This is a genomic window from Thalassospira sp. TSL5-1, assembly GCF_001907695.1.
Lineage (GTDB): Bacteria > Pseudomonadota > Alphaproteobacteria > Rhodospirillales > Thalassospiraceae > Thalassospira.
Genome location: NZ_KV880640.1, coordinates 230,685 through 288,355, shown reverse-complemented (window position 1 = coordinate 288,355; position 57,671 = coordinate 230,685). Strand labels below are relative to the sequence as shown.

Below are 57,671 nucleotides of genomic sequence, written 5' to 3'. Positions count from 1 at the left end.
TTTGACCATCAGGACAATTTCGGTCGAATAGGCGGGCAGGGCATGGCGGAGTGCGATGGGCGCAATGATCCGGCGCAGCAGCAAAAAGCCGGACATGCCAGCCGCCCGGGCTGCTTCCACCTCGCCAGGTGGTACGGCGCGCAGGCCACTGCGAAAAATTTCAGCCGAGTAACCCGCCGTGCACAGGGCGAGCGAAAGAACGGCACAAATAAAGGGTTCGCGCAACGCAGGCCAGACAAAGCTGTGGCGGATCACCCCGAATTGCCCGAGCCCGTAAAAAACCAGAAACATCTGGATTAAAAGCGGGGAGCCGCGAAAGACGAAGATATAGCCCTTGGCGAAATTGCGGGCGATGATGTTGTTGCTGACCCGCATGGTGACAATCAGCAGGGCCAAAAGACCGCCAAAAAACACCGATAACGAAAACAGGCCAATGGTCGTGGGTGTCGCGGCCAGCAGGTCCTTCATGGTCGAAAACAGAAATGCAAAATCCATGACCACCCCTTAAACCTGGCCCATGCCGCGTGGCATGGATTTGTTGCTGCGGCGTTCGGCACTGTTAAAAAGCCGTTCGGAAAAGCTGGTCAGAACCAGGTAAAGCACCCCGCCCACAATATAGAACATGAAATACTGGCGGGTCGAACCAGCCGCGACCTGGGTGGTGCGCATCAGTTCGGCCAGACCGGTAACTGAAATCAGCGCGGAATCCTTAAGCGACAACTGCCAGACATTGTTAAGCCCGGGAATGGCAAAACGCAGAATTTGCGGCAGGATAATCCGGCGGACACAGCGCAGGGGCGGCATGCCAATGGAGGCGGCCGCCTCGATCTCGCCGCGGGGAATGGCGCGGTAGGCCCCACGATAAACCTCTGCCTGATAGGCTGCGGAAATCAGCCCGACGGCCAGTGCGCCTGCCAAAAAGGAGGGCATGCCCAAAAAGCCCTCAATCCCCATCGCATGGCCAATGGCGGTAACGGCATTTGAGCCGCCAAAATAGATCAGGTAAATGATCAGCAGTTCAGGCACGCCGCGAAAAATGGTGGTGTAGGTGGTGCCCAGCACGCGCAGCCACCAGAAATTCGATAATTTGGCGGTTGCGATCAGGCCGCCAACAACGGCGCCAATGGCAAGAGAAGCCAGCGTGACACACAAGGTCAGCAACATGCCGGTCAGGATAAGTGCACCCCAGCCCTTGGCACCAAAGCCGAGAAGTTCAAAAATTTCCATTTGCCAGGCCTTCGTAAGTCTGAAGGGCTTGGGAATGTTGCTGCCTTTGGGGCGCAGGCCCCTAACAGTAACAGCGACGTAAAATCGGCGGGAAGCCGCGTTAAAAAAAAGCCTGCTTCCCGCTAATTGGCAATGCGGTTATTCCGGGGTGACGTCGGTGCCAAACCACTTCATCGACAGCTTTTTGATGGTCCCGTCGGCAAGGGCGGCCTTGATGGCATCATCGAACATGGCTTTCAGCTCGGTATCTTCCTTGCGCAGGCCCAGGCCTTCACCAATGCCAAAGACAGTTCCGGCAATTTCCGGGCCGGTAATGGCCATGGCTTCGTCGGATGTTTTGAAAGATGCCAACAGGTTGGTGGTATCGTCAAAGCCAACGTCGATACGGCCGGTTTGCAGGTCAAGGTCGCGTTCGGCACCGGTTTTGTATTCGCGGATGGTCGCGATGTCCTTGAAATTGTCATAGATGAATTTGGCATAGACCGTTGCCGCCTGGATGCCGATGGTTGCGCCATCAAACGTTTTGCGCAGGGCATCGATCTGGTCTTTGCCGCCAGAATAATCCGGTGCCATTTTCACAACTTCGCCGGTGCCGGGTGCCTGGGCATAATCACTTTCTGTCGGTGCGGCAAAGGCAGCGTGGGTGTTGGCATAGGGGATCGAAAAGGCGATGACCTTCTGACGTTCCGGGGTAATGGAAAGTGCATCCATCACCACGTCAAATTTACCGGCATTGAGGCTGGTGATCATGCTGTCCCAGTCCGAGGCAACCAGATTGCATTTGACCTTCATGTGGTTGCACAGATATTCGGCCAGTTCGGGTTCAAACCCGCCCAGTGACCCGTCCGGGTTGGTCATGTTCCAGGGGGCATAGGCCCCTTCGAGGGTGATGGTGACTTCTTTCCACTCTTTGGCCTGCGACGGTGTTGTGCTGGCAACAGCAAACAATGCGGCAGCAGCCACAAGAATTGACTTGAACTTCATTGAGAGGTCTCCTTGCAACGAATGAAGCGATTTGGCCCTGATAAACGCGGCCACATCCTGCGTGTTTTTATATTGCGTTATATTGATGCAGAGTGGCAGAAATTGTTACGTCTTTAGTTGTATATGTAACATATGACACTTTTTTACGCTCATCAAATAAAAAGTGTATTATATGGGCAATATGAAAACGAAGCGGAAACGGGTTAATAATGACAAAAAACAATGGATTACGACCAGCCCGGCACAAACAGGAAGGGCCAGTATTTACTGGTCAGGCCTTGCGAAAGGAACGGGATGGCGGCGGGCCGTTGTATCTGGAGGTCAAACAGTTGATCCTGGACCGCATATATCGCGGGGAATGGCAGCCCAATCACCGGATTCCATCGGAAAACGAGCTGGTTTCAGAGCTGGGTATTAGCAAAATGACGGCCAACAGGGCCCTGCGCGAGTTGGCCCATGAGGGAGAATTGGTGCGCGTTCAGGGAGTCGGTTCGTTTGTGGCCCAGAAAAAGGGCTATTCCGCTCTGTTTGAGGTGCGCAACATTGCCGAGGAAATTGCCGAACGCGGCCATGTTCATTCTGCCTCCGTGATTGTTCTGGCCGACCAGGCGGCGTCGCCTGATGTAGCGGATGCGCTGGATTTGCCTATCGGGGCACCGGTTTTTCATTCGCTTATTGTGCATCATGAAAATGATGTGCCGGTCCAGATCGAGGACCGCTTTGTCAATCCGGCTTTGGCGCCGGATTATTTGTCTCAGGACTTTTCGGCGATTACACCAAATGTTTATCTGTCGCAAATGGCCCCGCTGACCGGATCGGAACATGTCGTCGAGTCGATCCTGGCGCAGCCGTGGGAGGCTAAGTTACTGGTAATCCTGCATAATGAGCCCTGCCTGATGATCCGCCGCCGGACCTGGTCGAGTGGTGGGGTGGTTTCGCTTGCCCGTCTGATCTACCCCGGTACGCGCTATCGTCTTGAAAGCAGGCAGGGAAAAACAACCTGAATGTCCTATGTCATCGTATTGGCGCGAGGTTGCATATACAACTAAAAGCCGGAGGCCTTTCCTGTCGGGTCTGTCGGGGTGAAACGGGCGACCAGAGCGTGCCGGTCGCCGGGATAGGTCAGGCGTACATGGGTAACGGGGCCGTTATGGCTCCAGGTGCGGCGTTCGATGACAAGGCAGGCCGTTCCCTCTGCAATATCAAGGGCGCGGGCGTAATGGGCATTTGCGCCGATGGATTTGATCATGTGTTCGGCCGTGGTCCAGGGCACCCGGCTGGTCAGCCAGGGGCCGGGTGCGATGTCGATGAAATCTTCATCGCGGGCTTCGGGTACAACCGATAAATTGATCAGGCGTTCTTCCCGGCAAAAAACACGCGGACCGGCAAGGTGCTTGCCCGTTACTTCCAGAATGTCGGCACTTTCCGAAAGCTCCAGGCTTTTCATGTCACTTGCCGTTGACTTGCGGGTTGACCGGCCAAGGCGATGATATTCATAAGGCAGCCCCAGAGACTGCACTTCCAGCTTGATATCGTGAATTTCCAGTACCGCCGATTGCGCCTGGGGCTGGGTGACAAAACTGCCGGATTTTTTGCGCCGTTCAATCAAATTGGCGTTGGCAAGCTGGCTGAGTGCCTTGTTTACCGTCATGCGCGAGCAATTATACTGTTCCGCCAGGTCCAGTTCATTGGCAATGCGATGGCCCGGGGGCCATGCGCCCGACAGAATATAGCCTTCAATATCGTTGATAATCTGCTGGTGCAGGGTAGGTGACTTTTTCGCCCGCATGAATAACGCTTGTTCCTGATTTGCCAATAACGACCCTTTTAGCCGATCCGACAGGGGAAAGGGAAACAAACTCGTTATGGCAGGCGGACTATTTCGCCAGCAGGTTTTTCATGGTTTGCTGAAATTTCGGTGCAATCTGGTCGCGCGCAATATGGCGGCCTTGCTGCACAACCTTGCGCCCGCGCACCCACACATTATCAACCTTGATGGTTTCGGCAAAAATCCAGGCATCAAGGATGTGATCGCCCGCAAGATAGGATGCCTCGCTTGTATCAAGCGAGACAAAATTGGCGGTTTTGCCATTCTCAATGCCGTAATCGGTGGCAAGGGCGCGGGCACCGCCTTTAAGCGCATGGTCAAAAATTGTCCGCCCGGTCGAGGAGGAGATATTGGCAATGGCGTTGCGCGAATTGTGATGCAGGCGCTGGGAATATTCCAACTGGCGCAATTCGGATGAAATGCTGATTTGCACGTTGGAATCCGACCCAATGCCAAACTGGCCGCCCTGTGCCAAAAAGGTTTCCGCCGGGAAGGTACCATCGCCCAGATTGCCCTCGGTAATCGGGCACAGGCCGGCAATGGCACCGGCCCGCGCCATGCGGGTGGTTTCATCTTCGGTCATGTGGGTGGCGTGCACCAGGCACCATTGATTGCTGAGATCAGCATGGTCCAGCAGCCATTCAACCGGGCGCTGGCCGGACCATTTGATGCAGTCATTGACCTCCAGCAATTGCTCCGCAATATGGATGTGAATGGGGTTGCTGCCTGCCATTTTGCTCACACTTGCCAGTTCTTCGGGCGTGGCCGCGCGCAGGCTGTGCGGGGCAACACCGACAATCATGCCATCACGGTTTTGGGCCGTGGCATTGCAGGCGGCAATCAGTTTTTCAAACTGCTCAACCGAATTGATAAATCGGCGCTGGCCCTGCGTCGGGGCGGTGCCGCCAAACCCGGCATGGGCATAAAAAACCGGCAGCAGGGTTAAATCTATGCCGGTGGTGGCGCTCGCACTGGCGATATGATCTGCCATTTCGCCGATATGGGCATAAGGGCTGCCGTCATGGTCATGATGCAGATAATGAAATTCACCAACGCGCGAAAAACCCGCTTCGAGCATTTCCATATAAAGCTGGCTGGCAACCGCCTCCACATCATCGGGTGTCATGGACAGCGCGAAATGATACATGTTGGTGCGCCAGCTCCAGAAGCTGTCGCTGCCAGTACCGCGCATTTCCGCCAGGCCCGCCATTGCGCGCTGAAAGGCATGGCTGTGCAGGTTGGGCATCGCGGGCACAATCACGGCGTGGCATTCATCGCCAGGGGCAGGGGACACGCCGGTTTCCAGGTTGGTAATTTTGCCATCATCTAGCGATAGCCTTACATTTTCCTGCCAGCCATGTTCACCCAGAAGCGATTTTGCATGCAGCATTGCCATGTCCCTAACTCTCCCATCGGCGTTCTGTTTGTCAGAACGGCAAGAAATATGTTGTGTTGCTTTTTATTATGTATATACATAAAAGCAACAAAGGAAAAGATACAATTCCAATCAGGTGATCGCAATTTTTTCAATCTGCGTCCGGGATGATAAAAAATCGTCTTGAAAACAGCAGGTTGCGAACATTCAAACGAGGCGGGAGATATTCCAGCATGCGTGTTTTTGACGTTGAACAGGGCTCATCGCCGGTGATTCTGGCCTTCCCGCATACGGGAACGGATGTCCCGGCCGATATGCGCGAAAAGCTGAATGACAATGGTAAAATCCTGGCCGATACCGACTGGCATATTCACAGGCTTTATGATGGCCTGCTGCCCGGTGTGACCACGGTGCGCGCCCTTTTTCATCGCTATGTGATTGATGCCAACCGCGACCCGTCGGGGCAAAGCCTGTATCCCGGGCAAAACACCACCGGGCTGGTGCCTGTAACGGATTTTGATGGCAAACCGATCTGGCGAGAGGGGCAGGAACCTGATGAAAATGAGGTTTCGCGCCGCCAGCAACAGTTTCACGCGCCCTATCATGCCGCCTTAAAGGCGGAAATTGACCGGGTTAAGGCCCTTCATGGCGTTGCCGTGCTTTATGATTGCCATTCGATCCGGTCACATATTCCGTTCCTGTTTGATGGCAAATTGCCGGATTTCAATATCGGTACAGATAGCGGCACCACCTGTGACCCGCGTATCGAACAGGCTGTGGTAACTGTGTGCGAAAATGCCGCCGGGTTTACATCGGTTTTGAATGGCCGTTTTCGTGGCGGCTGGACCACCCGGCATTATGCCAACCCGGCACAAAATATACACACTGTGCAAATGGAACTGGCGCAATCCACTCATCTTGCCCGCGAAGAACCGCCTTTTGAATATGACGAGACTGTCGCAGCACCATTGCGCGCGCACCTTAAAGACATTTTGCAGAACATCGAAAAGATCGCCTTTGATCTAGCCAAGGGAAACTGAACCATGAGCAATCCGCGCCATAATATTCGTGAGATCATCGCACCAACCGGCACCGAAATTTCGGCCAAATCCTGGCTGACCGAAGCCCCGCTGCGCATGTTGATGAACAATTTGCACCCCGATGTTGCCGAAAACCCGCATGAATTGGTGGTTTATGGTGGCATTGGCCGCGCTGCGCGCACCTGGCAGGATTTTGACCGCATCGTTGCGTCGTTAAAATCGCTGGAAGAAGACGAAACGCTGCTGGTGCAGTCTGGCAAGCCGGTGGGGATTTTCCGGACCCACAAGGATGCGCCGCGTGTTCTGATTGCCAACTCCAATCTGGTGCCGCATTGGGCGAACTGGGACCATTTCAACGAACTCGATAAAAAGGGTTTGATGATGTATGGGCAGATGACGGCCGGTTCATGGATTTACATTGGCAGCCAGGGCATCGTACAGGGCACCTATGAAACCTTTGTCGAGGTTGGCCGCCAGCATTATGACGGCAACCTGAAAGGCAAATGGGTTTTGACCGCTGGCCTGGGTGGCATGGGTGGCGCGCAGCCGCTGGCGGCTGTCATGGCCGGGGCCTGTTGTTTGGCGATTGAATGCAACCCGGACAGCATCGATTTCCGCCTGCGCACCGGCTATGTCGATGCCAAAACCGACAGCCTTGACGAAGCCCTGGACATGATTGACCGCTGGACCAAGGCGGGCGAAGCAAAATCGGTCGGGCTATTGGGCAATGCCGCCGAAATTGTGCCCGAGCTGGTGCGCCGTGGCGTAAAACCGGACCTCGTGACCGACCAGACATCGGCCCACGACCCGGTAAATGGCTACCTTCCTAAAGGCTGGAGCATGGGCGAATGGAAGGCCAAACGCGAAAGCGACCCGAAAGCAGTTGCAAAGGCCGCCCGTGCCTCCATGCGCGAACATGTCGAGGCGATGCTGGCCTTCCACGAACAGGGCATTCCGACCATCGATTATGGCAACAATATCCGCCAGATGGCCAAGGAAGAAGGGCTGGAGAACGCCTTTGATTTCCCCGGTTTTGTTCCGGCCTGCATTCGTCCGCTGTTCTGCCGGGGTGTTGGTCCGTTCCGCTGGGCGGCGCTGTCGGGCGACCCGGAGGACATTTATAAAACCGATGCCAAGGTAAAGGAAATCCTGCCCGATAACCATCATCTGCATAACTGGCTGGATATGGCGCGTGAACGCATTTCCTTCCAGGGCTTGCCCGCCCGTATTTGCTGGGTTGGTTTGGGTGACCGTCACCGCCTGGCCCTTGCCTTTAATGAAATGGTTGCATCGGGTGAACTGAAAGCCCCGATTGTAATTGGCCGTGACCATCTTGACAGTGGTTCGGTTGCATCGCCCAACCGCGAAACCGAAGCGATGCAGGATGGATCTGACGCGGTTTCGGATTGGCCGCTTCTGAACGCCCTTCTGAATACCGCTTCGGGGGCAACCTGGGTAAGCCTGCATCACGGGGGTGGCGTTGGCATGGGCTTTTCGCAGCATGCGGGCATGGTAATTTGTGCCGATGGTAGCGAAGACGCCGCCCGTCGCCTGGAACGTGTTTTGTGGAACGACCCGGCAACGGGCGTGATGCGCCATGCCGATGCGGGCTATGACATTGCCATTGATTGCGCCCGCGAACATGGCCTGCGTTTGCCCGGTATTCTGGGTAACTGATCATGACTGCGCCTTCGGCCATCCGCATTTTGCGGGCAAGTGACTATCGCCGAATGCCTTGGAAAAACGGTGGCGGGGAAACGGTGGAAATCGCCGTTTACCCCGCCAATGCCGGGCTGGATGATTTTGCCTGGCGCATCAGCATGGCAAAGGTTGCCAGTGATGGCCCGTTTTCCAGCTTTCCCGGTATTGATCGCACCCTTTCCATTCTGGAAGGGGCGGGGATGACGCTTGTGATTGGCGATCAGGCCCCTGTCACACTAACGCACGATACGCCGCCTTATCCGTTTGCGGCCGATATACCAACATCGGCAATGCTGGTGGACGGGCCCATCACGGATTTGAATGTGATGACCCGGCGAAATCGCAGCACACATCGCGTGACCCGGCATGTCGTGAATGGTACTCAAATCCTCACAACATCGGAAAAAACGGTTACGTTCATACTGGTGCAGGATGCGGTCGAAATCGTTGTGGGCGATGGTGAAACCCATCAATTGCAACCCCTTGATGCCATGATATGTGACCCTTCAGCCGCTGATTTCACCCTGAAAACAGACAAGTCCACAACGGTTTACGAAATCGTGTTAACGGCGTAAACATTGTGTCGGGTTGATAGTCCTTGAAATACTGCACATAAAATAATTTGTGCAGTATTTTTAGTTTCTGTTACCATACTGCACATGAAATAATTTGTGCAGTATGGCGGGTTATGGCCGGAAATTACCGAAATCTCAGTGCAACAGCGGTTGCGACATATACGGATTTGCTTCGTTTGCTAAAGGACGAACAAGTTTTGGAGGTGCGTGGCACGCCTGAACTGCGCGTTTTGAACGGGCGCGAATACTGGTATGACCGTTACCGTTTGGGGACCGATACCATTGCCCGTTTCATTGGTCCGAATAATGATGATATTCGCCAACGCATTGAACGGATTAACGCCATCCGGGCGGAGCAGAAAGAACGGCAAAAACAGTGTGGCCGCCTGATGCGGATTTTGCGGGCCGAAGGTCTGTTGCCGGTGGATCGTGGCACGGGCAGTTTGCTCGCCGCAATGGCGCGGGTGGGGGTGTTTCGTCTCGGCGGTGTGCTGGTCGGCACAAATGCCTTTCGTCTGTATGAAGGCGAATTGGGCATTCGCCTGACAACCGACGACCTGGCCCAGACGATGGATGTCGATATCGCCAGTTTCGAGCGGTTGTCCGTCGCGATTGATGATCAGGTCGATGAAAATTTGGCCGATGTTTTTGCCGATCTGAAATTTGAAGCCATTCCCTCGCAGGAGGGACGGACATTCTGGCGCTGGAAACAAAAACAGGATGGCTCCTTGGTCGAGTTTTTAAGCCCGTCCTTTGATGAACAGGAAAGGGTTAAAAACCTTCCCGCCCTTGGCGTGAGTGCGCTGTCCCTGCATCATTTGAATTATCTGATCGCCGATCCCATTAAATCGGCGGTTTTGTATCGCAATGGCCTGTTGGTGAATGTGCCGCGACCGGAACGCTTTGCCATTCACAAACTGATCGTCGCTGACCGCCGCCGTGGTAGCGATGTCGCCCTTAAACAGCGCAAAGACCAGCAACAGGCCGCCCTGCTGATCGATGTTTTGGCACAGGACCGTCCCTATGACCTTAAGGAAGCATTAGAGGACGCCCGGGACCGTGGCCCCAAATGGCGCAACCGGATTGAGAACACCCTTGGGAGAATGCCGGTAACGGCAGAGATTTTGGCGGGGTTGTGAACCCGGTTCACCAGGGCACGGTGCGTCCCTGATAATCCAGATATTCCAGCCCCGGTTTGCCGTGTTTTTCCAACAGGACGTTGACGAGGCTGGGGATGCTTTCCTCGATTGAAAGGCGGCCTTCCGGGCCCCCAAGATCGGTGCGGACCCAACCCGGTGCCATTGTCACCAGCGCGCGCGATGTGTTGGTGGTGGTGGCTTCACGCGCGGCAAAGCTGCGCATAAACATGTTAAGAGCGGCCTTTGTCCCCCGATAAAGCTCGCGCAGGCCGGTTTCATTATTGCTGATGCTGCCTTGACCCGATGACATAACGCCGATGGTGCCCGTTGATGTGACCCGGGTTTTTAGCGTCTCAATTACGCGCATCGGGCCAAGCGCGTTGGTAATCATAAGGTCGGTGAAGTCTTCGGTTGAAACTTCACCAATTGTCTGGCCGGGGTCGGGGTTGGTTGTGCCTGCATTCACAAACAGAATATCGAATTCCCGGCCGGTTAACCGTTGGTGCAACGCATCAAGCTGATCGGTTTTGCAGATATCGAGAATTTCAATTTCCACCCGATCTGGATAGTCCAATTGCAAATCATGAAGCAAGGTGTGACCGCTGCCAGCGCGGACTGTGCCAACAACGTTCCAGCCTTTTTTCAGAAACTCTGCCGCCATTGCATGTCCAAGGCCGCGTGACGCACCAATGAGAAGGATTGTCGGGGTGGGGAGGCTGGATTGGGGTTGTGTTTGAGACATTCGTTATCGTCCTTTCCGGGGTTACGATAACGTCAATATAAATTAATGCCTAATAGGCGCCAGACGCTGCAAATGCACAATATAGTTGCATCAAACGCTATGTCGCAGCGCATAAACAGGATAGGCTTTGGGCATGAAGAATGTGGATGTTGATTTGAATCTTCTTGTCGCGCTGGATGTATTGCTGGTTGAAGGCAGTGTAACGGCGGCGGCACAGCGCCTTGGCCTGAGTATTTCCGCCATGAGCCGCACGCTTGCGCGGTTACGGGCGGCAACCGGTGATCCGTTGCTGGTGCGGGCGGGGCGCGGCATGGTACCAACCCCGCGCGCCGAGGAATTGCGCGATCATGTTCACAATCTGGCGCGTGATGTCCAGGCCGTGCTGCAACCACAGCCAAAAACACTCGACGTCGGCGCCCTTGAGCGTACCTTTACCATTCGGGTTAGCGAAGCCTTCATGGCGTGTCTTGCGGGGCCGGTTGTGGCTGCAGTAAGCACAGCCGCGCCTGGCATATGCCTGCGTTTTGCCCCAAAGCCTGACAAAAACGCCGGGCCGTTGCGCGACGGCATGATTGACCTTGAAATAGGGGTGATCGGCACCACCGCGCCCGAAATTCGCACCCGCCTGTTATTTTGTGATCATTTGATCGGGATTGCGCGCGCGAAGCACCCTTTATTGTCGGGGGATACTCCCGTCAGTCCCGATACCTTTGCCGCCTGTCACCATATTGCGGTGTCAAAGGATGGCAACGTCGCGCAACCCGTTGATGCGGTCCTGAATGGCTTGGGGCTTGCGCGAAACATTCGGGTTATTGTTCCCGGTTTTCCCGATGCCATACGAATTGCGCGACACTCGGAACTGGTGGCCCTTGTTCCACATTCCTGTCTTGGCAGCCTGTTGCAGGCCGATGATCGCGAAATTTCCGGCCTGATGATGTTTGACGTGCCGGTTTTACTACCGGAAATCAGAATATCGGCAATGTGGCACCCGCGACAGGAGGCCGACCCCGCCCATAAATGGTTGCGCGATACCGTGATTGGCGTGTGCCGAGCGGCTTATCCGCCACGGCAGCCATAAACCGCTGCGCATGACGTCGGGCTAAAGGCGGTTCACATCGGAAAACCTGTTTTGTTTGATCAAATGGCCCAGCCCCAACCGTTGCAAACGGCGATAAATGGTGCTGCGATTGACATTCGCCCGCCGGGCCACCGCCGAAATATTGCCATCACAGGCCATGATCAGGGTGCGTAGCCTCGCGGCTTCGTTTTGATCACTTGCCGGGGGTGAATGAGATGCAGGATGGTTGCCATTTGCCGCAAGGAGTGACAGCGGCTTTGCTGGTTGGGTTTGCCTGGTATCGGTAATTTCGGGCGGTAAATCATCCGGGGTGACGACCGCACCATCACACAGGGCGGCACATAGCGCGCATAAATTGACAATTTCGCGCACATTCCCGGGCCAGTCATGGGCAAGTAACAGGGTCATGGCCTCGGTTGAGAAGGTGGGTGCGCCCTCGGTCTTGCGGGCAATATGTTCGATCAGCCATTGCACATCCGCCCGGTTGCGAACGGCGGGAATATCCAGCGTTAGCCCGTTTAAGCGGTAATAAAGATCCTGACGGAATTCGCCCCTGGCAACAAGTTGGGGCAAGTCGCGGTGAGAGGCGGAAATGACCCGAATATCCACCGGTTCCGCCCGGCTGCCGCCCACTGGCATCACTTCACGTTCCGACAAAACGCGCAACAGCCGGGCCTGCATGGCCAGCGGCATATCGCCAATTTCGTCCAAAAACAGGGTGCCGCCATGTGCCTCGCGGATCAGGCCTTTTTTGCCTTTGCCATTGGCCCCGGTAAAGGCATTGGCGGTATAGCCAAACAATTCGCTTTCAATCAGGCTTTCGGGCAGGGCAGCGCAGTTAATGGCGATAAATGGCCCGCGGCGCTGGCTGGCCTTGTGCATGGCATGGGCAATGAATTCTTTGCCGGTGCCGGTTTCACCGCGCAAAATGATGCTGATTTGCCGGTCGACCAGTTTGGCGGCCTGTTCGGCCAGTTTTTGCAGGGCGGGATCACCGCCGTGAATATTTTGCAACGGTAGCGGCAGGGCGTTGATGACCCGTCTTTTGATCGCCGCAACCGGCGGCACGGCCCGGGCAAAGGTAAATTCGCCACTTTGCAACTCAATCATGCCATCACCATTGCCGCGTGAACGCGACAGTTTCGGCAGGTCCTCGGGGTCATAGGCAAAAAGGTCGGAAAAAGTCCGGCCAATCAATTGTCCGGTGATGGTCGCACCGTTTTGAATGTTACGGGATTGATCGGGCAGAGAGCGGGCCAATAGTTTATGCGCATTATGGGTCATGCCGCGAATGCGCCCGTCGGTGCCAATGGCAATGGCCGCCATCGGGTCCACATCGAGAAACTCCGCCGTGGGATGAAGCCGCAAAATCCAGTCCTGCCGATGGGTTTGTACCAGATTTGCCATTTCAATCCGCCGCACACAGGATTTCATGACTTCCAGTGTCAGCGCCTGGCTCATTTTATCCTGCGGGGCTTGCAGGTGTGACAGGTCCAAAACCCCGATCAGGCCGCCCTTTGTGTCGTGAATGGGCACTGCCGTGCAGGAAAGTGGGGTAAGCGCCATATCGAAATGATCGGTGCGGTGAACAATAATTTCGCGTCCGGTCATCAGGCAGGCCCCAACCCCATTGGTGCCCACATGGCTTTCGTGCCATTCAGACCCGGCAATCAGCCCGGCGTGGCGCAATTCCCGGTCTAGGTCTTGATCACCGATGGTGTCGATGGCAACACCCTGTGCATTGGTCAAAAGCAGGATATAGCCCATCGCATTGACCCGTCGATAGAGATCCTCCATCCCGTAGCGAGCCATGCACAGCAATTCTTCCGATGCCTGGCGATGATGGCGCAATTCCTGCTGGGTCAATATCCGCGCGCCTTCATAGCGGGTCGGGTCCAACTGGTGTTCATATAAACAGCGTCGCCAGGAAGCCTGCACATCCTCGTCACGTTGGGGGCTTTTTTGCCCTTCTGCCACGCGCATGATTTCGAGGGTATGGGGCTGATTATTATTTAGCCTTCCCATTGTTTCCTCCCATAATATGGGGCGGTCAAAATACCATCTTTGACCGCCCCATAGCAAAGGTCTTATCTGTGTTGACTTTATGGCGCCGACAAAACCGTCAGGCTTTCAGGTCAATCAGAATTTTAAGCTCCGACCCGGCCGGGTCGAGCAGGGCGTCAAACCCGTCTTTGACAGCCTGGTCCAGCTTGATTTTTTTGGTCACAACGCGGGATGCCGGCACGGCACCTGAAGAAATAAGGTCAATCGTGCGCGGCCAGCTATGGGTCGGGTAACACCATGACCCGCGAATTTCGGCATCCTTGAAAGTCAGTTGGAAGAAATCAAGGCTGCCCTTGCCCGGATGCAAGCCGGTCTGAACAATCACGCCCTGTTTGCGAATGGCATCAAGGCAGGCTTGCAGGGCATGTTCATTGCCAACACATTCGAGTGCGATGTCACAGCCCACACCGTCCTGGCTGTGGGCGCGCACCACATCGCCAACATTATCCTGTTTGGGGTTGATGGTAATCACACCCGGTACAATCTTGCGGGCGAGTTCAAGGCGGGTTTCATTAAGGTCCGAAACAAACAGCTTGGTCGCACCAAACGCCCGGGCGCAAAGCAATGCCAGCATGCCAATGGGGCCAGCGCCCGTAACCAGCACACTGTCACCGGCCGTGATGCCCGCGCGGTCGCAGGCATAAACACATACTGCTGTTGGTTCGACAAGGGCGGCTTCTTCGTCACTCATGCTATCGGGGATTTTCTCGACATTATAGTCGTTTAACAGCGCCATTTCCGACATGCCGCCGGAAATCCAGCTTAACCCGACCAGGGCCAGGCTGCCCGAAAGGTTAAACAAACCCCGGTCGGCAAAATGCTCGTCACTGCGCGGCATGATCAGCGGCTGCACCGAAACACGATCGCCAAGGGCAACCTTCGTCACACCTTCGCCCACCGCAATAACTTCGCCGCCAAATTCATGGCCCAGCACCTGTGGGGATGTTGCACCGGTAAAAGGGTGCGCATCGGATGGCACAAAAATGGGACCACTCACATATTCATGCAGGTCGGTGCCGCAGATCCCCACATAACGGTTGCGGATCACCACCTGGCCGGGGCCGGGTGCGGGCGGTTGGTCGATATTTTCAATCCGCAGGTCTTTTGCGGCGTGAAACCGTAGGGCTTTCATGCGGGTTCTCCGTTTTGCAGGGCATCAAAAATGGTTAGGGCCTTGGCCGCATAAACCGTGCCGGGTCCGCCGGCCATTTCAATGCTGACAGCCAGGCTTTCAACAAGCTGTTGGCGGCTGGCACCGTGTTTAAGGGCTTCGTTAATGTGAAACAGGATGCAGTCTTCGCATCCTTTCGCGACGGCAATGGCAACCGCCATCAATTCCTTGATCGCGGGTGACATTTCGCCTTTGTTGTTGGCAGCCTGCATCACCCCGCGAAAGGCGGTCATGGTGGTTTTGTCGGCGGCAAAAAGGCTCATGGCGCGGCTGTTAATGGCGTTCAGTTTGTCCTGCACGCTGGTATTGTCCGGGTTCTCGCTCATCAAACCAGCACCATCCCGCCATCAATCATCAGGCTTTGCCCGGTCATGTAATCGGAGCCAGACGAGGCAAGGAAAATACTGACCCCCACCATGTCATCGGCGCGCGAGGGCCGACCCATTAAAATATCTGCCGAAAAACCGTCAAAGGCTTCGTTGTCGCGTTCGGTCAGGCCTTCATCGACAAAGCCCTTGTCGATCAGCTTCCACATATCGGTGGCAACCACGCCAGGGCAGATGGCATTGACGTTGATTTTATGTTTGCCAAAGGCGCGGGCCGCCGCCTGGGTCAGGGCGACCACGGCAAATTTGCTGGCGGAATAATGGGCCAGCGGTTCGTAACCCTGTTTTCCGGCAATCGAGGCGGTATTGATAATTTTGCCCCCCTTACCCTGGGCGATAAAATGCTTGGCTGCTTCCTGGGTGCCAATCAAAACACCCATCGCATTCACATCCATCACTCGGTGCCAGTCTTCTTCGGTGATGTCGTTGAATTTTTTTACATGCGCAATGCCGGCATTGTTAAACATCGCATCCAGTTTGCCGTTCTTTTCAACGGTTTTGGCAATCAGTTCGGTGACACTCTGGCGGTTCGTCACATCCACCGTCATGCCAGTGGCTTTGCCCCCGGCTGCGGTAATGTCTTCGGCGGTTTTGGTGGCGGTATCGGCATTGATGTCGGCGACAATCACATGGGCACCCGCCCTGGCAAGGCCGGTGGCAATGGATTGGCCGATGCCCTGTCCTGCACCGGTGATGATGATGGAACGGTCTTTTACAGAATTACTCATTTCGTTTCCTCCCGCATGATGGGGTGAACCAGGCCGCCATAAGGGCGGGGCGGCCTGGTATGTTTTTGTTTTGGGATGTTTTTTGTGCCGGGTTAACCAAGCGACGCGGCGATTATTTTATTGACCTCGCCCGCATGCTCCATTTGCACCATATGACCGGCACTGCCCAGCACATGGGGTTTGACATCCGGCAGGTTTTCGGCATGGCTGGCGGGGATGATGGCATCATTCTCGCCCCAGATCACCGTGATTGGCATGTCAAGGGTGGCAAGCTTATCGGCAATGATGCGGGCCTGTTTGCCATCCTTGAACGCCGTGGTGGAAAGTTGCGTCAGGAAGTCCTGTACACCATCCAGGCGTTTATATTTCAAAAGGTCCTGCACCATCGCGCGCGATACCAGGCTTTGATTATGGAACAGGTGAGTCAGCACCGGTTTCAAATCCTTGCGCCCGGTCGCGGTGACAAAGCCATCAATGTAATCCTTGTTGATGTCCTCGCCCAAACCGGCACTGCATATCAGCGTTAGCGATGCTACCCGATCTGAATGATCAAGGGCGGTTGACCCGGCCACCAGACCGCCCATCGAATGGCCGACCAGATGGGCACGCCTGATGTCGCAGTGATCCATGAAATCCAGCAGTGTTTGGGTAAAGATGCCTGGATCACCTGGATCAACCGATTTGACCGATTGACCGTGACCGGGCAAATCCAGTGCGTAAACCGGGGCATGTTCGGCCAGCGCATCAATATTAAACAGCCAGTTATCCAGATCCCCGCCAAAGCCGTGAATCAGGATAATCGGTGTTTGATCGGCATTGGCACCAGTTTGTTCGGCATAGCGGATTTTGCCAATTGGCAGTTCTATAACGTGATAGGCCGGACCGGTATCCTCGTCTTCTTCGTTACTCACCGGTGTTTCATAGGCACTGACATAGGCCTCAATATCCGCGTCTGAAACAGATGACGGTGCCATCACCGCCAATAAGGCCCGGACGGGATAAACCTCGCCTGCTGTCCCTACAATCCGGCGCACGGTGCCGCCATCGGCGGCTTCGACGACATTGGTAATTTTGTCGGTTTCGACATCCATGATTTCATCGCCGACCTTCACCTCGTCACCTTCCTTGATGTGCCAGTCGGTCAGTTTGCCTTCCTGCATCGAAAGGCCCCATTTGGGCATCAGGATCGGGGTAATTTCGGTCATGCTTAACCCTCCATTGTTTTTCTGGCGGCGTCAGCAATGCTTTGTGCTGACGGGATGTAGATGTCTTCTAACGAGGGGGAGAACGGCACAGGCGAATGCGGGGCTGTTACCATCTGGATTGGGGCCTTCAGGTCATCAAACCCGTCCTGTGCGACATTGGCGGAAATGTCTGCTGCAATCGAACAGCGCGGGTTTGCTTCATCCACACACACCAGCCGCCCGGTCATTTCGACACTTTCCAGCACACTATCCATATCGATGGGCGAGAGGGTTCTAAGGTCGATGATTTCGGCCTCGATCCCGTCCTTTTTCAGCATGTCTGCCGCCTGTTCGGCCCGCTGCACCATTTGCCCATAGGTCACAATGGTGACATCGCCGCCTTCACGCACAATGTTGGCTTCGCCAAAGGGGATGGTATAGGGCTCTTCGGGCACGTCACAGGTGCTGGCATAAAGGTTTTTATGTTCCAGAAAGATCACCGGGTCATTATCGCGAATGGCCTGGATTAGCAGGCCCTTGGTGTCATAGGCGTTGGACGGGCAAACAACCTTTAACCCCGGAATATGGGTGAAAAGCGGGGTCAGCATCTGGCTATGCTGGGCAGCGGCGCGAAAACCCGCGCCGCACATGGCACGAATAACCACCGGCGTTTGCGCCTTGCCGCCAAACATATAGCGGAACTTGGCCGCCTGGTTAAAAACCTGATCCAGGCACACGCCGATAAAATCGACGAACATCAGTTCCGCAACCGGGCGCAGGCCCGCTGTTGCCGCGCCAATGGCCGCCCCGACATAGGCACTTTCCGAAAGCGGGGTATCGAGCATTTGTTTGGGGTGTTTGTGATACAGCCCCTTTGAAACCCCCAGCACACCGCCCCATGCGTCGTCCTCGCCGGGCGCGCCCGATCCGCCAATAATATCTTCGCCCATCATGATCACGGTGGGGTCGCGGCTCATTTCCTGATCCAGGGCTTCGTTAACCGCGTCTTTCATGCTGATGATCCGTGCCATTTTGCACTCCTGTTTTTTCTGTTTTCGCTGGCCGTTTCGGGCCGCTTTTGGTCGTTTCCTCGGGCAGTGTGTGCCCTGGCTCAGTTCACATAGACGTCGGTTGTCAAATTCGTGGCCCCCGGTTCTGGGGCGGCAATGGCAAGTTCGACGGCTTCGTCAATCAACTGGCCGACCTCATCATCAATGGCATCCAGCTCGGCGGCTGTGATGACACCGGCATCGACGACTTTGGCGCGAAACAGTTTCAGGCAGTCATTATTTTCACGGTTATGTTCGTTTTCGCCGGGTGCCTTATAGGTTTGGGCATCCCCCTCGAAATGGCCGAAAAAGCGCACGGTTTTGCATTCGAGCAGGGTGGGGCCAGCCCCTTCGCGCGCACGTTTGATGATTTCGCCTGCCGCCTCAAACACGGCAAAAAAATCAATGCCATCCACGGTAATACCTGGCATGCCAAACCCGGCAGCGCGGTCCACATAGCTGTCGGATGCGGTTGCGTAATCGACCGATGTGGCCTCGGCATAGCCATTGTTTTCGACAACAAAAATGGCTGGAAGGTTCCAGATGGCGGCCAAATTCATGCTTTCCAGTACCGTGCCCTGGTTGGCGGCTCCATCGCCAAAAAAGGTGATGCCAATGCCGTCATGGCCCAGTTTTTGTGCGGCAAGCGCGGCCCCGCAGGCCAGCGGGGCACCGGCCCCCAAAATGCCATTGGCGCCCATCATGCCCAGGCTAAGATCGGCGATGTGCATGGAGCCGCCTTTGCCACCGCAACAGCCGGTGGCCTTGCCGTAAATTTCGGCCATCATCGCCTTGACATCAACGCCCTTGGCAATGCAATGGCCGTGCCCGCGATGGGTAGAGGCAATGCGGTCGCGGTCATGCAGGTGCATCATGATGCCAACGGCCGTGGCTTCTTCACCGGCATAAAGGTGGACAAAGCCGGGGATTTCGCCACGGGCAAAATCCACATGCAAACGTTCCTCGAAATCGCGGATCGTTTTCATTTTGCGATAGGCATCCAACAGCCGTTCTTTGGGCAACGGGAATGGACTGGACATGAGGAAAACCTCCCTGTGTTTGTTGTCAGTTTCTGGTTTGGATAAATAGTCCGGTGCGGGCTGCAAAACGCATGCAGGCGGGCACATCGATGGTGCGAAAGGCATTGGCAACCAGCCGCACCGAAATCTCGTCATCCTGATCAAAGGTGACTTCGCGTTCCCCGTCAAAGGCCAGTGTTCCTGAAGGAATGGACGGGGTATGAATGCTCTCTGGTGTCATCGGGGTGATGGATTGGATACCGACTTTTTCCATCAGCCCCGGTGCAATCGGGGCGTTTAAAACCTGGTTGGCATCGGGGGATAAAACGATATGGCGGCCTTCGGGATCAAAGCGATCAACGGGATCGGTCAGCCCGACGATAGACGACATGCCAATGGCACCGGGCAGGCCAAAAGTGACAAACAAATCGCGAAAACTTTGCGTTTTCCAAATTGCGCGTGCGCCCACAAAACGATCATCGACGACCGCCATGTCCACCAGAGCAATATGCCGGTCACCATTGACCGAAATTTCCAGCCATTTGTTGTGCATGTAGGCCTGATCGGCCGGAACCTTACCCGTGGCGGCCAGGCCCACGGCAAGGCCGGTAATGGTGGGTTCGCGTAAATCGGGGAAGGCATTGTTGGTGCCGGTTGAAACGCCAGCAATCGGTATATCGGCGCAGGCCTGCAACACAACACGATGGGTGCCATCGCCGCCCAAAACGATAATGGCGGCAACGTCCTGTTCGGCCATGATGGTGGCCGCACGCGCACTGTCGGTCGCCGTCATGGTGACGGGCATGTCGATATAGGAAACGCGCGGGAACCCGTGATGGCCCATTTTGCGTTCGCGTTCGATGCTGCGCATCAGATGAAACCGGATGCCGCTATTTTCCGGCATCATTACGACATCTTCGACCCCGGTTGCCCCAAGGGCAGCCAGCATGCGCAATACAATATTGGCACGGTCATTGATGGGCAGGTTGCCCGCATGGGATATGACCCGTCGAATGTCCCGGGCCGAGACAGGATTGGCAATTATGCCTATTTTTTTCATGGTTTCCTCAAACTTTCCTCCCTGAGGTAAGACCATGAATTGCAACTGTTATGCCAAACAGTAATTGTTTATTTTCAATAACTTAAAATTTCCACCTGTTGCATCAAATGCAACAGGTGTTGCGCGATGGCTGCTGCAATACCCATCATGTGCAACAGGTGTTGTGTTGCATGAAGGCATAAAAAAGCCATCGCTCCGACAGGTTGTAACCCGCCAGGTGCGATGGCATTGTGATAATGACAGTCATGAAATCGGGAAGATGCAGGAATGGTTATTCCTGTGACTGCACCACACAGGGTCGCCAGGGGTGCCACGGTTTGTAATCGGCGAAAAATGATTTCAGGAATTGATCAACTTTTTCCCGGTTATCGGCACGGGCGGCGGGTTCCATATCGGCATCAAGACGAGCGCAGTTTTTGGCAATGGCATTGCCGATTTCCTTCCAGTCCACATTTGCCTCATGGCCGGGCAGGCCGGATGCCACTGCGCACCAGCCCATTGCCTGTGCTCTGTCGTCCGACTTTTCATAATCCTTGGCCAGATACGCCGCTGCGTGGGTTTCGCCATGTTGTGCGGCTTTGCGCAACCAGTCTTCACGTTCCTGCCGGTTTTGGGCGAAATTTGTCGCGATCATGGTTGCTGCTCTGGGATCACCGGCGGCCCAGGCATTTTCAAGCTGTTCGCGGGCTTCATCCTTGCGGTCATTTTGCAAATGGTTAATGGCCAGCCACATTAATGCCTGCGCATTTCCCTGTCGGGCGGCACTTTCATACAGAACCTTTATATCGTGAAGGGGCCCTTGGGTGGCTTCCAATCGGCGCGCTTGCAAAATCGCGGCGTCGGCATTGCCGCCCTGTGCGGCATGATCCAGCATTTCCCATCCGGCATCCTGATTGGCAGCGATCCCGGCACCGTTGATCATTTGACAGGATAAAAGATATTGTGCGGTTGCATCGCTATCTTGTGCCAAGGGCTTAAAAATGCCGGCCGATTTATCGAAATCTCCCTTCTGATAGGCCGTAATGCCCTCATCAAGAGCCGGTGCTGCAAGGGCAAGGCCGGACGAATAGAGCATCATGCCACAACCGGCAGCAATGTTCCGAAGCGATATGAAAGGCAAGGAGCGGGGCATGGGTTTTCCTGTGCAGTTTTAAGAAAGCAGGTGCAGCCGGTTCTAGTTGCCAGGGGCAGGGGGCGAAGATGCCGCCTCATCGGAACGAATGGAACCGAGAAATTCCCGCACCCGGCCCGAAAGATCGTCGGAATGATGGCGCAGGCGGGTGGTGGCCTGTTGCAGGCCGTCCATTGCGGCCAGATTATCGGTTGCCGAACTGCTGACCTGGTTAATGGTGTGGTTCATTTCGCGGGCTGCGAGCGCGGACTGCTCGACATTCGAGGCAATTTCGGCAACAAATTCCTGTTGTTCTTCCACCGCGCGCGACATTTCCTCAACCGTTTCATGAATGGCGGAAATGCTGCTGCCAATTTTGGCAATTGCCTCAACCGCAATACCGGTGGTGGACTGAATATCGTTAATTCGCCGGGCGATGCGGTCGGTTGCGGTGCCGGTTTGATTGGCAAGGTTTTTCACCTCGCTGGCGACCACGGCAAATCCCTTGCCGGCATCGCCTGCACGGGCGGCCTCGATGGTGGCATTCAGCGCCAGCAGGTTGGTTTGCGCCGCCACATCCTGAATCAGGCTCAGAATTTCGCCAATTTCACTGGCACCAGTTTCAAGCTCGCGCATGGTGGTGTTGGTTTCCGTTGCAATATCCACCGCGTTTTCCGCCGCACCCAGCGATTTTTGCGCCCGTTCTCCTGTTTCGCGCACACGTTCCGAAAGCGATTGTGCCGCTTGGGACACCGACGCCATATTGATGGAAATTTCTTCCGACGCACTGGCAACATCGGCCGCACTGCCAGAGGCCACTTCGGCCTGGTCACGCACATTGTGCGATGTTTGGGCGATGTCTTCGGCCTCGTGAGAAACCTGACCCGCCACTGTCGAGATCGACGCCTCGAACGCATCGGCAAGGGATAGCATGGCCGCGCGTTTTTCTTCTTCGCCTGCGGCCCGTTCGCGTGCCACCTGCTGTTCGGCCTGGCGAGCCGACAGGGCCGTTGCGCGAAACTGGCGCAAAATTCCTGCCATCACGCCAATTTCATCGCGGCCATTGTCGCGCACTTCGGTGTCAAGATTGCCATTTGCCACTTCGCGCAGCCCGGCAATCACGCGCAGCAACCGTTTGATCAGGTTGCCACGCACGTAAAACACCAAAATCAGCAGGGAAATAACCAGCACACTGGTACCAATAATCGCAATAAGCTGCTGGTCGCGCGCAACTTTTGCCAGGGTGGTTTCCGCCTTGGCGCTAATTTCGGTGCGTTTGTCCGATACCAGTTGCGCAATGGCGGAACTTAGCTGTTCTGCGCTGGCAAGCGTGTCATTCAGGGTTTGCTGCGTTTTGGCCTGGTTATCCCATTCCGTTTCGCGCAGAGTGAAGACGCCATCATCCCCCTTGCCAAAACCAAGAAGGGCCTGGGCCAGGTCGCGGATTTTGCTGCCGTCATTATTATCGGGCAGTTTTGCCAGGGCATCGGTGATGCGCAATTCTGCCCAGTTCCATTTATTGCGGACCTCGTCCATCGCATCGCCTTCGGGCACAGCAATGGCAGCGGTTAACATGCCAAAGGCAAGGTTGATATTGGCGCGAATTTCAGCCAGCAATTGTGAAAAGGCAATAACGTCTTTCAGGCCTGCAGCGGCATCGTTGTTGCCATTGGCAACCCGGCTGATGCCACGCGATACATCAATGTCGGTGACTTCGATCAGCGGGCTTAGATAATCCGACAGGTCGGCATAGGCGTAAACCATGTCCAGCGTCATGTCGCCGCGCTGTTTTTGCAACGCAAGGCGGGCTTCGGTAAGCTGTTGCAGGGTTTCGCGACGGGCAACAATTTCGTTTAAGCGGTCGGAAAGGGCGGTTAACGAGGCATCGTTATTGCCATTGGCGATAATATCGTTCAGGCGGCCCCGCGCACTCTCGATCAGGCTATCAAGCCGTTCTTCGGTTGCCAGTAATTCTTTGTTATTGCGCGATGCCGCCAGAACCGGGGCCTGGGCGGCAAGCCCGGTGCCATCCATCGCCAGTTCCATTTGACCAATAATGGAGGGCAGGCTTTTGCTGGCAATTTCGTCCACCAGCTGGCGGGTATTGCCAAAGGAAATCCATGATACCCCAAATGAAACGCCAGCCAGGACCAGGATAATGGCAAAAGAGGCCATTAAGCGCCCCTGAATACCAATGGTTAAACGGGGTGGTACGGTGCCATTTGACCGACCTTGCTTGTGAGGCTTGGATTGTGCAGGCGAAATGCCTGCTGTTGCGCCTTTTGGACGGTGACCGGATTGTTGGAATTTCATGGTTTTCCTCCCTGTCGGGGGCCTCGCAGGAAAGGCTGTTTGCCGACAGTCCCTGATATTTCAGAGGTATGGATTTATCCGGTTTTCCGGACTTCAAATGTTTAAGGAACAGATCAAAGATATTAAGGCTGTCTTTGCAGACATTTAACGTTGTCAAAGGCTGGAATTTCAGAGAACTGCGGAAGATGACGGTAAATCCGCCATCTCCCGCGTCCAATAGTGATTGGGCTGCGCCTTAGTTTGCGCGGCCTTCACGCCATGCCTGGATCAGATCGTCATATTTGACGGTCTCGCCTTGCGGCTTTTCATTGGCAAGTTTCGGTTTCGGTGCACCGGGCTGGTCAAACCAGTATTGTGCGTCACGCTCTTCGTTCAGTTTCGGGGCACAATCGCCACCGATACCGGCACGACCCAGACGTTCCATCACACGGTCCATCGAGTTGGCAAGGTTGTCCATTGCTTCCTGCGGGGTCCTTTCGCCGGTTACGGCTTCGGCCACGTTCTGCCACCAAAGCTGTGCCAGTTTCGGATAGTCAGGCACGTTGGTACCGGTCGGGGACCAGGCAACACGCGCCGGGCTACGATAGAATTCAACCAGACCACCCCATTTCGGGGCGATGTCGGTCATGGCCTGGGTGTCCAGGTCAGACTGACGGATCGGGGTCAGGCCGGTCAGGGTCTTTTTCAGCGAAACCGATTTGGAGGTTACGAACTGGGCATAAAGCCAGGCTGCCTTGCGACGTTCCAGCGGGGTGGACTTCATCAGCGTCCAGGACCCCACATCCTGATAGCCCAGTTTCATGCCTTCTTCCCAGTAAGGACCATGCGGCGACGGGGCCATGCGCCATTTTGGCATGCCGTCTTCATCCACAACCGGCAGGCCCGGCTTGGTCATGTCTGCGGTAAAGGCGGTGTACCAGAAAATCTGCTGGGCAATATTACCCTGTGCCGGAACCGGGCCAGCTTCACCAAAGGTCATACCGGCGGCTTCTGGCGGAGCGTATGCCTTGAGCCAATCGATATATTTGGTTAGGGCATAAACCGATGCCGGGCTGTTGGTGGCACCCCCACGGGTCACATTGGCACCCACCGGTGCACAACCTTCAACGCGGATACCCCATTCATCCACCGGAAGACCGTTCGGCAGGCCCTTGTCGCCTTCGCCAGCCATCGACAGCCATGCGTCGGTGAAACGCCAGCCAAGGGACGGGTCTTTTTTGCCGTAATCCATATGGCCGTAGACCTTTTTACCGTCGATTTCCTTTACGTCATTGGTAAAGAATTCGGCGATGTCCTGATAGGCTGACCAGTTAACCGGCACACCCAGATCGTAGCCGTATTTGTCCTTGAACTGCTTTTGCAGGTCAGCACGCTGGAACCAGTCATACCGGAACCAGTAAAGGTTGGCGAACTGCTGGTCGGGAAGCTGATAAAGCTTGCCATCCGGGCCGGTGGTAAAGGAAAGACCAATAAAGTCCTTCAGATCCAGGGTTGGCGAGGTAACGTCCTTGCCTTCGCCATCCATGAAATCGCTGAGCGGCACAACCGCGTTATAGCGGAAATGGGTGCCGATCAGGTCGGAATCATTGATATAGGCGTCATAAATATTGCGGCCAGACTGCATCTGGGTCTGCAATTTCTCAATAACGTCGCCTTCGCCGATCAAATCGTGGGTCAGTTTGATCCCGGTGATTTCCGAGAACGCCTTTGCCAGCGTTTTGGATTCATATTCATGCGTGGTCAGGGTTTCTGACACCACATTGATTTCCATGCCGCGAAACGGTTCGGCTGCCTTGATCAGCCATTCCATTTCTTTCATCTGGTCTTCTTTGCTCAGGCTCGATGGCTGAAATTCGCTATCGACCCATTTCTTTGCCGCGTCAGTATACTGGTCGGCCATTGCCGGATTGGCAAGAATTGCCAGCCCGAGTGCAACCGCAACAGCACTGCCCTTGATAACGGCAGAGGAGCCTTTGGCTTTAACGATCATCTCGTTCCTCCCTGTTGGTCTTCCGTTAACTTGCCAGTTTGAATTCCGGCATACCGTAACGGGGGAAGACCGGTGCCCGTTGCGGCGAAATTGGAAATCGGCAGGGATGTTGTAGGACACATCTCGACCGTAAAACTGTTAACCCCAGCGCATCACAATAAGCAGCCACACAACCGCAATGGCCGATGCGATATAAATGCTGGCATCCGTGAATGCCAACCAGGCGAGGTGAATATAGGCCGCCCCCAAAAGGCTGATGAAAAGGCGATCCCCGCGTGTTGTCACCAGCGGCAGGAAGCCCCGCCGGGGAATGGTGGGCGATGCCGCCTGCCACAGCCCCATGATGAGCAGCATCAGCGCGACGCAGCCAAAAAAGATTGCCGTAACCGGTGTCCAGGCCATCCATGACATTGTTCGTAATCCTTCTTCTTCCGGTTAGACCCGGCCCATCGCAAAGCCTTTGGCGATGTAATTGCGGACAAACCAGATAACGAGCGCACCCGGTACGATGGTCAAAACCCCGGCCGCGGCCAACACACCCCAATCCAGGCCCGATGCCGAAACCGTTCGGGTCATGGTCGCCACAATCGGTTTTGCATCAACCGAGGTCAGGGTGCGGGCCAGCAGCAATTCCACCCAGCTAAACATAAAGCAGAAGAATGCCGTCACCCCGATGCCCGAACGGATCAGCGGAATGAAGATGGTGGCAAAGAAACGGGGGAAGGAATAACCGTCGATATAGGCGGTTTCGTCGATTTCCTTGGGAATGCCCGACATGAACCCTTCCAAAATCCACACCGCCAGCGGCACGTTAAACAGGCAGTGCGCCAGGGCCACGGCGATATGCGTATCAAACAGCCCGACCGACGAATAAAGCTGGAAAAACGGCAGCAGGAACACGGCTGGCGGAGCCATACGGTTGGTCAGAAGCCAGAAAAACAGGTGCTTGTCGCCGGTAAAGTTAAACCGCGAAAAGGCGTAAGCGGCGGGCAGGGCGACGGTAAGCGAAATCACCACATTGATCGACACATAGATCATCGAGTTGATATAGCCCGAATACCACGCCGGGTCGGTCAGGATCGTGGCATAGTTCGCCAGCGTCGGATTATCGGGGAACAGGGTCATTGATCCCAGAATTTCGGTATTGGTCTTGATCGACATGTTGAACAGCCAGTAAATCGGCAGTAACAGGAACAGGATATAGACCAAAAGGGCGATGTGACGTTTCTGGAACTTCATTTTATTGTTCTCCCCGCTGTCCGGCGTTCATGACGACGGTATAGAAAACCCAGCAAACCAGCAGAATGATCAGGAAGTAGATCAGCGAGAATGCCGCTGCCGGTCCGATGTCAAACTGGCCGACCGCCATGCGTGTCAGATACTGGCTAAGGAACGTGGTTGCGTTACCCGGGCCGCCACCAGTTAAAACAAAGGGTTCAGTGTAAATCATAAAGCTGTCCATGAAGCGCAGCAGCACACCAATCACCAGAACCGATTGCATTTTGGGCAACTGAATGAAGCGGAAAACCGCCCAGCGTGACGCACCGTCAATTTTTGCCGCCTGATAGTAGGCATCGGGAATGGAGCGCAAACCGGCATAGCACAGCAGCACAATCAGGCTGGTCCAGTGCCACACATCCATCACCAGGACCGTCAGCCATGCCGCGACCGAGCTTTGGGTATAGTTATAGTCAATTCCGATTTTGTTGAGAACATAGCCGCCAAGGCCAATATCGGCCCGGCCGAAAATCTGCCAGATGGTGCCCACCACGTTCCAGGGAATAAGCAGGGGCAAGGCCAGCAGCACCATGCAGGCCGAAACACCCCAGCCCTTGCGCGGCAATGTCAGTGCAATACCAATACCCAACGGAATTTCAATTAACAGCACACTTAACGAATAGCCAATCTGGCGCAGCAGGGCTTCGTGCAGGCGGTAATCGGTCAAAATCCGTTTGAACCATTCGGTGCCGACAAAATAGCGTGTTTGCGGGTCCAAAATATCCTGCACGGAATAGTTCACCACTGTCATCAGCGGAATGATGGCACTGATGGCGACGATAAAGAAAACCGGCAGCACCAGGAACCAGGCCTTGTTATTGGTAATCTTGTTCATTTCCCTGCCTCCCCTTATCCAACCAACTGGCTGTCGGCGTAAATTTTGGTCCATTCCTGCGGGAATTGCAGGAAACCACTTTGTCCGACAATCTGCTGGTCCTCGCCGACTTTGACTTTCAGTTCGGCATTGCCAAAGCGGGTGGTGGCGATTTTGAACTGCCCCAGATCCTCGACCTTGACGATATTAACTGCAATGCTGCCTTCGGGCGCTTCGCCTTCGGTATGCAGGCGGACAAATTCTGGGCGAATGCCCAGTTCGGTTTTACCCGATGATTTGCCCGATGTTTTATCAAGTGCGCTGAGTTGATGATCGCTTAGCGCAATGCGTTGCCCTTCAATCCAGGCGGCACCGTCGTCGATATTGCAGGGCATAATATTCATGCCCGGACTGCCAATGAAATAACCGACAAAGGTATGGGCCGGGTTTTCAAACAGTTCCTGTGGTGTGCCAAGCTGCACCACCTTGCCGCCATACATCACGACAACCTTGTCGGCAAAGGTCAGGGCCTCGATCTGGTCATGGGTGACATAAACCATTGTCGGGCGCAGCTTGTTATGAATTTCCTTGAGCTTGCGGCGCAAAACCCATTTCAGATGCGGGTCAATCACGGTCAGCGGTTCGTCAAACAAAATGGCCGAAACATCATCGCGTACCAGGCCACGGCCCAGTGAAATGGTCTGTTTTTCATCTGCCCCCAGGCCGCGTGCCTTTTGTTTAAGTTTTCCGCTTAAATCCAGCATCTCGGCAATTTCATGCACCCGGGCGTGAACGCGTTTTTCATCCACCCCGCGATTGCGCAGCGGAAAGGCCAGGTTTTCATACACCGTCATGGTGTCGTAAATCACCGGGAACTGAAAAACCTGCGCAATGTTGCGCTGTTCCGGGGCCAGGTTGGTGACATCCTTGCCATCAAACAACACCTTGCCGTGCGACGGGGTCAGCAGGCCGGAAATGATGTTCAAAAGGGTTGTCTTGCCGCAGCCCGACGGGCCCAGCAGGGCATAAGCGCCGCCATCTTCCCAAACATGCTCCATACGGCGCAGGGCGTAATCCTCGTCGCCTTTCGGGTCCGGGAAATAGGAATGGGCAAGGTTATCAAGATCAATACGTGCCATTTTAACTCTCCGGGCTCAGGCAGCCTTGCCATTTGCAATTTCAACAGGGGGCGCTGCCACAAGCCGGTTATTGGCATCAAACACAAACAGGCGCGACGGATCGAGATAGAAAGTTGATGTTTCACCCAGCGTCGGGTTGTGAACGCCTTCTTCCTGAATAACCCAGGAAACATCGCTGAAATGCACGTGAACAAAGGTTTCCGACCCGGTGATTTCGGCCAGTTCGACATGCCCTTGCATGGCAATTGCGGTTGGGCCGGGGTTAACCACCGACAGGTGATTGGCGCGTACACCAATGGTGTAACTGCCATCCTTCAATCCGCCAAGATGCCCCGAAAGGCCCACCTTGTGGCCGCTGGCAAGTTCCAGCGTGCCGTTGCTGACCCTGGCCGGGACAAGGTTAATCGGTGGGTCCGAGAAAATAAGACCGGTTTCAACCGTGGCCGGATTATGGAAAACACTTGTCGTCGGGCCAAACTGGGTCACACGTCCTTCGTGCATGACGGCACATTTCCCACCCAGCAACAGGGCCTCCATCGGTTCGGTCGTGGCATACACCACGATGGTGTCACGCTCTGCCAGCAGATTGGGGATTTCCTCGCGCAGTTCTTCGCGCAATTTGTAATCCAGGTTTACCAGCGGTTCATCCAGCAACAGCAGCGTGCAATCCTTGACCATCGCACGGGCCATTGCGGTGCGTTGCTGCTGCCCGCCCGAAAGTTCCTGCGGTAAACGGTCCAGCAGATGCTCGATATGCATCAATTCGGCGGTCGAGCGCACACGCTTGTCAATTTCCGCCTTCGCGGTGCCCTGCAATTTCAGCGGGGATGCGATATTGTCATAAACAGTCATCGACGGATAATTGATGAATTGCTGATAGACCATCGCGACTTTGCGTTGTTGCACCCTTTGTCCGGTGACATTCGATCCATTGACCAGAATATGGCCGCTGCTGGGCGGTTCCAGGCCGGCCATAATACGCATCAGGGTGGTTTTGCCAGCAAGCGTTCTGCCCAGCAGGACATTGAACGAGCCCGGCTCCAGCGTCATCGACACATCGTCGATATGGGTGACACCTCCCACGGTTTTGGTAATATTTTCAAGTGTCAGGGTCATTTGTCGTCGTTTCCTTCGCCCGACGGGGCGGTTCGGATGGAAGGGGTGGTTTTGTCAAACCAGTCGGCGATGGCAGTTGCCGTGTCCTTTGATACATGCAGGCCGAGCTTCGAGCGTCGCCACAGAACATCGTCCGCGCATCGGGCCCATTCCTGCTCCATCAGGTAGCGCAATTCGTTTTCATAAACATCGTCTCCCAGATGGTCTCCCAGACCGGACATATCCGTTGCCCCGGCAATGATTCGGTTGATCAGTGTGCCGTAATTTCGCACGTAACGGTAGAGCTGCGCGCGTGGAAGCCAGGAAAATCGTTGCTGCGTTGCAGCGAAATAGCTCTCAAAATCTGCATCCGGCATATCCCCGCCCGGCAGGGGGGTGCCGCTGGTCCAGGCCGCCTCGGTGTTGCCCAGAAACGGCGAAAGTTTGCCAAGGGCGGCTTCGGCCAGTTTGCGATAGGTGGTTATTTTTCCACCATAAATATTCAGAAGTGGGGCTTCGTCATTCTGCTGGTCAATTTCCAGAACATAATCGCGGGTCACGGCAGAAGCGTTTTCCTCGCCATTGCCATAAAGCGGACGCACCCCCGAATAGGACCAAACGACGTCTTTGGGGGTAATTTTATGGGCGAAATAGGTGTTGGCCAGATCGCACATATAGGAGACTTCATCGTCACTGATCGCAACCTTGGCAGGATCACCTTTATAATCGCGATCCGTTGTGCCGATCAGGGTGAAATCCTGTTCATAGGGGATGGCAAAGACAATACGGCCATCGGGGTTCTGGAAAATGTAGCAATAATCATGCTCAAAGAGTTTCGGCACAACAATGTGGCTGCCCTGCACCAGGCGAATGCCCTGTTTTTTATGAGCACTGACCCGTTTCTCCAGCAACTCTGCACACCACGGCCCGGCGGCATTGACCAGCGATTTTGCCCGGATCTTGCGTTCGGCACCATTTTGGCGCACGCTAACGATCCATTCCTTGCCGTCGCGTTGAGCAGACAGGCATTCGGTGCCGACGTTAATCTTCGCCCCGCGATCGCGGGCATCCATTGCATTTAAAACCACCAGGCGGGCATCCTGCACCCAGCAATCAGAATAGACAAAGGCCTTGTCCATGCCGGGCGTCAGCGGAACACCGGCCTTGTGGTTGGACAGATGAATGCCTTCAGACCCGGGCAGTTTTTTGCGCCCGCCAAGATGATCATAAAGAAACAGGCCAAGCCGGATCATCCATGCCGGACGCAACCCTTTGACATGGGGCAGCACAAACCTCAGCGGCCAGATGATATGCGGGGCTGCATTCAGCAGGACTTCCCGTTCAATCAGGGCTTCGCGCACCAGGCGGAATTCATAATATTCAAGGTAACGCAAACCACCATGAATAAGTTTTGTACTGGCGGAAGACGTGGCAGAGGCAAGGTCGTTTTTTTCGCACAAAAAGACCTTTAAGCCGCGTCCGGCTGCATCACGGGCAATACCTGCACCATTGATGCCGCCGCCAATGATGGCAACGTCATATGTATCTGAAGTGAGCAACCGCTTCCTCCCTGATTGCCCGATTATTGACAGCTGGTGATAGCTGTCGTTCCTTATTTTCAAAAACGTTACAAACTCGCGAAATTAAACGCAAGCGAAAATGTTTCATTCGCGAAATTTCCGGGTTCCTTCGGGAAGGAAAAATGAGCAAGCTTTTGTTTCTGCTTTATTTTTCAAATTCAAAAAATATGAAATTTGTGATCACCTCGGCCCGGAAATGGCAGTATTTCTGCAAAAAACCGGCAGAACCGTTGGAAAATGAAAATATCGGAAGGCTGCGATTTTACCATTTTGCGGGCACTATGGCCTCTTCTGTTGGGCCGCATATGCGTGTGCAGTCCGCATCTTTATTGTCGTACTGGAGCCGCATTAGTATTTTCAAAAATTTATATTTTTCAAGGTAATGGGTGATTTCTACCGATGTGGCGAGGCGAAAAATTCCTGGCAATTATGCGTGCTGTGGAGGGGCTGATTTCGAGCGGTTAGTTATGCAGGACGGTGCCGCAGCCCGATTCCTGAAACAGTCCATCAGGACGTGATCGCGACTGGCACGTCCGGCGTTGTTGCCAATATTCCCGCGAGAGTGGAAAAGCATGTGCTCGAATGGATGCTTTGTTGGTTGTTCCGCGCCTTGTCGCAATGTTTTTACAGGAAAATTTTCAAAAATTTTCAAAAACGAAATTTATCCTGCGCCCAAGGTGCGTGACGATTTGCTGCGTCACGCACTGTGATGTTTTTAAATATAAACTCCGAATGAGGAAGGCGCTTTGAGCACTACGGTTTGGGGAATGCCTTCGCAAAGGAGGTGGCAAAGGTGCATTTGACCGTTTTGAGCACGACGTGATCTCCTTGCACTCTTATGATTGCTGCCTTGCCGGGCGCGGTTTTTTCCACAGCACAACTCCCGCAGCGATGATCGGCAGGCAAACCAGCCAGCCCGCCGCACCAGCAAAAGCCAGTGCATGGTCAAATGAAGGTAATAGTCCGGCATAAACGACCCCGCCAGACGCGGTTCCGATGGCAAAACAGCCCTGCTGAACTGTGCTGACGGCGACGCTGGCTTCACCGGCATGGTGTTTTTCAACATGGCTAAGGGCGATACGATAAGCCGATGTCAGCATAAACGCATTGCCCAACCCAACAAGGCCGGATACCGCAATAATATGCCCGAAATTAAGCGATAGTCCGAAAAAGCGGATCAACGTCGCGGTCAGAAGAATGCCCGAGATCGTCAGGCCGGCACCAAGGACAAAGGTGCCGTGATCGGACAGTCGTTCTCTTAAGCGTTTGCTTGCCAGGGAACCGATAAAGAACATAAGCCCCAATCCAATGAAACTGTCACCCGATTGTTGCGGCGAAAAACCAAGCGCGCTTTGAAGGCAAAACGCTGTAATGAAAATATAACCCGCATATGAGAATGTGACCGCAGCTTCGGCAAGAAAGCCGATCAGGACCATTGGCCGGCGCAACAGCGACGGCGGAAGAAGGGGCTTTCCCCCTGTTGCCTCCTGCCTGGTTTCAATCCACCAAAAGGCAATGCCAATGGGGGGCAAAGCTATGATGAACCAGCGTGTCGCGGGCCAGTCTGAGCCAAGCGAAACCGGCAATAGCAAACAAAGCAGAAACAGGGCAAAAAGTAATACTCCCCAGGCATCGGTGCGGGAGGCAACATTGCTGCGGGTGTCAGGAATGGAAATGACGCCAAGAACCAGAATAATGGCGCAAACCGGCAAATTGATGAAGAACCCCAACCGCCAGCCCAGCCCAAAAAGATCAGCCGAAACCAGCCAGCCACCCACCACCTGTCCGATCACGACGGAAAGACCGGCAATAGCTGTATAGATGCCAACAGCACGACTATGTTCGGGGCCATGTAATGTTGCATGAATCGTCGCCAGGATTTGTGGCATCAAGATTGCCCCAAAAACACCCTGAAGAAACCGCCCGACCAGCATTGTTACCAGATTGGTCGCCAGCCCGCAGATCATGGAGACGATGCAAAAACCAACGATCCCGATCAGAAACAGTCGTTTACGACCATAACGGTCACCAAGACGCCCGCCTGTCCCCAGCAGAGCGGCAAAGCTAAGACCATAACAGGCAACCACCAGCACCAGTCCATTGGCATTTGTACCCAGGCTAGCGCCAATCCGTTCGAGTGCAACATTGACGATGGAAAAGTCAAGCTGTGTCAGAAGCTGACCAGTCACCAGAGCAAAAAGCCCTGGTGAAGATAGGGTTACCGGGGGCGGCGACACTGTGGGGAAAGTCTTTGGCATTTTGATAACTGGTTGTTGTGTCATTTATGATTTCCATTACGGTATCTCGTCATGGAATGTGCTATACGCATCTGGTCAGACACGTACAAGAAACTGATTAGACACGTATAATTGGTATCAGGCTGGAAATCAGAGATGATGCAGGATGCACAAAAACAGATCGGGGCCTTTCTGCGCAGCAAGCGCGAGGCCCTCGCGCCGGAGCTTTATGGGCTATCGAGACCTTCAAGAGCACGAACGCCTGGTTTAAGGCGCGAGGATGTGGCGGAGATGGCAGGCATCAGTACGGTCTGGTATAGCAAGATCGAGCGTGGAAAGGCTGGGGGAATTTCGCGAGAGGCGCTGAACTCGCTGGCAAATGCGCTGCAGTTTGACGAAACCGAGCGACACTATGTTATGGCGCTGGCAGGTATTGAGGCCTCCACTTCATTGCCGGGGCCATGTGTTCGTGTGAGCCAGGATACAACCAGACTTTTAGTAAAGCTAAACCCGCTACCTGCCATTCTGATTAACGATTATTTTGACATTCTCGCAACCAACGCTGCCTATGATGTGATGTGCGGTGTTGTTTTGGGCAATCTTCCACGGGAAGATTGCAATTATGTCGGGTTGATATTGACCAATCCTGCTTGGCGTCGGTTTCTTCAGCTAATAGATGATCGTATGGTAGAAGAACGTGTGGCCCGGCTGGTCGGTACTTTGCGCGGTATGAGTGCCGGACGTCCCGGCGATACGACGCTGGAAAAACGAATTGCCTGGCTGCGCGAACTGTCGCCAATTTTTGCCCGCTGTTGGGAACGCAAGAATGTTGCTCGACGGGAAGAAGCACTTTTTTCCTTTACCCATGCAACCCTTGGGCCTATCACGCTTAAAAAGCAAATCTGGCTCAATTGTAGCGGTGAAACGTCCGGCCAGCTTAATGTTTATCATCCGCAAAATGAAAATGATTATAATCATCTGGCCAAAGCGGTAGCGTCTTAATCAGGGATTTCGATTTCCAGCATGGCAGAAGCCAGGCATTTGCCATGCGCATCAAGGGCGAGGGACCGGGTAACACCCCCGCCCAGAGCATTGTGCAAAACAAAGTTCAAGGCCCCTAATTGGGGCAATTCGTACCGTTCTACTGCGCCATTGGCGATGCCTGTGAGGCAGTGTTTAACATGCGCTGGTGTCAAAAGATCGGCCAGCAGAGCAAAATCGCGCCGATCATAGGCAATAACCGAAATATTGGAAATGTTGCCCTTGTCGCCTGTGCGACAATGCGCAATCTGGTGAAGCCGCATGTTCACACCTTTAACATTGTGATTGTGGGGGAGGGTACTGTTTCGTCGATCAGGCCGGAAACAATCGCAATAATCTGCCGTGCCGATTGTGTCACACCGCCCCCTGCTGCCGGTCCGTTTAAATACAGGCTTTCAACCTCCTCGCCGATGCGTTTGGCATCTGCCAGGGTTGCCGTGCGTGCGATGAAGCGGGCACGTATCTCGGGAATATGTGACGTATCACCGTTATAGTGTCCCAAAATCGCGTCAAGCCCAATCAGATCGCCGCGTGTTTCAAGGCAGTTGACCCCGGTCATTTTCAGGCGTTGCGCCACAATATCCAGTGCCAGGCGGCCCCGGGACACACAGCTAGAACCAGCATAGGAAATTTGTCCTTCGCCAACAAATGAGTCCACATATCCGACCGACACCTTGAGCTTCCCGGTCCGGGCATGACCATCCCCGCCCGAAACAAAAACCCTGTCCGGGCCGTCCTGCGTCATGGTAACACGGGAAAAATCGGCAATCACATCGGGTTGCAAATAGGCTGCCGGGTCATGAACCTCATAGAGCAATTGTTCGCTGCAGGTGGCAACCGAAACAAGGCCACCGGTGCCCGGTATTTTGGTAATAATGGCGTTGCCATCTTCGGAGACTTCAGCCAGTGGAAAGCCAAGATTGGCAATATCGGGCACATCCTTGATGCCGGGATCGGCGTAATAACCGCCCGTGATTTGCCCGCCGCATTCCAGCAAATGGCCGACCAGTGTGCCCCGGCCCATTTTTTGCCAGTCATTCATCGCCCAGCCAAATTCATGAATAAGCGGTGCTAAAAACATGGCCGGATCAGCCACCCGCCCGGTCAATACAATATCCGCTCCATCGGCCAGCGCCTGCACAATTGGCCCCGCCCCCAGATACGCATTGGCGGAAATAACCGGCTTGTCAAAGGCAGCCAGACTTTGGCCGGTTTCCATCAGTTCAAACTGGTCCGAGTTGATGCGATCATGCACATCATCGCCGCATATAATGGCAATGCGTAGGCCCTTAAGGCCCAGTTCCCGGGCAATTTCCAGGGTCCGTTTGCCAGCCATTTCCGGGTTGGCGGCACCCATATTGGAAATGATGCGGGTTTTATTTTGATAGCATATTGGCAAGACCGCCCGCATCCGCCGTTCCAGCAAGGGGTCAAAGCCGGTTTCGGGGTTTTGCATTTTTGCCTGTTGGGCCAAGGCAATGGTGCGTTCGGCCAGGCACTCAAAAACCAGATAGTCAAGGTTGCCATGCCGGGCGAGGTCAGTGGCGGGTTCAATGCGGTCCCCGGCAAAACCGGCACCGGTGCCGATACGAAGGGTTCTCATGGATCAGACCTCCGCTACCGGTCTGGAGTTGCGCGACCAGTAATAACACCCGGCCAGCAGGGCAACGGCAATAATCGGGGCAAGCATGAAAGACCAGATCGCAAGCGCGATGCAGCCCATCAATATCGCCCGGTCCAGCCAGATGGCACCCAAAAGCCGCTGCCCGCCCAAAAGGGCCGGAATGGCAAAGACCAGCACCAGCCCGGACAGGCAGGCATTGATGATTTCAATGGCACCTCCACGCCCCGTCATGCCAGGATAGAGCAGCAGCATAAACGGCACGATATAGGTGACAGCCCCCAGACGCACCGCTTCGCCTGCCGCAGGCAACCAGTTGGTTTTGGCAATGCCGGCACCGACAAAAACCGCAACACACACCGGTGGTGTGATGACGGAAATGGTGGCGAAATAGAAAACGAAAAGATGCGCGGTTAACGGATCAACCCCCACATTGGTCATGGCCGGGGCCAGCACGGCGGCGACCAGCACATAGGCCGCTGTCGTCGGCAGGCCCATGCCCATGATCAGGCAGACACAGGCCACAATCAGCGCCACCAGAATGACGGAATTTCCCGCAAGGGCAACAATCAGCGAACTTAACGTTACGCCAATGCCGGTCATATTGATCATGGAGACCAAAATTTGCGCCCCGGCCAGCAAAACACCAATAATCACCATGCCTTTACCCGCATCGGCGATGCCTTCAATTACGCGCTTTGCCATTTCGGCCGGGGTGAGCTTGCCAAGGGACGTGAAAACAAACGCAATCAACAGGCCGACAATGCCGTAAAAGGCGGATGTCGCAACCGAACGGCCCATGAAAATGCCAATGCCCAAGCCGCCCAGCGCGGCAAGAATGGGCAAAACACGGCGCCATTGCAAAATACGGGACCATGCTGGCAATTCGTCGTCGGGAACCAGACGCAGGCCCCTGCGCACCGAAATAATGTGAACCGTGACAAAAACGGATAGGTAAAATAACAGTGCTGGAATGATGGCCGCCACCATCACATCGACATAGGACACCCCCAGAATTTCAGCCATGACAAAGGCCGCCGCCCCCATAATGGGGGGTGCGATTTGCCCGCCGGTGGAGGCAACGGCCTCAACCGCAGCAGCAAAGGGGGCCGGGTAGCCCAGGCGTTTCATCATCGGGATGGTGAAATTGCCCGTGGTGGCAACATTGGCAACGGCGGAACCGGAAATCATGCCAAACAGACCACTGGCGATGGTGGCAATTTTGGCCGCACCGCCGGGCTGGCGACCGCCAATGCGCATCGCAAGGTCCATAAAACTTTGCCCGCCGCCGGTATGGAGCAATAATGCACCGAACAGCACGAAGGCGGCAATCACCGTGGCGGCTACCCCGGTTAACATGCCCCAAATGCCAAGATCGCCCAAAAACAGGGTTTCGGTGACAAAGGCACTGTCAAAGCCACGATGACCCAAAATACCCGGCAGGTTTTGCCCAAACAGGGCATAGGCCAGACCAATAACCACCAGCATCGGAAAGATGATGCCCACGGCGCGGCGGCCAACCTCCAAAATGGCAATAACCAGGCAGGTGGTCAGCACCATATCCTGCGGGGTGGCCCAGGGCAGGGTGGTCATGATGGTATCGTAGTTGATAACAATATAGGTGCAGGCGGTGATCGTTACGGCAGCCAGTGCCAGGTCCACCACGATCCCGGAAATCCGCCATTTTGTATCCTTGCCCAGCGGATAAATCGCCAGACCAAGGCAAACAACCAGGGCAAGGAAAATCGCACGCTGAATAAGGCTTTCAAACGGGCCGGATGCAGCCGTATAGAAGACAAATGCCCCGACAAGGATTGCAAGCCCGTTTTGCACACGCATCAGCATGGCGAATTTCCTCCCGGTGAATAACGTTTTTTATTGTTGTGTGGGATGTTGCGATTAATCAGCTTTTGGCCGGGTCCAGGCGGGCCGGAATATCATAACCATGTTCGCGGAACCATTTTGCCGCACCGGGATGCAGCGGAATGGTGCCATATTGCAGGGTCAGTTTTGCCAGGTCCGCCCCCTTCACGCTTGCCATAGCTTCGCCCTGAACGGTTTTGTCGCTCATGATGGCATCGACAATTTTATAGGCCGCATCTTCCGAAAGCTTCATGCCCGCGGCAACACCCACGCCAAAGCTCCAGGTGGAATAGGCCGGGATGCCATCGGCCGCACCGGCGGGAATATCCACCAGCGAAATGTCGGGCATTTTGTCCGACAGTGTTTTTTTCTGATCATCGGTCAGGCTGAGAACGCGGATCGGCGTGAAGGTGGCAATATCCAGTGTCGAGCTGTCCAGCCGTTCGCCCGCACCCGATTTTACATAACCGGCCAGACGGTTATCCTTGATCATGTCAACCACGTCGGTGGTGGAACCGCGCACGTAATCTGCCGACAGGCCCAGGGTTTTAAAGACAGCCTCGGTCGTGCTTTCGGTGGCAGACCCCTTGATGCCGGGATTAAAGCGTACACCAGCCAGATCGGAAAGCGATTTAACGCCGGAATCTTCGCGTACAATCACATTTTGCGGCGCGCCGGTATAAACCCACAAAAGCCCGATATCGAGCGGATGACCCTTGAATTTGTTCGTACCTACCTTGGCGTGTTGGACAACATTGGTGGTGACAAGTCCAAGATCGATCTGGTTGCGTTCGATCCGGCGCAGGTTATCCATCGTGGCACCGGTTTCAACAACCGATGAGTCAAGGCCGTCGGCTTTTTCATTGATCAGTTTGGAAACGGCAACGAAATAGCCATAGTGGCTTGAAGAGGCCGAGGTCGAACCGATCAGCAGTTTTTGCTGCGCCATTGCTGGTAAAGACAGGCCGATAGCAAGGGCGCCCGCAAGCGCGAGTGTTTTGAGTTTCATTGGTTTTCCTCCCGATTGCCCGTCATGCGGGCTTTTATGGATATTACGACAGATTATTGGTTTTCTTTTTCGCAACGTTCAAAAGTGTGCCCGATAAGTTTTGTTGCCTGAAGTGAAAAAACCGCGATAATTAGTGCATGAAACGCATTAATGTTGATATTGATGAAATGCGGGCCTTCCGTGCCCTGGTTGATAATGGCAGTTTTCGCAATGCTGCCGAAGTGATTGGTTTATCGCCCTCCGCCCTGAGCCGTCAGATCACGCGCCTGGAGGGACGGGTGGGCGCACGTTTGTTTGACCGCGATACCCGAAATGTCACGCTGACACCGCAGGGCCAGGTATTTTTGCGGCTGGCCGAACGGATTTTAAATACCACCGAAAATGCGATGGTGGAATTTACGGCCTATCAGGCCGCCCGGCGTGGCCGTTTGACCATTGCCGGTTTGCCGTCTGTCACGGCGGGTTTGTTGCCCCGGTTGGTGCAAACATTTTTGGATGCCCATCCTGATGTTGATGTGCAAATCAACGATGCCTTATCGAACGGTATTATCCGCGAGGTCGAATTGGGGCAGGCGGATTTGGGCTTTACTGCTGGTGCGGTTGAGGTTTCGGACCGTTTATCGTTTCAAAAACTTCTAACCGACCGTTTTGTTGCGGTTGGGGCACCTGGCGGGGCGCTGGATGAAAGGCGTCCTTATTCGTGGCAGGAACTGGTCAGTCAGCCCTTTGTGGCAATGGCGACCGGGACCAGTGTGCGCACCCTGACCGATGCCGCCTGTGCCCAGCGGGGTTTGGTGTTTCGTCCCCGTTTTGAAGTTTCCCATCTTGCAACAGCAGGGGCTTTTGTGTCGCAGGGATTGGGTGTTACCGCCCTGCCAGCCCTGACATTGCCGGTTTTGGGGCGCGAACCGCTTGTTTTTCGCCCTTTGGGCCAGCCAGAGCTGTTGCGCGATATTGGTCTTATCTGGCGTTCCGGGCGCACATTATCCCCCGCCGCGATGGCCTTTCTGGAGCAGGTGCGGCGCAGCGACCTTAAAACGCAAATTCCCGATCCGTTTCGCGATTAATATGGGCCCAGCAAACCGCCTGACCGGGAATCTGTTTTGGCGCGAACAGTGTTTAATCCAAATAACCCGTAGGATGATGTCGTATGCAGATCATGCGGGTGTGATGGCAAAAATTACACGCAAAAGTTAAGCAAATAAGCTGCGTTGGGAGCATTTACAGGCTTAAATCGCACATTATGACGAAAAAATGTTGAACCTTCGGGGCAAATTGGATCATCTTCGCGCATGATTTGACTTGATTGTAATTAAAAAACCCAGAGGGCGTCCAACATGAAAAGAATTGCCATGATCGCGGCCTTGATGGCAGCGGTAGGGGTCTGTGGAACGGCACAGGCGGCAGATGTTACATTACGCATCGCATCCCAGCTTCCCCCCAAGAGCCACATTGTTCAGAATCTGGATCTGTTTAAAAAAGAAGTCGAAGAGAAATCAAACGGCAGCATCGCCGTTGAAATTTATGATTCGGCAACCCTTTACAAAGACAAGGAAATTCCCAGCGCGGTTGGCTCTGGCTCCATTGAAATGGGCTCGGCTTCCTTAACGCGCTATGCGGGTGATGTGCCCGCTGTTGATGTGTTCTATCAGCCGTTCCTGATCGATTCAGAAGAAAAAGTCCGCGCCGCTGTTGCCCCCGGGTCGCCCGTGCGCGAACCGTTGGACAAAGCAATTGCCGATACTGGATCAACCGTTTTGTGGTGGCAGGCTTATGGGGGCACCATCATGCTCTCCAAGGGCGCACCGATCCATACGCCGAAAGACCTTGAAGGTAAAAAAGTCCGTGTTTTTGGCAAGTCGTTAGGCCAGTTTGTTGAAGCCGCCGGTGGTGCGCCGACTTTGATTTCCGGGTCCGAACAGTATCTGGCCTATCAGCGTGGCACGGTTGATATCGGCATGACCGGTATTTCCGGTGTGAAATCGCGTAAATTGTGGGAGGTGATGGATACCGTGACCGTCACCAACCTGGCGGATGTTGAATTCATCGTCATGATCAATACCGATTTCTGGAACAGCCTGACCGATGATCAGCGTGCCATCATTACCGCAGCGTCGCGCGATGCCGAAAAAGATGTGCGCGACCGCATGAGCGCGATTGAAGCTGAAGCCTTCAAGGAATCTGAAAAAAACGGGATGACCATTTACACCCCGACCGAAGAGGAACTGAAACAGTGGCGCGCGGTTTCGCAGCCGGTTTATGATTCCTTCCTCAAAGAATCAGGCGATCTTGGCAAGCAGGTCTTTGATGCGGCCAAAAAGCTCTGATTTGACGATTTTATAAGCCTTTGAATGGAACACCGCCGCCAGTCATATGCTGGCGGTGTTCCTGTTTTGAAAACCCAATTCGTTTTGAATTTCCATTAAAGGAAAGGCGAGGGTACGGATCAACCGGCCTTCGCGTAAAGTCCCACAATGTATGACCGATTTATTGTTGCACTGGCCTGGATAGGGGCGCTGCTGTTTGTTGCGGCAGGGCTGATGTTGAGCTGGGAAGTTGTCGCGCGGTATTTTTTCGTGCGTCCCACCATTTGGGCGGCCGAGCTTTCTCAGCTATGCCTGATATGGGGTTCGCTTATTGGTATGCCCTGGGCGCTTGCCGCACGTCGGCATATTGCGGTTGATGCCGTCACCCGGCTGTGCAGCCCAAAAATGCAGTGCGTACTCGAAATTTTGGCCATGCTTGTGGTGGGGACTTTTTCGGTTGTTGTCGCCTGGAAAGGCTATGGCATATTTTTTGAAAGCCTGGAGCGCGGCCGCACCACCGGCTCGATGCTGGACCTGCCAACCTGGATTTCCGAATTGCCGGTTTTTGTGGGTTTTGCCCTGTTGGCCCTTCAGGCCGTCATCGAGATTGCCAGTATTTTGATGGGCCGTGAAATTCCGCAAGGGGTGCATGAATGACCATTATCCTCACCCTGATCGCCCTGTTTGCGGTTCTGCTTATTCGGGTGCCAGTGGCCTTTGCCCTGGGGGGCCTGGGCCTTGCCATGCTGGTGCTGGGCGGTTTTTCACCGCTTATGGCACCGCAGGCGATTTTGTCCACGCTGGATGGCTTTATCCTGCTGGCCGTGCCGCTGTTTTTGCTGATGTCGAATGTGCTGTTGCAGGCCGGGGTTGGCAAGGATCTGTTTGCTGCGGTTAGTGCCTGGGTCGGGCATTGGCCGGGGGGTCTTGCGGTCGCAACGATTTTGTCCTGTGGGGTTTTTGCCGCCATTTCGGGTTCGTCGGTTGCCACAGCGGCAACGATTGGCACGGTTGCCATCCCGGAAATGATCAATCGGGGTTATAATAAACGCTTTGTTTATGGCCTGCTGGCGGCAGGTGGGACGCTGGGTATTCTTATTCCGCCGTCCATTCCGCTGATCATTTATGGTTTTGTCACCGAAGAATCCGTTATTTCGCTGTTTTTAGCCGGTATTGGCCCGGGCATTGCCCTGCTGGTGCTGTTTATCGTGTTTTCGATGGTTTATGCCCGTTTGGGCGGGCAGGTGCCGGAAGCGAAAAAGTCCTGGAACGAACGCTGGAGCGCGACCTTCAAGGCCTTCCCGGCAATCCTGCTCGCGGTGCTGATCATTGCCGGTATTTATGGCGGTGCCTTTACCCCGACCGAGGCCGCCGCGATTGGCTTTGCCTCCGCCCTTGCCATCACCATTCCGGTTGTGCGCTTGCCCGCCAGCATGCTTTTGGCCGATGCGGTTTATTATATGGTGTTTAAGGGGCAGGCGCCGGTCATTGGTTACATCCTGCTGCCTCTGCTTGTTTTTGGCCTGTTTCGCGGGTTTGACCGCCTTGTTACCCGCATGGATATTCGGGTGGTAATGCCTGCCTTAAGTTGGGACGGCATTAAAAAGGCCGTCTTTGAAAGCATGGCAACCACGGTTGCGGTGATCCTGATCATTGCCGGGGCCAAGGTTTTTGGCAAGGCGATCACCCTGTATCGCATTCCGCAGGATATTTCGGTTTTGATCAGCCACAATGTCGATACCCAGCTTGGGTTCGTGCTGGTCGTTTCGGTTGTTCTGCTGTTGATGGGCCTGGTATTTGAAGCCCTGTCAATGGTGCTGATCATGACGCCGGTTTTGCTGCCTGCGGCTGTCGCGTTGGGCATTGATCCAATCTGGTTTGGGGTTTACATGGTGATCATGGTTGAATGCGCCCTGATTACACCGCCAGTCGGCATGAACCTGTATGTTATTCAGTCAGTCGCACGAACACCGCTTGGCGAAGTCTCAAAGGGGGTGTTCCCCTTCATCCTCCTGATGTTTCTGACCGCCGCGATCTTGTATGTGTGGCCGGATCTGGCCCTTTATATTCCGTTTAAACTGTGAAAATCATGACACCTGCCAATACTCTTCGCGCCATGCTGGAGCGCGACGAACTGATCACCATGCCTTGCTGTTTTGACGCGCTGTCGGCAAAACTGATCCAGCAGCAGGGATTTGATCTGACCTTCATGTCGGGTTTCTCGGCGGCGGCTGCCCGCATTGGCGCGCCCGATTTGGGCTTGATGTCCTATGGCGAGGTGTTGGATCAGGCCCGCAACGTTACCGATGCGGTTTCCATCCCCGTGATTGCCGATGGCGATACCGGATATGGCAATGCCATGAATGTGAAGCGCACGGTGCAGGGCTTTGCCAAGGCCGGTTGTGCCGCCATCATGATCGAGGATCAGGTCGCCCCGAAACGCTGCGGCCATACCAAGGGCAAGGAAGTGGTCGGCCGGGACGAGGCATTTGATCGCATCCGTGCCGCTGTGGATGCACGCGCAGAAGGAGCGGATATTTTAATTCTCGCCCGCACCGATGCGCGGCATGAACATGGCCTGGGCGAGGCGATTGACCGGGCCGCGCATTTTGCGGAACTTGGGGCTGATATCCTGTTTGTCGAAGCCCCAAAATCAGTTGATGAAATGCGCAGCATTTGCGAGGCCCTCCCCGGTGCCAAAATGGCAAATATCCTTGAAGGCGGGGAAACACCGGATCTGTCGCCCGAGGAATTGCGCGAAATCGGTTTTAAAATTGCGGCTTATCCCCTGTCTCTGATGGCATCGGCGATGAAGGCAATGGTGGAAACCCTGCAATTGCTCAAGGCCGGGCAGCCCCGTGATCATATGTTGATGAACTGGGAAGAATTGCGCCAGCGCATCGGCTTTGATGATTATTACGAACAGTCGGAAAAATATTCGACCTCGCGTAGGGGGTAAGGGCGGCGTATTGCCCGTTAGGTGTGCCGCGCGATAATATGCTCGATTAGTGTGCGCATTGCGTGGCCCACTTCCTGCGGATTTTGCTGGCAAAAGGCGTAATAAACACCTTCATACAGTTCCATTTCCGGTTGCCCGTCCGCCAGGCTCAATGCGGGTGGATGTTGTTCCCACATCAGTTCCAGGGCTGAACTGATCGCAGGGAAGATCTGGTCAATCAATTCTGAACCGGCGGCATTGATCAGGGCCTGATGAAAGGCCAGGTCTGCGCCAATAAGGGCAGCACGGCGGTCATGTTCATTGGCACTTTGGTCCCGGTAAGTATCCTTTTTGGCCTGCCATGCGTCATCAACTTTTTGCCGCGCTTCTGTATCAGCCATCATCGAGGCATGTTCAACAATGCCCGGTTCCAAAATCAGGCAGAATTTTAAAAGGTCACGTAGTAATCCGTCCCGGTCCCCGGCACGAAGACGCCAATCCATCACATCGGGGTCCAGCATGCGCCATTCTGACCGGGGTAAAACCCGTGTGCCATCCGATGTGCGGGAGCGGATAAGCCCCTTTGCCGTTAAAATGCGGCAGGCCTCGCGGATCACCGAACGGCTGACATCAAGTTCCGTCACCAGATCGGCCTCTTTGGCGATCGCGGACCCTTCCGGCCATTCACCGCTGACAATGCGTTCGCCCAAACGGGCCACCACGGTGCCAATAATACCGCGTATTTCGATGGTTCCGGCAATGGGGGTCATATGTCGAAGGGGGCGGGAAGCGCGCATTTTCAAGGACCTTTCTGCTTTATCAGATAAACATACAAACAAAATTCCACCATGTCACCGGCGGGAAATATTTGATGGCAAAAATGCAGGGCAGGGAGAAATTTTCGCAAATGAATTTAAAATCGTCGCTGCAAACAGGTGCGAAATTGCTATCTACACGCTATGTTAAGCGCGCAAATTACGGTATCACCCTGTTATTGTTTAAGAACAATATGGGTAACTTGTGCGTTTCACGCATAGGATAGGCATTGCCAACGGGCATATGTTGATTGTTGAACGGAAAAAAAGACGGGCAGTGCACTATGCTGTTCTTCTTGGCCCACCAGATCAGAAATAGGAAAGTGAACATGTCGGAACAGCCTCAGGTAGGTTTGATTGGTTTGGGAACGATGGGCGCGGCCCTGTCACTGAATATTGCCGAAAAGGGGCATGCACTCGCCGTTTATAACCGGACCGGAAGTGTCACCGATGCGTTTGTCAAAAATGCTGGCGACCTTGCATCGCGCCTGACGCCGACCGATAGCCTGGAAAATTTTGTCGCCGCGATTGCGGCACCGCGCGTGATTATTCTGATGGTGCCGGCAGGTTCGGTCGTGGATGACCATATCGATGCGCTGAAGCCGCTGCTGGGCGCGGACGACCTGATCATTGATGCCGGCAATGCCAATTTCTATGACACCGAACGGCGTGCCGAACGGGCCCGGAATGAAAAGTTCGGTTTCATCGGCATTGGTGTTTCGGGTGGCGAAAGCGGCGCACGGCATGGCCCGTCCATCATGGTCGGTGGTACGGAGGCCGACTGGCAGCGTGTTGCCCCGATGCTTGAAGCCATTTCCGCCAAATATGAAGGCACGCCCTGTGCATCGCTGATGGGTCCGGGCGGTGCGGGCCATTTTGTAAAAATGGTGCATAACGGCATCGAATATGCCGACATGCAAATGATCGCCGAGGTTTACAGCCTGATGCGCGACGGCATGGGCTATAAAGCCCCGCAGGTTGCCGATGTGTTTGAAGGCTGGAACAAGGGCCGGCTTGAATCCTATCTGATCGAGATTTCGGCCAAGGTTTCGCGCGCCAATGACCCGATTTCGGGCAATGCCATGCTTGATGTTATCCTGGATAAAGCAGGCCAAAAGGGAACTGGTCGCTGGACCGCGATTGAGGCCCAGCAGCTTGCCGTGCCTGTTCCCGTGATTGAGGCCGCTGTTGCGGCCCGTAACCTTTCGGCTCGTCTTGAAATGCGCCAGCGCGGCGCAGAGCATTTTGGTGATGCGCAAAAGGCGCTGGAAGGCGAAGGCGTTGCCGCCCAAACCCTTGAAAATGCCCTGATTGCCGGGAAAATCCTGTGTTATGCGCAGGGATTTGAGATGCTGGCAGCCGCCGCAGCCCACTTTAAATGGGATTTGCCAATGCCCGCCATTGCCCGTGTCTGGCGCGAAGGCTGCATCATTCGCTCTGACATGCTCAATGACATGGCCACGGCGCTGACCAACAACCCGGGCGATAACCTGATTTTCGCCGAGCCTTTCTCCGGCCTGCTGAAAGAATGCGAAGCAGATTTGCGCGATACCGTGATTGCCGCCACCCGTGCAGGTATTGCGGTCCCGGCGCTGGCGGCTGGCCTTTCCTGGTTTGACACGGTTCGGACCCGTCGCACATCGGCCAATATGATCCAGGCGCAGCGTGACTATTTTGGCGCACATGGCTTTGAACGTGTGGATGGCAAAGACGAGCCGCATGGCCCCTGGGCCGGTCACGAAGACTGATTTTGCGAAATGGCATTTCAAAACGGCGGCACGATCAAAAGTGCCGCCGTTTCTGCGAAGCATTTTGCTAAAACGAGGTCATCATGAACGCTTCAGAACTTTCGTGTTATGGAGCATCGCTATTATTTGTCATAACATAGATTATAGCTCTTGGCGCGCAGTTTCGGAAGTGCTGCTTCGAGATTGATCGGATACCCTTTTTGGGGTCGTGCGTAAGTTCAAAACCGACTTACTTTCAGTCTGTCATGACCGTTAAGCTTATTAGAAACACGCAGCTTGGGTTGTCTCTCAACAAGCATATTGCTGTCGGAGATATTGGTGTTCCAAGATATTGGGTTACAGTTTGGGAAGCATCAAACGGTACAATTTTAGACCGTCCAAACTAACCAATCGCCTATAGGCGATTGCTCAGTAATTGCGCGGACGTCATTGCCCTGGCCCGATGACCGCCGTCTTGAAGTACGTGAGACGATCCCACTCCACACATTGAAACACCTTCTGTCCATTCTGGAGGTCTCATGATCCAAGGGTATTACCCTGCAGTTAATATATCAATAATGATGTGTTGCAGGGCTTGGCGGAGAGGCTAATATCGTGTTGAATTTAAATGATGGCCTACTAATGTTGGTTCGATAGGTGCTTCTGTTCCTTTTGTCGGAAAAGAACTACGACATAATGCCAGCAAGTTCTGCGCCACGAGATTTCCTGCAGCCCTCAATACACTCAGGTTGTAGAGACTTAAGGGCGACCCAAAGATGGCCGATCCAAACGTAGACTTTCATGTTACAGACCGCAGCGGTTTGATGTCGATTAACAATATCTAGGAAGAACGGACTTTCATTTTTAATGATCGCCGTCATAGAAAGTGAGCCACGGAAGAAACCCTATTCGTGTAGACCCCAGTTTTTGTCAGGGTTGTTTCTCCGATTGCCACTATAGCGGCTAGATTTTTTGAACAAGCGCTTAACGCCATTTTGATCGACCCATGAGATTACGACTTCGGAATCCCGATTTTTACCTGTGTTGCTGGTAAATGTGTGAACTCTTTTGGTAACTTCAAAACCCCCGATCTGCATTGTGTGAGTCCCGGGTCCTTTGTGTTTCCAGAAAACAGCATCGAGTAGAGGGTAGGAAAATTTATCCTGGGTAATTAAGTCAGGATTGTCTAACAAGTTGTTATAGGTTTCCTTCTCGGTCATTGCTTGCGCATCTGCGACAGCTTGCGCCTCACGTAGTACGGGTTCAGATCGGGCATAGTCATCCAGCGCTGAGGTGGCTTCGATCAGTGAGTTTGACTTCTGCAACTTGAAAATACCGGCATTGTACAGAAGGGCCAGCACCTTCGCTGCGGCAGGGGTAATGCGGGCTGCACCATATTCCTCATTTTCAAAAAACTCACAGGATTGAGAAAAAGAGACCTCAACTTGGGAGTTTTTGCCAGCGACGACGATTTTAGGATCGATTTCCTCGTCGGTTTGTTCAAGGCGCTTCCCGCAAAGAATGCTGTGGATTTCCTTGAGTTCCTGGCGCGCTAGTCGAGGTTTAATATTGGGCAACAGATTGATCGCTGTATCTAGACGCATCATAAATTCTGGGCGAAGTTTGGTCATGGTTCTCTAACCGGAATGATTTGTGGGAGGTGTGTTTTCCGCGCGCTTCGTGGCCACCGGTAGTTGTACAGCTTCGATCCCATATTATCACATTATAAGATTTACGAGATGGGCTGATTATTTTCGGTTTTGAGATCGGCCTCGTCAACCGGCTTGCGGCTCCAGTACCCGGCCAGAAGCGACCCGGATATATTGTGCCAGACACTGAACAATGTGCCGGGCAGCGCCGAAACCGGGGTAAAGAATTTCATCGCTAGCGCGGTTGCCAGGCCGGAATTTTGCAGGCCGACTTCAAAGGCGATGGTGCGGCAGATTTTGCGATCAAAGCCCAAAAGTGCCGTTACCCCATAGCCAAGTGACAGGCCAATGGCATTATGCAGCATCACGGCCAATGCCACGATCAAACCCACACTGGCGATTTTATCCGCATTAAGCGCGACAACGATGGCAATGATGACCAGGATGGCAACCATAGAAATATAGGGGAAGACCATTTCAACCTTGCGCACCCATTTCGAGGCGATTTCGTTGAGCACGACACCGATAATCACAGGCACCAAGACAATTTTGACCAGCGACATCAACATGGGTTGGACCGGCACATCAATGCTTTGCCCGGCCAGAAAGGCTACCAGAACCGGGGTAAGGAAAACGCCGATAATGGTGGAGGTCGCGGTCATGGAAATGGAAAGTGCCGTATCCCCCTTTGCCAGATAGCACATCACGTTGGAAGATGTTCCGCCCGCGACACTGCCTACCAGCAACATGCCAACCGTCAGGTCATCGTCAAAGCCAAACAGTTTCGCCACCAGCCAGGCAGCAACCGGCATGATCAGGAATTGCAACATCACGCCAACCACCAGCGCCTTGCGGCTTTTGGCGACATTGGCAAAATCCTTTGCCGTCAAAGTCAGCCCCATTGCCAACATGATGACCATCAGCAAGGGCACAATATAAGAACTAAGCGATGTAAACGGCCCTGGCATGAAAAAAGCCAGTAACGAGAGCAACAACGCCCATACTGGAAAAAGTTGAAGGATCACGAACGTTTCTCCTGTTATGCGGTTTTTTGATTATTAGGCCCCTGCCCCGGTGTCTGTCCCCCATGACAAGTGACCAACCCGACAAGACCCCGCAAATGGCACCCGCCCCTGTTGACAAGGTGCATGGTGGTCGATCTTTATGGAATAACATCGCCACAGATACAACGTGTTATCCATTTTATTCATTCCAGTTTGTCTGGCAGATTAATCATCTTTAAGATTATTCATCTTTGGGGTGATGAAATCGGTTTGTCGGGCTTTGACAGTTTCTCGGCTGGTGCTGCCCTTGCCTGTCGTTCAGGATTCGCGCTGCCGGAGGGCTTTAACGATATGACCGCCGGTCATTTTGTAAGCGTGATGCCATTTCAGCCTCTTTGAAGGTGAATTTGCGGATCAATTGCGTTTTCCTGGTTGAATTTGATATTTATTCGCAAAAATTAACTTGAATTTGCAGTTTCATAAGGGGTACTACTCCCCGCCAGATTTTAGTGACCAAGCGTGTGGCGGTTCATATGTGTTCAAAATCCTTTTTTCTGCCTGCCTGCCTGATGGCGGCATTCCTGGGTGTTTCATCTGCAAAGGCGGAAGCGACCAAATATCCGTTGACGATACAGAATTGTGGTGTCGAAGTGACCTTTCAAAAGGCACCGGAACGCGCCGTCGCTCTGGGACAGAACAGTGCTGAAATTCTCTTGATGCTGGGTCTTGAGGACAAAATGAAAGCATCGGCCTTTTGGCCGACCAAAGTGCTGCCCGAGCTGGCAGAAGCCAATAAAAAGGTAAAGTTGCTGACGGTTGAAATCCCGACGCTTGAATCAATTTTGGCCGAAGAACCTGATTTTATCGCGGCACAATTGCCTCTGCTGCTGGGCCCCGACAGCAAGGTTGCCAAACGCGAGGATTTCGCCGCCCTTGGTATTCCCAGCTATATGGCCCCGGGCATTTGCAATACCCGCAAAGATACCAATGATCTTTACGGAAGCCGCGGACAACTGTGGAACATGGATCTTCTGTATCAGGAGATTGACGAGCTTTCGCGGATTTTCGATGTTGCCGATCGCGGGCAAAAGCTGATCGCCAATTTCAAGGCGCGCGAAGCAGCCCTGCGCGCCCGGTTTAAACCAAACCCCGATTTGAGCTTCCTGTTCTGGTTCAGCAGCCCTTCAGCCGCCGATGATGCCTATTTGGGAGGTAAAAACGGAGCGTCCGGTTTTATTGCCAATGTTTTGGGCGGGCATAACGCCATTACCACCGAAACCGAATGGCCAACTGTTGGATGGGAAGGCATTATTGCCGCCAACCCGACCGTCATCGTCGTGGCCTCGCTGGATCGAAACCGCTGGGACCTCGACAAGGCGGAAAACAAAATCGCCTTTTTGAAAAGCGATCCCGCAGTCCGGCTGATGGAAGCGGTGCAGAAAAATCGTATTCTTGTTATGAATGGTGCTGCCATGAACCCGACGATCCGTACCATTTACGGTGCGGAGGAAATTGCCGACAAGCTTGAGGCACTTGGACTTGAGAAGTGACCAGAACTTCCATGATTTCAAAGAAAACAATCGGCTTTGAACTACTTCTGGCTATTTCGTTTGTGATTCTGGCCCTGGCGATTGCAATGGCGGTTGGCATTGGTGAGATGCGCATTCCCCTGCGCACGGTTTTCCTGTCAGTCACCAATCATATGGGCCTGAGCACAGCCGAGATCAGCCGTATTCAGGATAGCGTTATCTGGAACCTGCGTTTGAGCCGTGCTTTGGTCACGGCTCTTTGCGGGGCGGGGCTTGCGATATGCGGGGCGGTGCTGCAAACGCTGCTGCGTAATTCACTGGCGGAGCCTTACGTGCTAGGGGTTTCGGCCGGGGCTTCTACCGGGGCTGTCGCCGTGATTATTCTGGGTGTTGGCGCGGGCGCGGTTTCATTGTCCATGGGGGCCTTTGCCGGGGCGATGGCCGCCTTTGTTTTTGTGGCCGCCTTGTCAAACAGCGGACGCGGCGGACCAGACCGGACCATTTTAGCCGGGGTGGCTGCCGCCCAGCTTTTTAACGCGCTGACCGCCTATATCGTCACCACATCGGGCAATGCGCAGCAGGCACGCGATATCATGTTCTGGCTTCTGGGCAGCTTTGGCGGTGTGCGCTGGCCCGAATTTCAGCTTTTGATCGTGATCATTATCATCGGACTGGCGATTTGCATCTGGCATGCCCAGGCACTGGATGCCTTTACCTTTGGCGACGATGCCGCCGCCTCGATGGGTATTGCTGTGGAACGGGTACGGATTATTCTTTTTGCCGTGACGGCACTTATTACCGCAACCATTGTCAGCATGGTCGGGTCGATTGGTTTTGTCGGTTTGGTGGTGCCCCATGCCGTGCGTTTCCTGATCGGACCGGGGCATTTCCGTTTATTGCCCGCTTGTGCGCTGGTGGGGGCCGTGTTCATGGTGTTGGCGGATATCGTATCGCGAACTGTGATGGACCAACAAACCCTTCCTATCGGCATTGTCACCGCCCTGGTGGGTGTGCCGTGTTTCTCGCTCATTCTTTACCGTGCGAGGCAGGCTGTATGAGCATTCAGGCAGAAAATCTGATATGGCGGGTGGGTCGCAAGACCATCGTCGATGATGTGTCGCTGAGCATCAAGCCCGGCACCGTGCTGGGGTTGCTGGGCCCGAACGGGTCGGGTAAATCATCGCTTTTACGCTTGCTTGCCGGGTTGCGCCGCCCTGCCACCGGGCGGATCACTCTTGAAGGCCGCGACATATCGCGCATATCCCGCCGGGACCTGGCCCAGCGTGTTGCCCTGGTACAGCAACATGCCGCCACCGAAATAAACATGGCGGTTGAAGATGTTGTGCGTTTGGGACGAACACCGCATCGATCACCACTGGCAGGCTGGACGCAGCTTGATGCCCATGCGGTTGATACGGCCCTGCAACAGGTTGGTATGACGGATTTTCGCCATGTCAGCTGGCAAAGCCTGTCGGGTGGGGAAAGGCAGCGGGTGCATATTGCGCGCGCCCTGGCACAGCAACCCCGCGAACTGTTTTTGGACGAACCAACCAACCACCTTGATATTCAGCATCAATTGGGACTGTTGCGCCTGATTACCCGTTTGGGCCTGACCAGCATCGTTGCCCTGCATGATCTGAACCATGCGGCCATGTTTTGCGATTATTTGCTGGTGCTTAATCATGGCAAAGTCGTTGCCACCGGCACCCCGGCCGAGGTTTTGACACCCGACCTTTTAAGTGAGGTTTTTAAGGTGGAATGTGATTTCGCCCCACATGAAGACGGGTTTCACATCCTGTTTAAAAAGTGACCGGCCATATGGCGGGTTAACGGAAGGCCTCATTGTGTGGCGCCTTCCGTTGCCGGGAATCATCCCATATCACCGCCACGGAAAGATGGCGCGCCGGTCCACCATTTCGGGGACAATGCCGCGTGCCGCGTTCGAGACATGGTCCATCACATTACAGGCCGCGACATCAAGCTGACGGTTTGACATGCGCTGATGACGCTGGTCAAACACGGCCTTGCGGTCGGCGACCTTGGCCGGATTACCGGGCACCTCCTGGCCATTGATAAAGGCGTCACGCTCCAGCCAGTCCAGGGTCAGGCTGGTAAGGTTCAGGCGCAAAATATCGCCATCCTTCAAATAACCAATGCCACCCCCCGTAAAGGCCTCGGGCACCATATGACCGATACAGGCACCCTTGGTGACGCCGGAATAACGCCCATCGGTGATCAGCATGCTTGATGCCTCGAGGATGCGATGATGGCGCAAGTTTTGTGAGGGCGAGAACATTTCCGGCATGCCATAGGCCTCTGGCCCCTGCCCGCCAATCACAAAAGCAAACGACAAATAACCCTGTGCCAGCATATCCCGGGAGGTCATCTCAGTCGTTACATCGCCACCATTGCGTTTAACCACTGCCCGCACCAATGCCGGGTCAACGCCATCGGTTTTCATCAAACGGTCGACAAGGTCCGGCGAGGCAAAGTCGTCATTACAGACATGTTCGTTTTCATAATAGCGGACAATGAAAACGTGATCGTTAAAGTGATTGAGCAAATGATCGCTCATACCCGATGTTTTAACAGCACAATTTTCAAAAAAGCTGCCGGTAATCACATCGACCCCGGAGCGCTGACGTATTGGTGTTGCCCGGATGACAGATTTGTCCCCCAGCGACAAATCAACCGGGTTATCCAGTCCGGCAATCCGCTCCGCCCAGGTTTTTCCCAAAATCGTGGGGGCATCCAGGTCCATTGCGACACCCAGATCGGACAGGATGCGATAAATGCTTTCCATGCCCCGGTTTTGGCCCTCCGCCATTTGCTGGGCCAGCACAAAGGTATCGCGGTTTTCCGTCAGGCTGTGAGCAAAAATCTCGGGCACCGGTGTTTCGGTGCGCACAGCCTGATAATCATCAATCGTAATGTCGAACCCGGCATGACGCATCATGAAAGGCAGATGCAGCAGCATGTTGCTGCTTGACCCTGTGGCGTTATGAACCCGGACAAAATTGGCAAAATTCGCCTTGAGCAAATTGCCAATTGCATATTCCGGGCGATTGAACACCGAAAACAGCGTATCCACCCCGCTGGCAACGGCCTCGTAAGGGGGCACATCGGTTAGAAGCTCCAGCTCCGGCGGGGTCAGGCCAAAGGCCGCCAGCATGGTGCGCGATGAATTGCCCGTGCCGTTAAAGGCACAAATACCGCCCTTGGAGTCACAGGTGGCGGTTGCCAGTTCATCGAGAATGCGGCGTTCCATTGCCCCGTCAATCACGCCGATCAAACGCGCCCGTTCCAGCAAACCGGCAAAGGCTTCGTCGGATGTGCATTGCAGGATGTAACGCATATTTTCGCGAATATCACCGCCAAGGTCGTCATGCCCGGCGGCATCGGAATCATGTGCAACCTGATCAAGCAAACGGCGCGTGCCTTCGGGAATTTCGCCACCTTTTAACACATGGGCCGGGGCAAATACCGCCCAAACCGGGGCCTGATCACCACGATGGGCACGTGCGCGGTCCGCTGCGGCCAACCCGGCCACCACGGCCGAGGGGGATTTGTCGCACCCGGCAATCACGTAAGCCGCATGATAGCTGTGCCCTTCAAAGGTAATATTCACCGCGGTTGCCGTGGTATTGCGCGATGCCAGCGAATAGCTTTGACCGATATTGTTTTGCGCCGTGCCATCACAAATGACCGGCACATGAAACAAAAACGGCACCCCGCCCTGTTCCCAAATGCGCAGGGCGGCCATTAAGGCGTGGGGCCGGTCCAGCAAGTGGGCGGGATGGTCCGGCGCCCCGGCAATGATGGCAACACGCGGCCGGTTTTCCACCAGGCGTCCCACCACATCGCGAATTTCGGGCACATTGAATTTCTGCTGTTTGACAAGGGCCGGGTTTTCATTGGCGGCATCGCGCAACAGGCGCACCACCGTAATGGGCTGGTTTGCCAGCCCCTGAATGCAATCGCGATAGGGGTTGGCTTTTTCGTTGATAACAACCGGTTCGTTATGATGTGTCAGGCGGGACATGGCAGCGGGCTCGATATTCGGGTGTTGCGAAAAAAGGCATGATGACCAGTATGACGGTCGGAGACAGTCTTATACCAGCCCGCCATCAACGATAAAGCTTTGTGATGAACAGGCCGACGAAACATCGGATGCCAGAAACAGCACCATCTGCGCCACATCATCGCCAACCAGCCGACGTTTAACGCATTGTTGTTGCTGAATGCGGGCTTCATCCTCGGCGGTGATCCACAAATCAAGCTGGCGCTGGGTGATGATACAGCCGGGGATAACGGTGTTTACGCGAATGCCATCGCCGCCCCAGTCCCGTGCCAGGGCGCGGGTCATGCCGATAATGCCCGCCTTTGCGGTTTCATAGGCGACCAGATCGGGCAGGCCCATCATGTAACTGACCGAACTGAAATTGATGATACTGCCCTGCCCCTGATCCGCCATTGCCGGGGCCACGGCGCGGGCGCAGAAAAACTGATGCGATAAATTGACATCGAGCTTGTCGCGCCATTCGTCGGGACCGGTTTCGGCGGGCGAATGCCGGTCATCGCGGGCGGCATTGTTGACCAGCACGTCAATCGTGCCAATTGCGTTGGCCATTTTGGCAATGGCATCGGGAATGGCCGACTGGTTGCGAAGGTCCAGCGACGCAAAAACCGGGCGAACCGAGTGTTCTTTTGCAATGTCATCGCACAGGCGCATGGCAGCAGAATCGTCGATATCAAAAAAGCCGACCTTCGCCCCCTGGGCACAAAATGACCGCACAATCGCCGCCCCAATTCCCGACGCGCCGCCGGTCACAAGAACCGATTTACGGTTCAAATCATGATAGGTTGCTGGCATAACGTTCCCCGCTTCTGGTTTATTTTTCTACATAAATTAAATATTGCATTTCAGCATATGAAATGGCTCAAAAATTCAATCAAAAGTTATTTTTAATGACTTCACACGCCTTTTTATTGTTATTTTTAATTTGAGACCCAAAAAAAATTTGACAGGCGCGATGCAACCCGTCAACATTTTTTCAACAACAAAAATAAATGTCATCCAAGGCAATTTTATTCAGGGAAGAAACAGATGAAAAAGCTCCTCTCCTCCGTCGCCCTTGCCGGCGCGGTGATGTTATCGACGCATGCCTTTGCCGCCGATCTGATTGTCGGGGTAAGCTGGTCCAATTTTCAGGAAGAACGCTGGAAAACCGACGAAGCCGCCATCGTTGCGGCCCTTAAGGCTGCCGGGGCGGATTATATCAGTGCCGATGCCCAAAGCTCGCCCAGCAAGCAGCTGAGCGACATTGAAAGCCTGATTTCGCGCGGCGCGGATGCCCTGATTGTGCTGGCACAGGATTCCGCCTCGATCGGGGCGGCTGTGAACCAGGCAATTAACGAAGGCATTCCGGTTGTGGGTTATGACCGCCTGATTGAGAACCCCAACGCATATTATATAACCTTTAACAACAAGGAAGTCGGGCGTTTGCAGGCCGAGGCGGTTTTTGCCAAGCAGCCAACGGGGAATTACGTTTTTATCAAGGGCGCACCGACCGACCCGAATGCCGATATTTTGCATCAGGGGCAGCTTGAGGTTTTGCAATCCGCCATTGATAGCGGCGACATCAAGGTTGTTGGCGAAGCCTATACCGAAAGCTGGCAACCTGCCATTGCCCAGCGCAATATGGAACAGTTCCTGACCGCCGCGGACAACAAGGTGGATGCTGTTGTGGCCTCCAATGACGGGACCGCTGGCGGGGCAATTGCCGCCCTTGCCGCACAGGGTATGCAGGGCATTCCCGTTTCCGGCCAGGATGGCGACCATGCCGCGCTGAACCGCGTTGCCCTTGGCACTCAAACCGTATCGGTGTGGAAGGATGCCCGCGAGCTGGGCAAAAAGGCAGCCGAAATTGCGGTAGAGCTGGCAAAGGGCACCAAACTGGGTGATGTTACAGGTACCCAGGACTGGACCAGCCCGAATGGCACGGTCATGAAATCCTATTTTCTGAAACCGGTAGCGATTACTCAGGATAACCTGAATGTCGTGATTGATGCGGGCTGGGTCAGCAAGGATGTGGTGTGCAAAGGGGTTGAAAGCGGCAAGGTTGCGGCCTGCAACTAAGCCTTTTTCTTTCGACCTTGCGAAACCACAGGGCCGGTCTGGAGACCAAACCGGCCCTGCTGCCTGACGAGCATATCAAATGACACAGCTTTTCGCCAAAATGGAAATTGACCGCCGCCTGGT

Annotated in this window: 53 protein-coding genes (2 of these 53 cut by a window edge); 20 read left to right on the top strand and 33 right to left on the bottom strand. The window is 54.4% G+C overall.

Translation table 11 applies throughout. The features are described 5' to 3' along the window. From LF95_RS19880 to LF95_RS19870, 3 genes are all read right to left on the bottom strand, one after another. A protein-coding gene (locus LF95_RS19880; protein WP_073956929.1) for an ABC transporter permease crosses the window boundary here: on the bottom strand, nt 1–495 show its 5' portion. Its footprint begins 240 nt before the window's first position; the window shows 495 of its 735 coding nt (coding positions 1–495); its start codon is at nt 493–495; its stop codon lies off the left edge, out of view. A 9-nt stretch (nt 496–504) separates the two neighbouring features. Then, on the bottom strand, nt 505–1,227 hold the full coding sequence (locus LF95_RS19875) for an ABC transporter permease (RefSeq protein ID WP_073956928.1): 723 nt from the start codon (nt 1,225–1,227) through the stop codon (nt 505–507). Nucleotides 1,228–1,365: 138 nt separating this feature from the next. Beyond that, complete coding sequence (locus tag LF95_RS19870) at nt 1,366–2,211, bottom strand: transporter substrate-binding domain-containing protein (protein WP_073956927.1); 846 nt, start codon at nt 2,209–2,211, stop codon at nt 1,366–1,368. A 209-nt stretch (nt 2,212–2,420) separates the two neighbouring features. Between LF95_RS19870 and hutC (LF95_RS19865) the strand changes: the two genes are divergently transcribed. After that, nucleotides 2,421–3,215 carry a histidine utilization repressor gene (hutC, locus tag LF95_RS19865; RefSeq protein ID WP_083607830.1) on the top strand — a complete coding sequence of 265 codons (795 nt, stop codon included), beginning with the start codon at nt 2,421–2,423 and terminating at the stop codon, nt 3,213–3,215. A gap of 41 nt (nt 3,216–3,256) precedes the next feature. On the opposite strand, the gene hutC (LF95_RS19860) is transcribed toward hutC (LF95_RS19865), so the two are convergent. Both hutC (LF95_RS19860) and LF95_RS19855 read right to left on the bottom strand, forming a co-directional pair. Further along, nucleotides 3,257–4,000, bottom strand: coding sequence for a histidine utilization repressor (gene hutC / locus LF95_RS19860; protein ID WP_073956926.1), 744 nt, complete (start codon nt 3,998–4,000; stop codon nt 3,257–3,259). An 88-nt stretch (nt 4,001–4,088) separates the two neighbouring features. Further along, nucleotides 4,089–5,435, bottom strand: coding sequence for a formimidoylglutamate deiminase (locus tag LF95_RS19855; protein WP_073956925.1), 1,347 nt, complete (start codon nt 5,433–5,435; stop codon nt 4,089–4,091). Nucleotides 5,436–5,647: 212 nt separating this feature from the next. Here LF95_RS19855 and hutG point away from each other — a divergent pair, with 212 nt between their 5' ends. The 4 genes from hutG (at nt 5,648) to LF95_RS19835 (ending at nt 9,869) form a co-directional block, all read left to right on the top strand. Continuing rightward, nucleotides 5,648–6,454, top strand: a complete 807-nt coding sequence (hutG, locus tag LF95_RS19850; protein ID WP_073956924.1) for an N-formylglutamate deformylase — start codon at nt 5,648–5,650, stop codon at nt 6,452–6,454. Between the two features lie 3 nt (nt 6,455–6,457). Beyond that, on the top strand, nt 6,458–8,131 hold the full coding sequence (gene hutU / locus LF95_RS19845) for a urocanate hydratase (RefSeq protein WP_073956923.1): 1,674 nt from the start codon (nt 6,458–6,460) through the stop codon (nt 8,129–8,131). A gap of 2 nt (nt 8,132–8,133) precedes the next feature. Continuing rightward, the gene (locus LF95_RS19840; RefSeq protein ID WP_215905711.1) at nt 8,134–8,730 is read left to right on the top strand and encodes a HutD/Ves family protein; all 597 of its coding nucleotides are present in this window, start codon (nt 8,134–8,136) and stop codon (nt 8,728–8,730) included. Nucleotides 8,731–8,906: 176 nt separating this feature from the next. Continuing rightward, nucleotides 8,907–9,869, top strand: coding sequence for a nucleotidyltransferase family protein (locus LF95_RS19835; RefSeq protein WP_252509839.1), 963 nt, complete (start codon nt 8,907–8,909; stop codon nt 9,867–9,869). Between the two features lie 7 nt (nt 9,870–9,876). Here LF95_RS19835 and LF95_RS19830 read toward each other — a convergent pair whose 3' ends face one another. Further along, the gene (locus LF95_RS19830; RefSeq protein WP_073956921.1) at nt 9,877–10,611 is read right to left on the bottom strand and encodes an SDR family NAD(P)-dependent oxidoreductase; all 735 of its coding nucleotides are present in this window, start codon (nt 10,609–10,611) and stop codon (nt 9,877–9,879) included. Between the two features lie 133 nt (nt 10,612–10,744). Here LF95_RS19830 and LF95_RS19825 point away from each other — a divergent pair, with 133 nt between their 5' ends. Then, nucleotides 10,745–11,689 carry a LysR family transcriptional regulator gene (locus tag LF95_RS19825; RefSeq protein ID WP_073956920.1) on the top strand — a complete coding sequence of 315 codons (945 nt, stop codon included), beginning with the start codon at nt 10,745–10,747 and terminating at the stop codon, nt 11,687–11,689. 21 nt (nt 11,690–11,710) lie between these two features. On the opposite strand, the gene LF95_RS19820 is transcribed toward LF95_RS19825, so the two are convergent. The 17 genes from LF95_RS19820 to glpD form a co-directional block, all read right to left on the bottom strand. Beyond that, complete coding sequence (locus LF95_RS19820) at nt 11,711–13,714, bottom strand: sigma-54-dependent Fis family transcriptional regulator (RefSeq protein WP_073956919.1); 2,004 nt, start codon at nt 13,712–13,714, stop codon at nt 11,711–11,713. Between the two features lie 97 nt (nt 13,715–13,811). Next, complete coding sequence (locus LF95_RS19815; protein ID WP_073956918.1) at nt 13,812–14,885, bottom strand: 2,3-butanediol dehydrogenase; 1,074 nt, start codon at nt 14,883–14,885, stop codon at nt 13,812–13,814. Continuing rightward, nucleotides 14,882–15,250 (bottom strand): carboxymuconolactone decarboxylase family protein, encoded by a 369-nt coding sequence (locus LF95_RS19810; RefSeq protein ID WP_073956917.1) that lies wholly within the window; start codon nt 15,248–15,250, stop codon nt 14,882–14,884. The genes LF95_RS19815 and LF95_RS19810 overlap by 4 nt, the downstream gene beginning before the upstream one ends. Next, nucleotides 15,250–16,038: an SDR family NAD(P)-dependent oxidoreductase gene (locus tag LF95_RS19805; protein WP_073956916.1), complete on the bottom strand. Its 789-nt coding sequence runs from the start codon at nt 16,036–16,038 to the stop codon at nt 15,250–15,252. Before LF95_RS19805 ends, LF95_RS19810 begins: the two co-directional genes overlap by 1 nt. Nucleotides 16,039–16,130: 92 nt before the next feature. After that, the gene (locus tag LF95_RS19800; RefSeq protein ID WP_073956915.1) at nt 16,131–17,243 is read right to left on the bottom strand and encodes an acetoin dehydrogenase dihydrolipoyllysine-residue acetyltransferase subunit; all 1,113 of its coding nucleotides are present in this window, start codon (nt 17,241–17,243) and stop codon (nt 16,131–16,133) included. Between the two features lie 2 nt (nt 17,244–17,245). Continuing rightward, nucleotides 17,246–18,253 carry an alpha-ketoacid dehydrogenase subunit beta gene (locus LF95_RS19795; RefSeq protein WP_073956914.1) on the bottom strand — a complete coding sequence of 336 codons (1,008 nt, stop codon included), beginning with the start codon at nt 18,251–18,253 and terminating at the stop codon, nt 17,246–17,248. 80 nt (nt 18,254–18,333) lie between these two features. Beyond that, nucleotides 18,334–19,311, bottom strand: a complete 978-nt coding sequence (locus LF95_RS19790) for a thiamine pyrophosphate-dependent dehydrogenase E1 component subunit alpha (RefSeq protein WP_073956913.1) — start codon at nt 19,309–19,311, stop codon at nt 18,334–18,336. 25 nt (nt 19,312–19,336) lie between these two features. Continuing rightward, nucleotides 19,337–20,350 carry an ATP-NAD kinase family protein gene (locus tag LF95_RS19785; RefSeq protein ID WP_073956912.1) on the bottom strand — a complete coding sequence of 338 codons (1,014 nt, stop codon included), beginning with the start codon at nt 20,348–20,350 and terminating at the stop codon, nt 19,337–19,339. A gap of 271 nt (nt 20,351–20,621) precedes the next feature. After that, entirely contained in the window at nt 20,622–21,482 is an 861-nt protein-coding gene (locus tag LF95_RS19780; protein ID WP_073956911.1) for a tetratricopeptide repeat protein, read from the bottom strand. Nucleotides 21,483–21,524: 42 nt separating this feature from the next. Further along, complete coding sequence (locus tag LF95_RS19775; RefSeq protein WP_073956910.1) at nt 21,525–23,636, bottom strand: methyl-accepting chemotaxis protein; 2,112 nt, start codon at nt 23,634–23,636, stop codon at nt 21,525–21,527. A 373-nt stretch (nt 23,637–24,009) separates the two neighbouring features. Then, nucleotides 24,010–25,764, bottom strand: a complete 1,755-nt coding sequence (locus LF95_RS19770; RefSeq protein ID WP_073956909.1) for an ABC transporter substrate-binding protein — start codon at nt 25,762–25,764, stop codon at nt 24,010–24,012. Between the two features lie 138 nt (nt 25,765–25,902). Further along, nucleotides 25,903–26,175, bottom strand: coding sequence for a DUF2160 domain-containing protein (locus LF95_RS19765; RefSeq protein WP_073956908.1), 273 nt, complete (start codon nt 26,173–26,175; stop codon nt 25,903–25,905). A gap of 24 nt (nt 26,176–26,199) precedes the next feature. Continuing rightward, the gene (locus tag LF95_RS19760; RefSeq protein ID WP_073956907.1) at nt 26,200–27,003 is read right to left on the bottom strand and encodes a carbohydrate ABC transporter permease; all 804 of its coding nucleotides are present in this window, start codon (nt 27,001–27,003) and stop codon (nt 26,200–26,202) included. 1 nt (nt 27,004) lies between these two features. Beyond that, the gene (locus LF95_RS19755) at nt 27,005–27,877 is read right to left on the bottom strand and encodes a carbohydrate ABC transporter permease (protein WP_073956906.1); all 873 of its coding nucleotides are present in this window, start codon (nt 27,875–27,877) and stop codon (nt 27,005–27,007) included. A gap of 14 nt (nt 27,878–27,891) precedes the next feature. Continuing rightward, nucleotides 27,892–28,995 (bottom strand): ABC transporter ATP-binding protein, encoded by a 1,104-nt coding sequence (locus LF95_RS19750; protein ID WP_073956905.1) that lies wholly within the window; start codon nt 28,993–28,995, stop codon nt 27,892–27,894. A 15-nt stretch (nt 28,996–29,010) separates the two neighbouring features. Next, nucleotides 29,011–30,111, bottom strand: coding sequence for an ABC transporter ATP-binding protein (locus LF95_RS19745; protein ID WP_073956904.1), 1,101 nt, complete (start codon nt 30,109–30,111; stop codon nt 29,011–29,013). After that, nucleotides 30,108–31,649: a glycerol-3-phosphate dehydrogenase gene (glpD, locus tag LF95_RS19740; protein WP_073956903.1), complete on the bottom strand. Its 1,542-nt coding sequence runs from the start codon at nt 31,647–31,649 to the stop codon at nt 30,108–30,110. Before glpD ends, LF95_RS19745 begins: the two co-directional genes overlap by 4 nt. 143 nt (nt 31,650–31,792) lie before the next feature. Between glpD and LF95_RS19735 the strand changes: the two genes are divergently transcribed. Further along, nucleotides 31,793–32,053, top strand: a complete 261-nt coding sequence (locus LF95_RS19735; protein ID WP_073956902.1) for a hypothetical protein — start codon at nt 31,793–31,795, stop codon at nt 32,051–32,053. 453 nt (nt 32,054–32,506) lie between these two features. Here LF95_RS19735 and LF95_RS19730 read toward each other — a convergent pair whose 3' ends face one another. Beyond that, nucleotides 32,507–33,859 carry an MFS transporter gene (locus LF95_RS19730; protein ID WP_215905710.1) on the bottom strand — a complete coding sequence of 451 codons (1,353 nt, stop codon included), beginning with the start codon at nt 33,857–33,859 and terminating at the stop codon, nt 32,507–32,509. Between the two features lie 204 nt (nt 33,860–34,063). On the opposite strand from LF95_RS19730, the gene LF95_RS19725 reads away from it, so the two are divergent. Beyond that, the gene (locus LF95_RS19725; protein WP_073956901.1) at nt 34,064–34,909 is read left to right on the top strand and encodes a helix-turn-helix transcriptional regulator; all 846 of its coding nucleotides are present in this window, start codon (nt 34,064–34,066) and stop codon (nt 34,907–34,909) included. Here the strand turns inward: LF95_RS19725 and LF95_RS19720 are convergent. The 4 genes from LF95_RS19720 to LF95_RS19705 are packed head-to-tail and all read right to left on the bottom strand — an operon-like array spanning nt 34,906 to nt 39,441. Next, a complete protein-coding gene (locus LF95_RS19720; RefSeq protein ID WP_073956900.1) occupies nt 34,906–35,211 on the bottom strand; it encodes an AtuA-related protein in 306 nt (101 codons plus the stop codon). The two genes, LF95_RS19725 and LF95_RS19720, sit on opposite strands and share 4 nt — an antisense overlap. Before the next feature lie 2 nt (nt 35,212–35,213). Beyond that, nucleotides 35,214–36,551 (bottom strand): acyclic terpene utilization AtuA family protein, encoded by a 1,338-nt coding sequence (locus LF95_RS19715; RefSeq protein ID WP_073956899.1) that lies wholly within the window; start codon nt 36,549–36,551, stop codon nt 35,214–35,216. Between the two features lie 3 nt (nt 36,552–36,554). Beyond that, entirely contained in the window at nt 36,555–38,414 is a 1,860-nt protein-coding gene (locus LF95_RS19710) for a TRAP transporter permease (protein WP_073956898.1), read from the bottom strand. A 58-nt stretch (nt 38,415–38,472) separates the two neighbouring features. Then, a complete protein-coding gene (locus tag LF95_RS19705) occupies nt 38,473–39,441 on the bottom strand; it encodes a TAXI family TRAP transporter solute-binding subunit (protein WP_073956897.1) in 969 nt (322 codons plus the stop codon). A 137-nt stretch (nt 39,442–39,578) separates the two neighbouring features. Here LF95_RS19705 and LF95_RS19700 point away from each other — a divergent pair, with 137 nt between their 5' ends. From LF95_RS19700 to LF95_RS19680, 5 genes are all read left to right on the top strand, one after another. Further along, nucleotides 39,579–40,508: a LysR family transcriptional regulator gene (locus LF95_RS19700; RefSeq protein WP_073956896.1), complete on the top strand. Its 930-nt coding sequence runs from the start codon at nt 39,579–39,581 to the stop codon at nt 40,506–40,508. A 270-nt stretch (nt 40,509–40,778) separates the two neighbouring features. Continuing rightward, the gene (dctP, locus tag LF95_RS19695) at nt 40,779–41,768 is read left to right on the top strand and encodes a TRAP transporter substrate-binding protein (protein ID WP_073956895.1); all 990 of its coding nucleotides are present in this window, start codon (nt 40,779–40,781) and stop codon (nt 41,766–41,768) included. Between the two features lie 147 nt (nt 41,769–41,915). Beyond that, nucleotides 41,916–42,404, top strand: a complete 489-nt coding sequence (locus tag LF95_RS19690; RefSeq protein WP_073956894.1) for a TRAP transporter small permease — start codon at nt 41,916–41,918, stop codon at nt 42,402–42,404. Then, the gene (locus LF95_RS19685) at nt 42,401–43,831 is read left to right on the top strand and encodes a TRAP transporter large permease (RefSeq protein WP_073956893.1); all 1,431 of its coding nucleotides are present in this window, start codon (nt 42,401–42,403) and stop codon (nt 43,829–43,831) included. Before LF95_RS19690 ends, LF95_RS19685 begins: the two co-directional genes overlap by 4 nt. A 5-nt stretch (nt 43,832–43,836) precedes the next feature. Next, nucleotides 43,837–44,706 (top strand): isocitrate lyase/PEP mutase family protein, encoded by an 870-nt coding sequence (locus LF95_RS19680; protein ID WP_174561013.1) that lies wholly within the window; start codon nt 43,837–43,839, stop codon nt 44,704–44,706. Between the two features lie 17 nt (nt 44,707–44,723). Here the strand turns inward: LF95_RS19680 and LF95_RS19675 are convergent, their stop codons facing one another. Then, a complete protein-coding gene (locus tag LF95_RS19675; protein ID WP_073956892.1) occupies nt 44,724–45,482 on the bottom strand; it encodes a FadR/GntR family transcriptional regulator in 759 nt (252 codons plus the stop codon). A 347-nt stretch (nt 45,483–45,829) separates the two neighbouring features. Here LF95_RS19675 and gndA point away from each other — a divergent pair, with 347 nt between their 5' ends. Beyond that, on the top strand, nt 45,830–47,248 hold the full coding sequence (gndA, locus tag LF95_RS19670; RefSeq protein ID WP_073956891.1) for an NADP-dependent phosphogluconate dehydrogenase: 1,419 nt from the start codon (nt 45,830–45,832) through the stop codon (nt 47,246–47,248). An 884-nt stretch (nt 47,249–48,132) separates the two neighbouring features. Here gndA and LF95_RS19665 read toward each other — a convergent pair. Next, entirely contained in the window at nt 48,133–48,858 is a 726-nt protein-coding gene (locus tag LF95_RS19665) for a hypothetical protein (protein WP_073956890.1), read from the bottom strand. A gap of 101 nt (nt 48,859–48,959) precedes the next feature. Further along, a complete protein-coding gene (locus LF95_RS19660; protein ID WP_073956889.1) occupies nt 48,960–49,901 on the bottom strand; it encodes a bile acid:sodium symporter family protein in 942 nt (313 codons plus the stop codon). 123 nt (nt 49,902–50,024) lie between these two features. On the opposite strand from LF95_RS19660, the gene LF95_RS19655 reads away from it, so the two are divergent. The 4 genes from LF95_RS19655 (at nt 50,025) to LF95_RS19640 (ending at nt 53,219) form a co-directional block, all read left to right on the top strand. Then, the gene (locus LF95_RS19655) at nt 50,025–50,279 is read left to right on the top strand and encodes a hypothetical protein (protein ID WP_073956888.1); all 255 of its coding nucleotides are present in this window, start codon (nt 50,025–50,027) and stop codon (nt 50,277–50,279) included. A 134-nt stretch (nt 50,280–50,413) separates the two neighbouring features. Then, nucleotides 50,414–51,430: an ABC transporter substrate-binding protein gene (locus tag LF95_RS19650; protein ID WP_073956964.1), complete on the top strand. Its 1,017-nt coding sequence runs from the start codon at nt 50,414–50,416 to the stop codon at nt 51,428–51,430. Nucleotides 51,431–51,441: 11 nt separating this feature from the next. Beyond that, nucleotides 51,442–52,467 (top strand): FecCD family ABC transporter permease, encoded by a 1,026-nt coding sequence (locus LF95_RS19645; RefSeq protein WP_143182116.1) that lies wholly within the window; start codon nt 51,442–51,444, stop codon nt 52,465–52,467. Then, entirely contained in the window at nt 52,464–53,219 is a 756-nt protein-coding gene (locus LF95_RS19640) for an ABC transporter ATP-binding protein (RefSeq protein WP_073956886.1), read from the top strand. The genes LF95_RS19645 and LF95_RS19640 overlap by 4 nt, the downstream gene beginning before the upstream one ends. A gap of 69 nt (nt 53,220–53,288) precedes the next feature. On the opposite strand, the gene LF95_RS19635 is transcribed toward LF95_RS19640, so the two are convergent. Together LF95_RS19635 and LF95_RS19630 are read right to left on the bottom strand one after the other, a co-directional pair. Then, complete coding sequence (locus LF95_RS19635; protein ID WP_073956885.1) at nt 53,289–55,451, bottom strand: dihydroxy-acid dehydratase domain-containing protein; 2,163 nt, start codon at nt 55,449–55,451, stop codon at nt 53,289–53,291. A 69-nt stretch (nt 55,452–55,520) separates the two neighbouring features. Beyond that, the gene (locus tag LF95_RS19630) at nt 55,521–56,282 is read right to left on the bottom strand and encodes an SDR family NAD(P)-dependent oxidoreductase (RefSeq protein ID WP_073956884.1); all 762 of its coding nucleotides are present in this window, start codon (nt 56,280–56,282) and stop codon (nt 55,521–55,523) included. A gap of 234 nt (nt 56,283–56,516) precedes the next feature. On the opposite strand from LF95_RS19630, the gene xylF reads away from it, so the two are divergent. Both xylF and LF95_RS19620 read left to right on the top strand, forming a co-directional pair. Next, complete coding sequence (xylF, locus tag LF95_RS19625) at nt 56,517–57,548, top strand: D-xylose ABC transporter substrate-binding protein (RefSeq protein ID WP_073956883.1); 1,032 nt, start codon at nt 56,517–56,519, stop codon at nt 57,546–57,548. Between the two features lie 79 nt (nt 57,549–57,627). Next, nucleotides 57,628–57,671, top strand: partial view of a sugar ABC transporter permease gene (locus tag LF95_RS19620; RefSeq protein ID WP_252509838.1) — the 5' end (the start) only. It continues 1,222 nt past the right edge of the window; the window shows 44 of its 1,266 coding nt (coding positions 1–44); it begins with the start codon at nt 57,628–57,630; its stop codon lies off the right edge, out of view.

What these genes read in the sequence shown, in the direction of transcription:
- hutU (WP_073956923.1), top strand. Translation starts at nt 6,458, where the DNA reads ATGAGCAATCCGCGCCATAATATTCGTGAGATCATCGCACCAACCGGC.
- LF95_RS19715 (WP_073956899.1), bottom strand. Translation starts at nt 36,551, where the DNA reads ATGAGAACCCTTCGTATCGGCACCGGTGCCGGTTTTGCCGGGGACCGC.
- gndA (WP_073956891.1), top strand. Translation starts at nt 45,830, where the DNA reads ATGTCGGAACAGCCTCAGGTAGGTTTGATTGGTTTGGGAACGATGGGC.
- LF95_RS19790 (WP_073956913.1), bottom strand. Translation starts at nt 19,311, where the DNA reads ATGTCCAGTCCATTCCCGTTGCCCAAAGAACGGCTGTTGGATGCCTAT.
- LF95_RS19810 (WP_073956917.1), bottom strand. Translation starts at nt 15,250, where the DNA reads ATGAGCGAGAACCCGGACAATACCAGCGTGCAGGACAAACTGAACGCC.
- LF95_RS19760 (WP_073956907.1), bottom strand. Translation starts at nt 27,003, where the DNA reads ATGAAGTTCCAGAAACGTCACATCGCCCTTTTGGTCTATATCCTGTTC.
- LF95_RS19635 (WP_073956885.1), bottom strand. Translation starts at nt 55,451, where the DNA reads ATGTCCCGCCTGACACATCATAACGAACCGGTTGTTATCAACGAAAAA.
- LF95_RS19780 (WP_073956911.1), bottom strand. Translation starts at nt 21,482, where the DNA reads ATGCCCCGCTCCTTGCCTTTCATATCGCTTCGGAACATTGCTGCCGGT.
- hutC (WP_073956926.1), bottom strand. Translation starts at nt 4,000, where the DNA reads ATGCGGGCGAAAAAGTCACCTACCCTGCACCAGCAGATTATCAACGAT.
- LF95_RS19800 (WP_073956915.1), bottom strand. Translation starts at nt 17,243, where the DNA reads ATGACCGAAATTACCCCGATCCTGATGCCCAAATGGGGCCTTTCGATG.
- LF95_RS19630 (WP_073956884.1), bottom strand. Translation starts at nt 56,282, where the DNA reads ATGCCAGCAACCTATCATGATTTGAACCGTAAATCGGTTCTTGTGACC.
- xylF (WP_073956883.1), top strand. Translation starts at nt 56,517, where the DNA reads ATGAAAAAGCTCCTCTCCTCCGTCGCCCTTGCCGGCGCGGTGATGTTA.
- LF95_RS19855 (WP_073956925.1), bottom strand. Translation starts at nt 5,435, where the DNA reads ATGGCAATGCTGCATGCAAAATCGCTTCTGGGTGAACATGGCTGGCAG.
- LF95_RS19770 (WP_073956909.1), bottom strand. Translation starts at nt 25,764, where the DNA reads ATGATCGTTAAAGCCAAAGGCTCCTCTGCCGTTATCAAGGGCAGTGCT.
- LF95_RS19655 (WP_073956888.1), top strand. Translation starts at nt 50,025, where the DNA reads ATGGTGGTCGATCTTTATGGAATAACATCGCCACAGATACAACGTGTT.
- LF95_RS19805 (WP_073956916.1), bottom strand. Translation starts at nt 16,038, where the DNA reads ATGAGTAATTCTGTAAAAGACCGTTCCATCATCATCACCGGTGCAGGA.
- dctP (WP_073956895.1), top strand. Translation starts at nt 40,779, where the DNA reads ATGAAAAGAATTGCCATGATCGCGGCCTTGATGGCAGCGGTAGGGGTC.
- LF95_RS19675 (WP_073956892.1), bottom strand. Translation starts at nt 45,482, where the DNA reads ATGCGCGCTTCCCGCCCCCTTCGACATATGACCCCCATTGCCGGAACC.
- hutG (WP_073956924.1), top strand. Translation starts at nt 5,648, where the DNA reads ATGCGTGTTTTTGACGTTGAACAGGGCTCATCGCCGGTGATTCTGGCC.
- LF95_RS19785 (WP_073956912.1), bottom strand. Translation starts at nt 20,350, where the DNA reads ATGAAAAAAATAGGCATAATTGCCAATCCTGTCTCGGCCCGGGACATT.
- LF95_RS19870 (WP_073956927.1), bottom strand. Translation starts at nt 2,211, where the DNA reads ATGAAGTTCAAGTCAATTCTTGTGGCTGCTGCCGCATTGTTTGCTGTT.
- LF95_RS19685 (WP_073956893.1), top strand. Translation starts at nt 42,401, where the DNA reads ATGACCATTATCCTCACCCTGATCGCCCTGTTTGCGGTTCTGCTTATT.
- LF95_RS19645 (WP_143182116.1), top strand. Translation starts at nt 51,442, where the DNA reads ATGATTTCAAAGAAAACAATCGGCTTTGAACTACTTCTGGCTATTTCG.
- LF95_RS19830 (WP_073956921.1), bottom strand. Translation starts at nt 10,611, where the DNA reads ATGTCTCAAACACAACCCCAATCCAGCCTCCCCACCCCGACAATCCTT.
- LF95_RS19750 (WP_073956905.1), bottom strand. Translation starts at nt 28,995, where the DNA reads ATGGCACGTATTGATCTTGATAACCTTGCCCATTCCTATTTCCCGGAC.
- LF95_RS19680 (WP_174561013.1), top strand. Translation starts at nt 43,837, where the DNA reads ATGACACCTGCCAATACTCTTCGCGCCATGCTGGAGCGCGACGAACTG.
- LF95_RS19820 (WP_073956919.1), bottom strand. Translation starts at nt 13,714, where the DNA reads ATGGGAAGGCTAAATAATAATCAGCCCCATACCCTCGAAATCATGCGC.
- LF95_RS19825 (WP_073956920.1), top strand. Translation starts at nt 10,745, where the DNA reads ATGAAGAATGTGGATGTTGATTTGAATCTTCTTGTCGCGCTGGATGTA.
- LF95_RS19700 (WP_073956896.1), top strand. Translation starts at nt 39,579, where the DNA reads ATGAAACGCATTAATGTTGATATTGATGAAATGCGGGCCTTCCGTGCC.
- LF95_RS19745 (WP_073956904.1), bottom strand. Translation starts at nt 30,111, where the DNA reads ATGACCCTGACACTTGAAAATATTACCAAAACCGTGGGAGGTGTCACC.
- hutC (WP_083607830.1), top strand. Translation starts at nt 2,421, where the DNA reads ATGACAAAAAACAATGGATTACGACCAGCCCGGCACAAACAGGAAGGG.
- LF95_RS19795 (WP_073956914.1), bottom strand. Translation starts at nt 18,253, where the DNA reads ATGGCACGGATCATCAGCATGAAAGACGCGGTTAACGAAGCCCTGGAT.
- LF95_RS19840 (WP_215905711.1), top strand. Translation starts at nt 8,134, where the DNA reads ATGACTGCGCCTTCGGCCATCCGCATTTTGCGGGCAAGTGACTATCGC.
- LF95_RS19875 (WP_073956928.1), bottom strand. Translation starts at nt 1,227, where the DNA reads ATGGAAATTTTTGAACTTCTCGGCTTTGGTGCCAAGGGCTGGGGTGCA.
- LF95_RS19775 (WP_073956910.1), bottom strand. Translation starts at nt 23,636, where the DNA reads ATGGCCTCTTTTGCCATTATCCTGGTCCTGGCTGGCGTTTCATTTGGG.
- LF95_RS19665 (WP_073956890.1), bottom strand. Translation starts at nt 48,858, where the DNA reads ATGACCAAACTTCGCCCAGAATTTATGATGCGTCTAGATACAGCGATC.
- LF95_RS19815 (WP_073956918.1), bottom strand. Translation starts at nt 14,885, where the DNA reads ATGAAAGCCCTACGGTTTCACGCCGCAAAAGACCTGCGGATTGAAAAT.
- LF95_RS19640 (WP_073956886.1), top strand. Translation starts at nt 52,464, where the DNA reads ATGAGCATTCAGGCAGAAAATCTGATATGGCGGGTGGGTCGCAAGACC.
- LF95_RS19765 (WP_073956908.1), bottom strand. Translation starts at nt 26,175, where the DNA reads ATGTCATGGATGGCCTGGACACCGGTTACGGCAATCTTTTTTGGCTGC.
- LF95_RS19720 (WP_073956900.1), bottom strand. Translation starts at nt 35,211, where the DNA reads ATGCGGCTTCACCAGATTGCGCATTGTCGCACAGGCGACAAGGGCAAC.
- LF95_RS19755 (WP_073956906.1), bottom strand. Translation starts at nt 27,877, where the DNA reads ATGAACAAGATTACCAATAACAAGGCCTGGTTCCTGGTGCTGCCGGTT.
- LF95_RS19705 (WP_073956897.1), bottom strand. Translation starts at nt 39,441, where the DNA reads ATGAAACTCAAAACACTCGCGCTTGCGGGCGCCCTTGCTATCGGCCTG.
- LF95_RS19725 (WP_073956901.1), top strand. Translation starts at nt 34,064, where the DNA reads ATGATGCAGGATGCACAAAAACAGATCGGGGCCTTTCTGCGCAGCAAG.
- LF95_RS19690 (WP_073956894.1), top strand. Translation starts at nt 41,916, where the DNA reads ATGTATGACCGATTTATTGTTGCACTGGCCTGGATAGGGGCGCTGCTG.
- LF95_RS19735 (WP_073956902.1), top strand. Translation starts at nt 31,793, where the DNA reads ATGAGCAAGCTTTTGTTTCTGCTTTATTTTTCAAATTCAAAAAATATG.
- LF95_RS19650 (WP_073956964.1), top strand. Translation starts at nt 50,414, where the DNA reads ATGTGTTCAAAATCCTTTTTTCTGCCTGCCTGCCTGATGGCGGCATTC.
- LF95_RS19710 (WP_073956898.1), bottom strand. Translation starts at nt 38,414, where the DNA reads ATGCTGATGCGTGTGCAAAACGGGCTTGCAATCCTTGTCGGGGCATTT.